Source organism: Leeuwenhoekiella sp. W20_SRS_FM14 (assembly GCF_052119605.1).
Classification (GTDB): domain Bacteria; phylum Bacteroidota; class Bacteroidia; order Flavobacteriales; family Flavobacteriaceae; genus Leeuwenhoekiella.
Genome location: NZ_JBGQOK010000001.1, coordinates 576,713 through 634,383 on the forward strand (window position 1 = coordinate 576,713; position 57,671 = coordinate 634,383).

The following is a 57,671-nucleotide window of genomic DNA, read 5'->3' on the forward strand; positions in this document are numbered from 1 at the left end:
AAGCGAGATAGCAGTATTAAAATTATACCCTGACTCTCAAATTGCACGTAAGTTTTCATGTTTCGGTTCAAATCCCGGTATTCTTTATAATAGGTTTCTTTTTCATATATTTTGGGATTGTCAGATCGATTAATTCCTCGTCCTGGATTAATTTTTAAAAGTTTTTTGAATAGTTGAATGTCAATTTCAGAGGCTTTTATTTCCATTAAAGATCGGTTGTCTTTAAAAAGAGATATTCCACCTGGAGCTTCTTCAAAGAATTGAACAAAAAATTGACTTAAATAGGTTTCACATTTAAGGCTACAGAGCGTAAAACTCGGGATTAGATAGAGATGACCGGGTCTTAAAATAATCTTTTCTGAAGGGCTGTATATTTCTCCTGCACCATCATCTATATAATACAAGCGAAAATAAGGGCTAATAACGTTTTTGTAATTCCAGCGCTCATTGAGTTGCACATAATCAATATTTAATATTGAAAAGGAATGATTGTGAAGTTGAATATTCATGATTTAGGTATTATAAATCTTCTTAATAAAATCTTAATCAGATAAGAATAAGTCGGATATGTGTAAAACATACACATATAGTCTAAATATATTTGAAATAATATTAATCGCAAATATTTTTTACGAAATCGTTTGATAAAAATACTATTTAGTACTAACCCTAGATTTATTTGAATATTATTTAAAGCCTGTGTCTAAAAGTTGACAAATATGCACCTCTATCGTAGTTAATTTAAAGTACTATCTAATACCTGTCTTCCGCCTTTAATTTTTTATAAATAAGCTTAAGACGGAAATAGGTAAATGAGATTAATCAAAATAAACAATGCATCTAAACAAATAATTTTAAAATGAATAACAAAAAAACAATAGCCTGTAGTGGAGATCATTGGATGGGACTGAAAGTTAAATCAGCTGTTCTCGTGGTGTCTTGCTTTTCTGGTCTGCTTATGCAGGCAGGTATTAATAATAGCCTGATATCGAAATGTGAATCTATTCTGAAAAATGAATCGATACGAAATGAAAATTATTTTCCTGTTTATTTAATAAAAGAACAACAGAAAATAACTGGTACGGTTACAGATAGAGATGGTAATCCGGTAATAGGTGTCAATGTTATGGTTAAAGGCACAACAACGGGTACGGTTACCGATTTTGATGGAAATTTTTCTATAGAAGCAAAACCTGATCAAATTTTGGTTTTCAGTTTTGTAGGTTTTAAATCTCAAGAAATGGCTATAGCTAATAATTCAAACATCGAGGTTATGCTTGAAGATGATGTAAGCCAACTTGATGACGTGGTTTTAATTGGTTATACAGAGCGTAAAGAATCTAATATCACTAGTGCTGTAGCTACTATAAAATCTGACGAGATTTCAAGAGCTCCTGTGACTAACCTTTCTCAAGCCCTTGCGGGTCGTCTTCCAGGTGTGGTTTCTACCCAGCGCGGAGGAGAGCCGGGTTATGATGGTGCCGGAGTATCTATTAGGGGTTTTGGTAACGCATTGGTAATTGTTGATGGGGTGCCACAAAACTATACACAGTTAGACCCTAATGAGGTTGCCAGTATTACCATTTTAAAAGATGCTGCTGCAGCCGTTTATGGTGTTCGAGCAGCAAATGGGGTTATTCTGGTTGAAACAAAAAAGGGTAAATACGGAAAACCTGTATTTAAATATGATGCGTATGTAGGCGTGCAAACACCTACCCGTTACCCAAAATTAACTAATGCAGCAGATTTTGTGCTGCTTAATGATGAAGGAGAAATAAATCAGGGAAGACCTCCTGTTTATGGTAAAGAAGTCTATGAGCAATATAAAAATGGGGAATTGCCTTCTTATGATTGGTATGACCTTACTATTCGACAATACAGCCCGCAGACTCAGCATACCATAAGTGCACAGGGTGGGACTGAAGACATAGATTATTATATGTCTGTAGGTATGTTTAATCAGGAAGGCATGTGGCGTAGTAAGGATACAGATTATGAACGCTATAATTTTAGATCTAAGGTGACGAGTCGCTTCAGTGATAATTTTTCAGCAACTATGAACCTTTCTGGGCGAATTGAAAACCGAAATACACCAGGACTGAGTGCGGCTAATATTATGTGGGGAATACTTAGGGCACACCCAACCTCGGGACCTTATGCCAATGACAATCCAGAATATTATAACGAAACAAACGTACCTTTTTTTCAACCTGTAGCCCTTTCAAACAGTGCTGTTTCGGGATATAACCGAGATAACTTCAACAATTTTACAGGGATTTTAAGCCTGGATTATAAAGTAAAACAAATAGAAGGCCTATCCCTTAAAGGAATGTATTCCTATTTAAGAGAATTTGCACGGGTTAAAACCTGGAGACCAGAATTTGATCTTTATAATTATAACGCCGAAACCGAAACCTACAATGTGGGTTACACTGGGGGAAGTCCTACCCGTTTGACGGAAACCTTTAGACAAAACACAGAGAAACTGGCTCAGTTTTCTATGAACTACAAGAGAACTTTTGGAGACAAACACACTTTTGAAGGTTTAGCACTTTTTGAGCAACGAGAAAGCTACGGAGATGATTTTAACGCTTCTCGAGAATATTCGCTTGATGCGGTTCAATATCTATTTGCTGGGCTCGATGCTAATAAGAATAATAATGGTGGAGCTTATGAGTATGCCAGCCGCGGATTGGTAGGTCGCGCATATTACGATTATGACGATAAATACATTCTTGAGCTAGTATTTAGGTATGACGGTTCATCACGTTTTCCACAGGGATCGCAATGGGGTTTCTTTCCAGCAATTACAACAGGCTGGAGAATCTCTGATGAAGGTTTTTTTAAGAACAATATAGATTTTGTAAACAATTTAAAACTAAGAGGTTCGTGGGGAAAAGTAGGGGATGACCAGGGCGCAAACTATCAGTTTGTAACCGGGTTTACCTATCCGTCAGGCAATTATATTTATGGAAATAATGTCGTTCCTGGTCTGGTAGAACGCGGGATTCCTAATCCTAATCTTACCTGGTATGAATCTACAACAACTAATTTGGGTCTTGATGCTGCTTTTTTAAATTCTAAACTTACCGTACAGTTTGATTATTTCTACAGAGAGCGTGACGGTTTGCTAGCGACCCGATTTTTATCATTACCAGGAACCTTTGGGGCATCACTTCCTCAAGAAAATCTAAATTCAGATAGTGATCGCGGGTTTGAGCTTGTACTAGGAACTAACCAATCATTGGGTGATTTTAAATTTGATGTTACTGCAAATGTTACTTATACCCGTTCAAAATATGGGTATCAGGAGCGGGCTCCTTTTACCAGTTCAGAAAATGAATGGCGCCAGAAGGTTGAAGGACGATGGAAAAATATCTGGTGGGGATACGAAGCTATAGGTCAATTTCAATCTCAGGAAGAAATCGATAACTGGCCGGTTGTGCAGGACGGTCAGGGTAACCGTTCGCTAAGACCCGGAGATATTAAATATCTTGATTACAATGGTGATGGAATCATTGACGGCGGGGATAATAAACCTATTGGTAGAGGTTCTACTCCTGAAATTATGTTTGGATCAAATATTAATGTAACGTATAAGAACTTTGATTTTTCAGTGCTCTTTCAAGGAGCAGCTAACTTCAACTTTTACTTTACTGACGAATTTCAAAGCCCTATTTTTAACAATGCCAACTCTCTGGCTACCTTTATGGATAGATGGAGACGAGAAGATCCTTATGACGCAACGAGCGAATGGATTCCCGGAAAATATCCTGCGACAATTCCATCAGGTTCTCCCAATAATAAATATAATTCTTCCTTTTGGCTACAAAATGCTAGTTATCTCAGATTAAAAAACATTCAATTGGGATTTACACTTCCTAAAGGAGTATGTGAAACCCTGGGTATAACCAATGCCCGTGTCTATATCAACGGCCTAAACATATACACCTGGGATAAACTGAAATATGCTAACGTAGATCCCGAAACACCTGGCGGCAACGGACTTTTCTATCCGCAGCAACGTGTATGGAATACAGGTGTAAATATTAGTTTTTAAAAAAATAATAATGATGAAAAATTTTAAGATAAAAATGATATCCTGTCTGGTTTTACTAGGAATCTTTCATTCTTGTGATGATGACTTTTTAGACCGTCAACCCCTTAATATAATTTCAGAATCAGATGTATGGAGCAGCCTCACTGGGGTAGAGGCTTATTTGGTTACCCTGTACAATAATATGCAAACCGAAGATTTTAATTACAACGGTATTATTGATTATCAGGGTTATTTACCCTATGTAACTGATATTTGCTTACGGGCAAAAACCTGGGGCACAGTAAGTAATGTTTCTATTATGCCCTCAAATGCTTACGGATGGTGGGGTTATGGCCAGGTTAGACAGGCAAATCTATTCCTTGAAAATATTGATGATGCCTCAATCAGCCAGGATCAAAAGGTGATTTTAAGGGGAGAAGCCCGTTTTATACGCGCATTTTACTATTTCTCAATGGTAAAACGTTACGGCGGTGTACCTATAATTGAGGATGCCCAGCAATTCACAGGAGATAATTTAGCTGAATTACAGGTTTCTCGAAATACAGAACAGGAAGTTTATGACTGGATTGCCAATGAACTTGACTTGGCAATAGCAGATTTACCGGCTACACGTGGTAGCGAAGATAAATTTAGAGCTACTCAATGGGCAGCCTATGCGCTAAAATCCCGGGCGATGTTATATGCAGCGTCATCTGCCAGATATGCTGGCGTACAACTTGATGGTTTAATAGGTATACCATCTTCTGAAGCAGAACGCTATTATAATGCCGCCAAAAATGCTTCAAAAGCCATTATGGATTCTGAACAATACGCATTATTTGATGAATCTGATGATAAAGCTCAGAACTTTTATGATCTGTTTATGGGAGATGGTACAAATTCTGAAATGATCTTTGTAAAATCATTTAAGGCTCCTGATAAAACTCATAGTTTTGATTTTTTTAATACTCCACACAGCTTCCGAATAGATTGGGGAAGCGGTTTTAATCCTACAGTAGATCTGGTAGAAGCTTATGAATATGTTGATGGAAGTGTAGGTAAATTACGTGTGAAAGATGCTAATGGCAACCCCATTAAGTATCAGAATCCTGCAGATCTTTTTGAAGGTAAAGATCCTCGGTTTTTTGCTACAGTGTTATATCCATTTGCACCTTATCAAGGGGGTATTGTAGAGGTACGTGCAGGTATAATAGATAACGGTCAGACTATTACTGCTGGAAATTTAACAGATTTATATGGGCAGGGCAGTGAAGCAGTAACTATTATGGGTAAAGATGGACCATCTGCGAACTCAGATCCTACAAAAACCGGTTTCTATTTACATAAATTTATAAATGATTCTCAGAAAGTACCTGATGGCCGTTCAGAAACACCCTGGCCAATATTTAGATATGCAGAAATTCTTCTCAACTATTCTGAAGCTACTATAGAGCTTGAAGAAAATGGATTGGCGTTAGGCGCAATAAATAGAATTAGAGAGCGTGCGGGTATTGCACCTTTAGAAAGTATAAATCGTGATAAAGTGCGTCATGAGCGTAAAATTGAATTGGCTTTTGAGAATCACAGATTCTGGGATCTAAGAAGATGGCGTATTGGGACAGAGATTCTTAATAACGCACAACCCCTTGCTTTAAATCCTTATTTAATTTGGGAAGACAAAACTTATATTTTCAGTATTGATAACGCACCACGGCAACCCAGAACCTGGACAGAACAGATGTATTGGGAGGCTATTCCTGGCAACGAGATTAGTACAAACCCTAATATGATTCAAAACCCATTATATTAAAAACTATGAGAACTTTTCAAAATATATCTTTGAAGTTATGCTTGATTCTAGCTCTGGGTAATGGAGTTGTTTCTTGTGAATATGATAATTTCGATGAACCACAAACAACCATTCAGGGGCGTATCGTAGACGCTTCTGGAAATTTAGTTCCAACACAGCAGCCTAACGGGACTCGAATTCGTCTTTATGACCAAGCCTTTGAAAACGTACAGCCCGTTGCATTTTGGGGAATGCCAGACGGCACCTATAAATACTCGAGAATTTTTTCGGGAAGTTATAAGATAATTGCTAACGGACCTTTTTTTCCTATTGATACACTTCTTACAAACATACAGGATATTAAAAATCTTGATATCGAAGTGGTACCATTTTTAAAGGTTAACGATGTAAATGTTGAGAAAAAAAGCAATGCTATTGAGGTATCTTTTTCTATATCTAGAACTCAAGAAATAGGGAAAATTAATCAGATCGCTGTTTTTGTAAATACAACCCCTTTTGTAGATTCAAATAATTTCATCAATAATAACCCTGAGACTAATGTAGGTGATATAAGCGATGAAGAATTACTAAGTAATATTCATCAAAAAGTAATTTCAGATCTTGAATTAGGAGAAAAATATTATATCAGGGCAGCAGCAAGAGCAGCAAACTCAGGTAATTATTATAATTATTCAGAAATGATTGAAATAGAACTCTAATAAGAAAATTTTCAGTTTAAAAATATAAAGTGATATACTTTAATGAGAATTGCTAATTAGTAAACTTTATAAGGAAACTAAAAACATAATATGAAACGCAGAGATCTTATAAAACTTGGTGCAGCCGCAGCTGCTGGTTTATATTTAAACCCACTGCTGGCACGTGCAAATTTCTTCAACCCTGAGCAAAGAGGACTATTTACACCTAGCTGGGATTCACTTTCTAAATATCAGGTCCCAGACTGGTTTCGCGATGCTAAGTTTGGTATGTGGGCGCATTGGGGTCCTCAATGTGAGCCCGAATCTGGAGATTGGTACGCTCGCGGAATGTATCAGGAAGGTTCGTGGCAGTACAAATCTCATATTGATAATTACGGGCATCCTTCAGAATTTGGTTTTAAAGATGTGATCAACGTTTGGAAAGCAGATAAATGGGATCCTGAAGAACTGGTTAGTCTCTATAAAAAAGCCGGAGCTAAATATTTTATGGCGATGGCCAATCACCATGACAACCTGGATCTTTGGGACAGCACGCATCAGCCCAATTGGAATTCGGTGCAAATGGGGCCTAAAAAAGATATTATTGCCGGTTGGGAAAAAGCAGCACGCAAGGCCGATCTGCCTTTTGCACTAAGTGTGCATGCTGCTCATGCGTGGAGTTGGTTTGAACCTTCCCAACGTGCAGATAAAAACGGTCCACTGGCGGGAATACCCTATGATGGAAATTTGACTGTTGAAGATGGGGAAGGTACCTGGTGGGAAGGAGTTGATCCGCAGGAATTGTATGCTCAAAACCACGAGTTGAGTGAAGACAGCTATGACGACGGAAAAATACACAGTCAATGGAACTGGGGCAATGGTGTTACTCCGCCCTCAAAAGAATATTGCAAGAAATTTTACAATCGCACGATTGAGTTGATAGACAAATTCAATCCAGATTTACTTTATTTTGACGATACGGCATTGCCGCTTTGGCCGGTAAGTAATGTAGGTCTCGAAATAGCTGCTTATTTATATAACAAAAGCCTGGATAAAGACGGAAACCCACAAGCTGTGGTAACCGGTAAAATTCTGGATGAAGAACAACGCAAAGCTTTGGTTTGGGATATTGAAAAAGGCCAAAGCAATGAGATTGAACCTTTGCCATGGCAGACCGATACATGCATCGGGAGTTGGCACTACGACAAAGGTATCTACCGCGATAAACGCTATAAATCTGCAAAACAAGTCATACACAGTCTTATTGATGTAGTCAGTAAAAATGGAAATTTGATGCTCAATATCCCGGTTAAGGGAGATGGAAGCATTGACGAGTTAGAACGTGCAATTGTCGAAGAAATAGGGGAGTGGATGCGTCTCAACGGAGCAAGCATTTACGGTACCCGACCCTGGAAAATTTTTGGAGAAGGACCCCAGCAGGAAAGTGCTGCCGCTTTGACTGCTCAGGGATTCAACGAAGGCAAGGGCAAGCCTTTTACATCGCAGGATTTTAGATTTGTGACCAAAGGTAAGAAGCTTTACGCTACCGTTATGAGCTGGCCCGAAAGTGGAAACGTACTTATAAAATCATTAGCTTCAGATGCTGCTTATCGAAATAAACCCATCAAAAAAGTAAAGCTGGTAAGTACCGGTAAAAAATTAAAGTTTCAGCAAACTGCGGCAGGTCTTGAGGTGTATTTTCCGCAGGAAAAACCTGCTGTTTCGTATGCAAATGCTTTGGAAATCAGTTAACAGTAAAAACTACTATGAACTATATTGTTTGTCAGGAACCTGGCACCTTTTTATTAAAAGAACAAGATATTCCGCAGCCTAAAGCGGGAGAGTCGTTGTTGCGCATTCGCAAAATAGGGATTTGCGGTACCGATATTCATGCTTTCGGCGGGACACAGCCGTATTTCAATTATCCACGAGTTTTAGGTCATGAATTGGCCGCAGAGTATGTACAGGGGGACGCCGAAGGTTTCGAGAAAGGAGATGCGGTAAGTTTTATTCCGTATTTTAATTGCGGTAGCTGTGTGGCCTGTCGCAATGGTTTGAGCAATTGCTGTACGTCTATTCAGGTTTTTGGTGTACACATTGATGGCGGGATGGCAGAGTATGTGGTCGTTCCGGATTCCTATTTACTGCACGGCGAAGGCCTTGACTTTGATGAACTGGCTCTGGTAGAACCTTTAGCTATTGCAGCACACGGCGTGCGTAGAGCAGGCGTAAAATCTGGAGAAATCGTTCTGGTAATGGGAGCGGGTCCTATAGGTATTGGTCTGATTCAGTTTGCACAACAAGCCGGAGCCAAAGTGATTGCGCTTGATGTTAATGCGCACCGCCTTGATTTTTGTAAAAGCGAACTTGGTGTATGGGAAACCATCAACCCAATGAATGTGGATGTGATGGATCATCTTGCTACACTTACCGATGGCGATATGCCCACAGTGGTTATAGATGCTACCGGTAACCGTAATGTGATGAATAGTGCATTTCAATACCTTGCTCACGGTGGTCGTTATGTGCTGGTAGGTTTGCAGAAAGGCGAACTGGCGTTTAGCCATCCCGAATTTCACAAACGGGAATCTACACTGATGAGCAGTCGTAATGCGACTCGAGAAGATTTTAAATATGTAATTGAAAGTCTAAAAGCAGGAAAGATTGACCCTAAAAAATACATTACACATCGGGTAGCTTTTCAAGATTTACCAGAACATTTTGAAAACCTATTTAAACCTGAAAAAAATGTCATTAAAGCGCTGATTGAATTTAATTAGTGTTTTTGATACATTTATAGTAAATTCCATAAATGATTCTCGATACCCATCAACATTTTTGGCAGTATAATTCGGTTAAGCATGACTGGGTTGATGAAGAAATGACTGTAATACGTCGTGATTTTATGCCTCAGGATTTAAAACCGGTTTACGACGAGCACGATATTACAGGTTGCATCGCCGTACAGGCCGATCAAACGCTGGACGAAAACACTTTTTTACTGAACCTCGCTGATGAATACAATTTTATAAAGGGAGTTATTGGTTGGGTTAATTTTCAAAGCGATTCGGTGCAGCAGGATTTAGATTATTATGCTGAAATGCCTTTGATTAAAGGCTATCGCCATGTCGTGCAGGCTGAAGCTGATCCGTCTTTTTTACTTCGGAAATCATTTTTAAGTGGAATTTCAAAACTGAAAAATACCGGGGCCGTTTATGAAATTCTGGTGTTTGCTCATCAACTTCCGGCGGTACTCGAATTTGTAAAACTCTTTCCCGAACAACAATTTGTCATTGATCATATTGCGAAGCCCAATATCAAAGAAGGCTATATCGATTCCTGGGCTTTATTGATACGTGCAATCGCCAGCTATGAAAATGTGAGTTGTAAAGTATCGGGAATGATTACCGAAGCCGATTATAAAACCTGGAAAACTATCGATTTGATGCCGTATATGAATGTGGTGTTTGAAGCTTTTGGGCCCGATCGAATTGTTTACGGTTCAGACTGGCCGGTATGCCTGGTTGCCGGAAGCTACTCTCAGGTTCTTAATGCAGCCAAGGCTTTTGCCGGACAACTCTCTAAAGATGAGCGCGAACTTTTTTTCTATAAAAATGCTCAGCGCATTTATACTATTTAACTCATGGATTTAAACTTAAAAGATAAAATTGTTTTAGTAACCGGTTCTGCAGGAATGCCCGGTAGCATAGGGCATACGATTATTTTTGCCCTGGCAGCAGAAGGAGCAATCCCGGTTTTGTTAGACCGAAACGCCCGCGGTTTTGAATATGAAAGTCAACTGCGCGAGCAAGGTCTTGAGAGCACATTTTATCAAACCGACTTGTCTGATGCAGAGCAAATTAAAAAATCAGTTGAAAAACTTTCAGCCAAATATGGCCGCATCGATGCGATAATTAATAATGTGGGCGTTAACGACGGCGTTTCCCTTGAAGGTTCATTGGACGAATTTTTGTATTCGTTAAAGCTCAACCTGATAAGTTTTTATGCCACTGTAAAGTATGCTTTGCCCTTGCTCAAAGAAAGTAAGGGAAACATTCTCAACGTAGGCTCAAAAGTAGCGATCACCGGTCAGGGCGGGACTTCAGGTTATGCAGCGGCTAAGGGTGGTGTGTTGGGACTTACGCGAGAATGGGCAGTCGATCTGATCAAGTATGGTATTCGCAGCAATGCGCTTATTATTGCCGAAAGCTATACACCGTCATACGAAAACTGGATTGAAACATTGGAGAATGGTGCTGAAAAACTCCAGGCAATCCGAAATACCATTCCGTTAGAAAACAGAATGACCGCCACCCAAGAAATCGCAGATACGATATTGTTTACCATTTCTGAAAAATCATCGCATACAACCGGGCAGTTTATATTTGTCGACGGCGGTTATGTACATCTGGATCGCGCGTTGCTTCCGGCTAAAAATTAAACTATGGAAAATAAGTTAAAAGTACCCGTAGTAGCCAAATCGGTACTGCTGCCTTTCATATTAATAACTTCTTTATTTGCATTGTGGGGTTTCGCAAACGATATCACAAACCCAATGGTTTCGGCATTTAAAAAAGTGCTGGAGCTTGATAATTTTCAGGCTTCGTTGGTGCAGCTCGCGTTTTACGGCGGCTATTTTACCATGGCGCTACCGGCAGCGATTTTTGTAAATCGGTATTCTTATAAAAAAGGAGTTCTACTGGGTTTGGGTCTTTATGCTTTGGGTGCCTTATTGTTTTATCCGGCAGCAGCTTATGAAGAGTTTGGATTTTTTCTGGCTGCGCTTTACATTTTGACTTTCGGTCTTGCTTTTTTAGAAACCACGGCAAATCCCTACATCCTGTCTATGGGAGCCGAAAAAACGGCAACTCAGCGTCTTAACCTGGCTCAGGCTTTTAATCCTATGGGAGCTTTACTCGGCCTGATCGTAGCACAAAAATTCATTCTGGCTTCGCTGCAATCAGACGATTTATTGCCTGACGGAACCACGGTCTACTCAACACTCGGTGAGGAAGCCCAGGCAGTTGTGCGCACCGCAGATTTAGCAGTAATCCGCGATCCGTATGTGTTGCTGGGTATTGTGGTTATTGGCTTTTTGGTTGTAATCAGTCTGGTTAATATGCCGCAAAATGAACATCAGGAAAATAAAGTAAGTATTGGCGGATCGATCAAGCGACTTTTTAAATCCCGTAAATTTACCGGTGGCGTTATCGCTCAGGCTTTTTATGTGGGTGCTCAGATTATGTGTTGGACCTATCTGTATCAATATGCAGAATCTTTTGGTATTGAGAATACCGAAGCGGTAAACTACGGCATTGCTGCTCTGGTGGTGTTTCTAATTGGCAGATGGGTTGGGACCGCATTGCTCAAGTATGTAGATTCTGGAAAATTATTGCTGTTCTTCGCAATTGGTGCCGCATTGGCCACTTTAATTACTATTATGGTACCGGGAATGATTGGTTTAATAGCACTGGTAAGCATTTCGTTTTTTATGTCAATTATGTTCCCTACCATTTATGGGATTGCTCTTGAGGGGCAGGGCGAAGATGCTAAATTTGGTGCCGCATTTCTGGTGATGGCTATCGTAGGCGGTGCGTTAATGCCCACCCTTCAGGGTTTGATTCTTGATCTGGGCGGAGCAGGTTATACCGATATCAGCATTTTAGGAGTGCCTGAAGTCAATTTTTCGTTTATTCTGCCTTTTATCTGCTTTGTGATTATTGGGATTTATGGAAGAGACGTTTATAAGAAATACAATTTCAATACGGAAGGATGAAAACAACCCGACACTACTATGCGTGTGATCTTAAAGATGATGCAGACTTGATTGCTGAATATGAAAAGTACCATACAGAAGTCTGGCCCGAAGTTCTAAAGAGTATTAAAGATGCCGGAATATGCGTTATGGAAATTTACCGATGCGGTAACCGGCTCTTTATGATTATGGAAACTACGGCAGACTACGATGCTGAACGCAAAAAACAAATGGATTTAAATAATCCTAAAGTACAGGAATGGGAAGATTTAATGTGGAAGTATCAACAAGCCCTTCCATTTGCCAAACCACGTGAAAAATGGATTGTGTTAGAGCGTATATTTAGTTTATAAAATTCATTTTAAGTTTTTAAAAATAGCTAATTAATGCAATTATTAATAACTAAAAAAAGCCTGCTAATCCATTGATTAACAGGCTTTTTTGTATAAACCGTGATTTGGTTCGTCGGGATGAGAGGATTCGAACCTCCGCTCTCGCGCCCCCCAGACGCGCACTTTAACCGGACTAAGCTACATCCCGAATACTTATAAATCAGCTAGATTTTAAAGGAGTGCAAATATAAATAAATGCAGAAGACCACAAAGTGAAATTGCATAAGAAACCGTGACTATTTTAAATTTCTTGATTCTATTCTCAAAACAGGTAGCTGGTAAAAATGACATTATTGTATAACATAGTTTAATAGAAATTTTAAAGGAGTAATTAATTATAACGTTTTCGTTGAATGGATATTTATTTTACGTAACTTAATAGTGCTAATTACTAAACACTTACATTATGAAACCCTATATTCTAAGTATCATCGCCGGAGTCTTACTATCATCAATTACATTAGTTTTTCCAACAATTAAAAATGAGATTGAACCAAGTATTCAGGGAACCTGGGAACTAAAAAACTTTTATTATTATGATAACAATATAATCATAGATACTGTAGGAGCTACAGATGGTTACCGCCAGATTAAAATGTATACTAAAAATCGAGTTATGTGGACACGTTATGTACCAAAAGACTCAGTAGAATGGTTTGGCTACGGAACGTATAGTGTTCAACAGGATAAATTGATTGAAACTCTCGAATACGGATCTGAAAGTATGATGGAAGTTTTAGATACTTTAAGAATATTTACATTTGAGCTTCAACTTTCACAAAATGAGTATAGCCAAATAAGTACAGATGCTGAAGGTAACCGCATATTTTCAGAAAATTATATACGTATTGAATAAATTATTTTGAAATTTTCTTTACTTCTTCTTCGGTAACACGGGTTCCAGTATTGCCCCAGCTATTAAAGACAAAATTCATAACGTCTGCGACCTCGTCATCATACAACCCTAAACCAGGCATGATGCTGCTGTAAGGAGTTCCATTAACTATTATTTTTCCGTTCAAACCATATTTAACGGCACTGATACTTGCCTGCCTGTTTTTAAGTAAATAATCTGCCTGTGCTAAAGGAGGGAAGGTACCCTTTATACCTTCGCCTTGTGCCATATGACATTACATACAGAAATCTTCATAAAGTACAGCACCTCGTTTAATACTATTTGTAAGCACAGTATCAATGATGGTTTGGTTTACTTGAGATTTTTCAGAAAATTTGAGCTTATTTTCTTTTAAATTCAATAGAGTTATTAATGTAATCGTTCCTGTTATGAGAATTGATGTTTTCAATTTTTTACAAGTTTTACTATTCCTACTCCTTCAACGCCAGCATAAATAAAGCCGTCTGCTGCTTGTATTACATTGCGCACTCTACCAATACCGTCTAGTAGCTTTTCGCGTTTGACAACCTTATTATTGTCGAGATAAAGAGCTTCCAGATACACAAACTTTAGTGAGCCTACGAGTAAGCTACCTTTTAATTCAGGATAATTATCACTCGTTACTAAAGCCATACCGCTGGGAGCGATAGAGGGAACCCAATAATATAAGGGTTGTTCCATCCCTTCTTTTTTAGTCTCCTCTGTAATATCTGTTCCGCTATAATTAATGCCATAAGTTATAACTGGCCAACCGTAATTTGCTCCTTTTTTAATGATGTTGATTTCATCGCCACCACGAGGTCCGTGCTCATTTACCCAAATTTGATTAGTTTTAGAATTAAAAATCATTCCCTGTGGATTGCGGTGACCATACGACCAGATTGCCGTTTTAGCATTGCTTTTATTTACAAACGGATTGTCATTAGGAATACTACCATCTAAATTGAGACGGTAAACCTTGCCGTTATCACGGGTGATATCCTGCGGATTTATATCGCGTTCGCCACGTTCTCCTGCACTAAAAAATACATGGCCATCTGTATCAAAAGCTATCCTACTGCCAAAATGTTGTCCCTTTGTAGTATTAGGAGATGCTTTATATAAAACTTCTTGAGAAGTAAGCATATTGCCGGTAATCTTAGCGCGCATTAACGCAGTATTACCACCTTTTCCTTCACCTTGTGTAGAAGCATAGGTAATATAGATATAGCCATCATTAGTATAATTAGGACTTAATTTTAAATCTAATAAACCACCCTGACCTCGATTGTATACTTCAGGAACGCCTTCAATTTCTATTTTAGTCCCATCTTTAAAATGAATAAGTTTCCCTTCTTTTTCAGTAATCAATAAACTACCATCTGGAAGAAATGCCATTCCCCAGGGGTTGATAAGATCGGGGACCAGCACTTCGTAACTGTAACTATTAGAAACCGTAATTTCTATATCATTTGCTTTAGTCTCTTTCGGATTTTGAGCACATGCAATAAACGTATAGAGAAATACAAAGGAGAAGAGTGTAAATACTTTCATAGTTTTTTGTTTAAATATAAATAAGTACAAAGTTACTTTTAGTGTAATTGGCTAAAATTTGTAAATAAATAGTGTTAATAACGACTTACAAAAGGACGAACGTACTTTTTAGAAAGTGTTTTTAAAAGGGTACTTTTGTAAGAGTTTAAAAAATATATAATGGCAGTAGAACGAATTAAATGTTTAATTATAGGCTCTGGCCCGGCGGGATATACCGCAGCAATTTATGCGTCAAGAGCAGATTTGAAACCTATAATGTATACCGGGATGGAACCCGGAGGGCAATTAACAACAACTACTGAAGTTGATAATTTTCCTGGTTATCCTGACGGAATTGATGGTCCTACTATGATGATGCAGTTGCAAAAGCAAGCAGAGCGTTTTGGTACCGAAGTACGTATAGGTATGATAACTAAAATTGAATTATCTCAGGAAGTAGGCGGAATTCATAAAGCCGTCGTTGATAATACAACTGAAATAGAAGCAGAATCAGTAATAATTTCTACTGGTGCAACAGCTCGTTACCTCGGCTTGCCTAGTGAGCAGCGACTACGTGGTGGAGGAGTATCTGCCTGTGCAGTTTGTGATGGGTTTTTCTACCGCAATCAACGCGTGGCAATTGTAGGTGGTGGTGATACCGCAGCAGAAGAGGCAACTTATTTAGCTAATATATGTGAGCACGTTACCATGCTGGTACGTAAAGATGAGATGCGCGCTTCAAAAGCGATGCAACACCGTGTAAATTCTCGTAAAAATATCACAGTTCTATATAATACTGAAGTTGAAGAAGTTCTAGGAGAACAAGTTGTTGAAGGTCTCAAAATGATTAATAATGAGACTAAAGAAACTACTCAAATAGACATTACCGGTTTATTTATTGCGATAGGACACAAACCAAATACAGACATTTTTAAAGGTCAATTAGAGATGGATGAGACTGGTTATATTATAACCGAACCTAAATCAACTAAAACCGGAAAACCTGGTGTATTCGCCAGTGGTGATGTACAGGATAAAGATTATAGACAAGCAATAACAGCAGCGGGCAGCGGGTGTATGGCCGCTCTTGATGCCGAGCGTTATTTATCTGATATAGAAAAACCTGTGGAGGCTTAATTTTCGAATCAGGTTAAATAAAAAAGCTCCCAATATTTAAAATATTGGGAGCTTTTTTTATGAATCTTATTCAATTGAAATTAATCAATGTCATCTTCATCATCAATATCCTCATCAATAGGTTCAACGATATCATCATCGTCATCATTAACTATCTTTTCTGGCAAATCAACAATGGGTTCATTTAAATCATCAACATCATAATCATCTACATCATAATTCTCCATAGATGTTTCTAATTTTTTACTCACCTTCACTAGGTAAATTGTATCAGCTGTACGAACTTCAACACACTCTATTAGCTCATTTTTAGCATTTTTAAAAGAGATGATCTGATCATCATCATATCCGTAAGGATACTTATCTACTAAGAGAGCAAGTATTTCTGGTGTAAGCTTTTTATAATCAACGATAACGCGTCGCATATATAGTATTTAAAAGTTATTCCTATTTGAGGTTAAATGTAAAAAAAAACGTTTTGCATAGACAACACAATTGTATTATTTATTACTTAAATTTTTATAATAATCAAAAGCATTGAAAATCAAATCATTAGAAGCTATTTGATTTAATCTTGGTTTACCTATTTCTTCCAGAAGAACAAAATAGATATTTCCGTGGCTATTTTTTTTATCATATTTAAGCAAAGTAATGATTGCTTCAATATCAGAATCGTTAAAAGACACCGGGTCGTAAAAATGTAAAATTGATTTAGATAATTCTAAAGCTTTTTGTGTGTCAAATCCTGTTAACTGCGTAGAAAGATAATTAGCTAAAATCATACCTATGGCAATGGCTTCTCCATGCAATAATCTGGTTTTATCTATAGACTCCATAAAATAGGATTCTATGGCGTGACCCAGTGTATGACCGTAATTAAGACTTTTACGAATTCCTTTTTCGAAAGGATCTTCTAATACAACTTCATTCTTAATATTAATAGATTGATAAACAAGTTCTGCTAAACTATCAATATCTGAATACGTAGCAGATTTGACGGCATTCCAATATGATTCAGAATTAATTAAACCGTGCTTCAGCATCTCTGCATAACCACTACGTAGTTCTTCTACGGGCAATGTATTTAAAAAAGTAAAATCTACGAGTACTAAATGAGGGTTACTAATCACCCCAATTTGATTTTTTAAAGCACCAAGATCTACTCCGGTTTTTCCGCCTACGGAAGCATCAACCATTGCAAGTAGGGTAGTAGGTACATTTATAAAGTCTATGCCTCTTTTAAAGCAACACGCAACAAACCCACCTAAATCTGTAACAACGCCACCACCTAAATTTATAAGTAGACTCTGGCGGTCTGCATTAAGCTCTGATAATGCACTCCATACGCCTTCACAAGTTTCTAGGTTTTTAAATTCTTCACCCGGCTCAATTTCTATAATTTCAATTGTTTGTGAGGTTTCAACCCGCTGTAGAAAATGGGCAAGACAACTTTCATGCGTGTTACTGTCTACTAATATAAAGAGGATACTGTATTCCTTTTCCTTTAGTAGCGTATTTAAATTTTGATAACCGGAATCTGTAAAAACTACATCGTAGTTTTTTGCTTTTATAGCTTGCATGTTAAAGTACTTTAAAAATGTGAAATTAGTATCTTTTTGTAAAACTAGGTTTGCGATTGTGATTATATTTGGCGCCTAAAGTTGAATTATGTTAGAACAAAAGATATTTGATAATACAAAAAATGCATTTTCTTTAAAAACAGATAGTGAGTTAGAGCGTGCTTATTTTCTTTTTAAGATGATATCAAAGCAACCCCTTGTAAAAATTGGGACTGCTGTTACACGTTTTGCTCTTAATGCAAATCTTCCTGTAGAAGGTCTTATACGGGCAACTGTTTTTGATCATTTTTGTGGTGGTGTAAGTGAAAAAGATTGTGTTTCAGTTATTGAAAAGATGTATGACAAAGGGGTTCACTCTGTTTTAGATTTTTCGGTTGAGGGTAAAGAGACCGAAAATTTATTTGATGAGGCCTTAGATCGTGTTATTAGTCTTATTCGTTTTGCTAAGGATAAGCCGGGTATGCCATTTTCGGTATTTAAACCTACCGGCTTTGGAAGATTTGAAGTCTTTAGAAAAGTTACCGAAAAAGAAGAACTTACATCTGCCGAGCAACAAGAATGGGAACGTATCGTAGCTCGTTTTGATAGCATATGTAAAATTGCTAAGGAATGTGATATAAAATTGCTTGTAGATGCTGAAGAGAGCTGGATGCAGGGTGCTGCAGATGATTTGGTCTTAAGTATGATGCGTAAATACAATACAGAAAAACCTATTGTATTTAACACATTACAATGTTATCGCTGGGATCGTCTAGCATATTTAAAAGAATTGCATTTAGATTCTATTGAGAAAGGATATAAGCTGGGAATGAAAATTGTACGTGGGGCTTATATGGAAAAAGAGCGAGCTCGTGCAGAAGAGAAAGGTTATGAATCTCCTATTTGTAAAGATAAACCCGAAACAGATGCACATTTTAATGCGATGCTCGTATATGTTTTAGATAATCTAGATGATATCTGGGCTTTTGTAGGTTCACATAATGAAGAGAGCAACTATCTGGCCATTGAAATTATGGAACAAAAAGGAATTGTTCATGAAGACCCCCGTATATGGTTTGGACAACTCTATGGTATGAGTGATCATATTAGTTTTAATCTTGCCGAAAATGGTTATAATGTAGCTAAATATGTTCCATTTGGACCTGTTAAAGATGTTATGCCTTATTTAATACGCAGAGCGGAAGAAAATACATCTGTGGCTGGTCAAACTAACCGGGAATTAAGCTTATTAAAGCAAGAGCGAAAAAGAAGAGATATTTAATAAATGAAATTTTTCTGAAAAAACTTTATAGACTGTTTAGATAGCAACCTAAACAGTCTATTTTTTTTCTACGCTAAGCACTGTAAATTTTTCATCACAATTTTCTAGAGTTGCTGTAATAGGTATTTTTACAGATTCTTGAGAATAAATACTGTAAAAACCACATGGCTCTCTGCGGGTGTCACTTTTACTAAAGTTTACCTCTCCTTCAAGAAATAATACATTTAAATCTGTTGTGTCTAATTGTAATGCCTGGAGTTCTTTTTCGGCATTCTCAGATAGCGAATACCCATTATTTCTTATAGTCTTTAAGACACGGGCATTTGGCATATAGTCACAAGACGGAAGTTCGACACCGCTGCCTTTTACAAAAAAAGCGAGCAAGATTAGACCAATTGAAAAACCACCTAAATAATAACCGGTGCGATGTAGAACTTTCATACGTAAGTTTAAATAGAATTTAGAAAAACAAGAGATTGATATCTCTAAAGGGTAAATCAAACCATTCTGCAACAGATTTACTGGTTAAGATTCCGCGGTAAAAATACAATCCATTTTTTAAACCCTTGTTCATACGCAGGCTATTTTCTAATCCTCCGTGTTCGCCTATTTCAAGTAAATATGGTGTAAAAATATTACTAATTGATATTGAAGAAGTTCGTGCGTATCGCGAAGGTATGTTGGGTACACAATAATGAATAACACCGTGTTTGATAAAAGTAGGTTTATCATGTGTTGTAACTTCACTGGTTTCAAAACAGCCACCCATATCAATGCTTACATCAATAATTATAGAACCTGGTTTCATATACTCAATCATCGTTTCTGTAACAATGACTGGTGATCTGTCTTTACCACGAACGGCACCAATGGCAACATCACAGCGTCTTAAGGCTTTTAAAAGATTTTTTGGCTGAATGGTAGAGGTGTAAATAGGTCTACCTACGTTTACTTGTAAACTTCTTAATTTTGTGAGGGAGTTATCAAACACCTTTACATTTGCACCTAATCCCAATGCCGAGCGCGTTGCAAATTCACCTACGGTTCCTGCACCTACAATAACGACTTCAGTAGGAGGGACGCCACTTATATTGCCAAACATAAGACCATTACCCTGATTTTGTCTTGACATAAGCTCAGATGCTAATAGAATAGACGCAGTTCCTGCAATTTCACTTAAAGCCCGAACGGCAGGGTAGGTCCCATCTGCATCTTTAATAAATTCAAATGCTAAAGCAGTAATTCGCTTTGTAGCTAAGACCTTAAAGTATTCTTTTTTTTGTGTTTTTAATTGTAATGCAGAAATTAGAACCGTTTGAGGGTTTATTAATTCTAATTCTTCAAGAGAAGGAGGTTCTACTTTAAGAACCATAGGGCATCCAAAAACTTTAGCCTTATCGGAAGTAATTTCTGCCCCAGCTTCAGAATAGTCGTGATCAGAAAACCGAGCGTCTTCACCGGCATTGGTTTCCATGAGTACACGATGGCCGTGTGCAACAAGAGCTCCTACAGCGTCTGGTGTTAAACAAACACGTTTTTCTTGAAAGTGATTTTCTTTAGGAATCCCTATAAAAAGTGAGCCTTTACGCTGTTCTATTTCGAGTTTTTCTTCTTGAGGAAGTAATTCTTCGCGAGTAAACGGACTATTTGATATCATCTGAAAGTTTATCGTATTCTACTTTTCAAAATACGGATAAATATAATAAGGAAAAAAGACCTAAGGAAAGGATATTTTAATTAGAATTAGCCCATAAATAAAGGCTCATCATCATCATCGTCAATGTCCTCATTTTGGAAACTTTTTAGGTTTTCGTCTTTGATTTCTCCTTTAATAGTTACACGTTCCAGTTCAGATAAGTCAATATTGTGAATGCGATCAAAAATTTTCATTCTAATGGTATAGAGAAAAATTAAAACAATAAGAATAATTGGCGCCATATAATATATATCTATACTATCCGCAAAAGCCAAATCATCGTTTAGAGTATTATAAATCTGAAACGAGTACATACATATAGGAACAATAATTGAATGATACCACCAATGTTTACACGTAAAAAACCAAATTAAAAATAAAAGTAAGGGAATAAATTTTCCAAATAATATCCAAGCAAGTACGTTAACATTCTTATAATTTAAACTGTCATAAGATAAACGTATTCCAAAAAAAGAGGTTTCCCAAAATTCTGATTCTGGGAAACCTTCATATAAGTAAAAAAAATAGGGTGATGCTGCTATGAAAGCAGCAATCAAACTACCCGTGAGAAGGGACGATGATTGCCGATTTTCTAACTTTTTTTGCTGCATAGTCTGCATTTTCGTTTTGAACAGTGTAAGTAACTGCTGTTGCACCTGCAATTAAAAGGCCTAGGAGTAAAGCTTTAATTTTCATAATGTAATGTGTTTGAGTGTTAATGATTTGTTGATACAAAGATGCTCAACACAGAACACAATACATAATTTAAAATAATGCCTACTTTCGCAAGTGTTTAGAATACATTAAAATATTTAAAACAGCTTATAAATTTCAACCAAGTTAACAATTATAGTTTTAACAGAAAAAAAAATCATTCCAACTTTAAAAAAAGAATGTAAGTAAGTAAAATCTTACAAAACTCAATTTATGTATTTTTTAAATTTTAACATTTTAAATAAAATATAGGCAACGACTGTTTTCATTCAACGAAATTATTTTCGCTGAATGGACATCATATTGATCAAAAATGTTAATTCTTTCAGGCCATTCAATAAATTTCCAACAATCGCGTTGCAAATATTCTTCAATTCCTAAATCATAGGCTTCTTCTTCGGTTTTTAATCTATATAAATCAAAATGCAATATTGATTCATCATTTTTTCCCAAATATTCATTCAAAATTGAAAATGTAGGACTAGATACAGTGTCATTAGAACCTAATTGTTCTACTAATGACTTTATTAACGTTGTTTTACCAGCTCCCAAATCGCCATAAAAAAGAATGATTTTGTGAGTAGCTGACTCAATAAGCTGTTTTGCCACATCATTAATGGCAGACAGATCATACGTTATTTCCATATTTCAAATTATTTACGTAATTAATTCTATCTCGGATTTAAAACCACAAAAGGAATGATCATTTCTTCAAGTGAAACACCCCCATGTTGATATGAATTTCGGTAATAGCTCACATAGTGATTGTAATTATTAGGATATGCAAAAAACAAATCACCTTTTGCAAAAATAAATGAGCTGCTCATATTTATTGAGGGTAAGTGTATTGCCTTAGGATCTTTTGCAGCTAAAACATCTTTCTCTTCATAGGTAAGACTTCGACCCGTTTTATAACGTAGGTTGAGACTTGTATTTTTATCTCCAATAACTTTTGAAGGATTCTTTACATTTATAGTACCATGATCGGTAGTAAGAATTATTTTAAAACCTAATTGCTGAGATTTTTGAATCATTTCAAGCAATGGTGAATTTTTAAACCAGCTTTCTGTCAATGAACGGTATGATTTATCATTAGAAGCAAGTTCTTTTATAACTTCCATCTCGGTTTTAGAATGACTTAACATATCTACAAAGTTATAAACTAAAACTGTTAAATCATTGTTTTTTAGTGAGTTAAAATTTTCAACTAATTTTTTTCCACTTTTTAAGTTGGTGATTTTATGATACTCCCATTTCAGATTCAATCCCAATCGCTTTAGTTGAGCTTCCAAAAATTTGTCTTCATTCATATTTTTACCACCTTCTTCAGTATCATTTAACCACAAATCAGGATGTTTTTTCTCCATCTCACTAGGCATTAAGCCAGAGAATATAGAGTTACGTGCATATTGCGTGGCTGTAGGAAGTATACTGTAATAAGTACTTTCACTTTCTTTTTTATAATAGTTATTTATAATAGGTTCAAAAGATTTCCATTGATCGTACCTCAGGTTATCTATTACTATTAAAAGAACTGGAGCTTCTGTGGTTGCCAAATGCGGAGCAATTTTTTCTTTAAAAAGTGTATGAGACATTGTAGGTTTTTCCTCGTCTGTAAACCAGTCTTCATAATTGCGCTCTATAAATTTGAAAAATTGATTGTTAGCTTCGGTCTTTTGAGATTCTAAAATCTCCTGCATGCTTTGGTCTTCAATCCCTTCAAGCTCTAACTCCCAATAAATAAGTTTTTGATACAACTCAGACCATTCTTCAAAAGAATTAACCTGAGCCATGTCCATAGCTATTTTTCTAAATTCTTGTTGATAATTGAGTGTAGTCTTTTCTGAAACTAATCTACTTGTATCTAAGTTCTTTTTTAAACTCAACAAAATTTGATGAGGATTCACCGGTTTTATAAGGTAATCAGCAATTTTTGAACCTATTGCTTCTTCCATGATGTACTCCTCTTCACTTTTAGTAATCATAATTACCGGTAAGGTGTCGCGCTTAGCTTTAATTTCACTTAGGGTTTCTAATCCTGTTAAGCCCGGCATGTTTTCATCTAAAAAAACTATATCAAAATTTTCTTCTTCAACAAGTTCAATAGCCTCTGTACCACTTTGACAGGTCGAAACTTCGTAGTTTTTCTTTTCTAAAAAAAGTATATGTGGTTTGAGTAAATCAATTTCATCATCTACCCAAAGTATTTTTATAGTATTCATAATAGTATATTTGTTAAATAATTGGTCTAAAACCCCAATTTTAATACGTGAAGTATTTATAAAAACTAAAAAGGATTTCTGTTTGCAGACCAGCCACAAACTTACAATAATTAACGACCCTATATATGGGTTTATTACTATACCCAAGGGTCTCATCTTTGACCTCATACAACACAGATACTTTCAGCGTTTGCGCCGTATTTCTCAAATGGGATTGTCTTATCTTGTTTATCCGGGAGCACATCATACAAGATTTCATCATGCAATAGGATGTTTACATATTATGCAAAAAGCGCTCGAAAAGCTTGATGAGAAAGGTGTTAAGATATCAAAAGAGGAAAAAGAAGCGACAATGATTGCAATATTGCTGCATGATATAGGTCACGGTCCTTTTTCTCATGCTATGGAAAATAGTATTGTTGAAGATGTACATCACGAGCAAATTTCGCTCCAGTTTATGGAGACACTCAATAGAGAGTTTAACGGAAGTTTAACCCTTGCCCTAAATATATTTAAAGGAAGTTACCCCAGACCTTTTTTACATCAACTGGTTTCCGGGCAACTTGATATGGATCGTACAGACTATCTTAAAAGAGATAGTTTTTATACCGGCATGGCGGAAGGAAACATCAATACAGATCGCATTTTAGCAATGCTAAATGTAAAGGATGATGTTTTGATGATTGAAGAAAAAGGGATTTATACCATCGAAAAGTTTCTCGTAGCACGAAGATTAATGTACTGGCAGGTCTATTTGCATAAAACAAGTTTAGTTGCAGAGCAAGTTTTAGTGCGTGTTCTCAAGCGAGCTAAAGAACTTACCAATGCTGGTATAGAGCTTGAAGCCAGCAAGTCACTTGCATTTTTTCTTAAAAAGAAAAATGCAGAAGGTATTTTTGATACCCAAGCTTTAGATATTTTCTCATCTCTTGATGATTATGATATTATAGCTGCAATGAAAGCATGGTGTGATCACGACGATTACGTGTTAAGCAGATTGTCTCAAATTATAATTTACCGCAACCTTCCCAGAATTAAAATTAAAAAGAAACCTTTTGATAAAGATTTTGTGAAAGCAGAAAAAAATAGGGTTAAACAGATGTGCGGTTTGAGTGATCATGAAGTGAATTATTTTGTTTTTACAGGTACGATTACAAACCAGGCTTATACTCTTAAAAAGGAAGCGATAACTATTTTAACCCGAAAAGGAAAGGTAATAGATGTGGTTTCTGCCAGTGATCAACTAAGTTTAAAAGCTTTATCTAAGGTGATCACCAAAAACTATATATGTTACCCTAAGCATTTAAATTAAGGCTTTTTTTCTATTTTTGTCAAGATGAAATTTACCGCTGAACAGATTGCAGGAATTTTAGAAGGCTCTGTTGATGGAGACCCTAATGTTGAAGTTTCTAGACTTTCGAAGATTGAAGAAGGAACAGAAGGGTCGCTAACATTTTTAGCCAATCCTAAATATACTCCATTTATATATAAGACTAAAGCTACCATAGCTATAGTTGATCACGATTTTCAACCAGAACATGAGTTAAATCTTACACTCATACGGGTTGAAAATGCTTACTCATCATTCTCTAAACTTTTAGAATATTACAATCAGGTAAAATTAAATAAGTCTGGTATAGAAAGTCCTGTTTACATTTCAGATAGTGCTAACTATGGAGATAATATTTATCTGGGAGCTTTTGCTCACATAGGAGAAAATGTGCGTATAGGAAATAATGTGAAGATTTATCCTAATGTATATATTGGAGACAATTGTGTAATAGGTGATAATTGTGTTTTATTTTCTGGAGTAAAAATATATTCAGATTGCATACTCGGCAATACAGTTTACGCCCATAGCGGTGTTGTAATTGGGGCAGATGGCTTTGGTTTTTCTCCAGATGATTCAGGAAGCTTCAGTCGTGTACCACAAATTGGTAATGTGATTATAGAAGACAATGTAGATATAGGTGCAGGCACCACGATTGATAGGGCAACATTAGGATCTACCATTATTAGAAAAGGAGTTAAACTTGATAACCAGATTCAAATTGCTCATAATGTTGAAATAGGAGAACATACGGCTATAGCAGCTCAAACAGGTATTGCAGGTTCTACTAAAATAGGAAAGTATTGCCGTATTGGTGGTCAGGTAGGTATTGTAGGACATCTAATTATAGGAGATCGCGTAAAAATACAGGCACAATCAGGTATAGGTCGTAATTTAAAGGATGATGAGGCAGTACAGGGTTCTCCTGCGCTAGCCTATAGCGATTACAACAAATCGTACGTTCATTTTAAAAATTTACCAAGTCTGGTTCAACAAATAAATAATTTGGAAAAACAAAAATCCAATGATAAGTAAAGCTATAGGAAAGCAAAAAACAATCGCCGGTGAGGTTTCCCTGACCGGCGTTGGTTTACATACGGGTAAGAATGTGACACTTACATTTAAGCCTTCAGCAGAAAATACAGGAATGTATTTTAAACGTTTTGATATTGAAGGGCAACCTATTATCGAAGCCAATGCAGATTACGTTGTTAACACACAACGTGGTACTAATTTAGAGAAGTTAGGAGTTCATATTCAAACCAGCGAGCACGTTCTTGCAGCTTGCGTAGGTTTAGGAATTGATAATATTTGTTTAGAAATAGATTCTCCAGAGCCACCGATTATGGATGGTTCTTCAAAATTCTTTGTAGAAGCATTAGAAAAAGTAGGCCTTGTAGAACAAGAAGCCTGTAGAGAAGAGTTTGTTGTTACAGAAGTAATAAGCTATCTCGATGAAAAATCTGGTAGTGAGATTATTCTTATGCCTGCAGATGAATACCAGTTGACCACTATGGTTGACTTCGGAACAAAAATACTAGGTACTCAAAATGCGAGTATTAAGAGTATTACAGAATTTAAAGATGAAATATCAGATTCTAGAACCTTTAGTTTTCTACATGAGATAGAGATGCTTCTAGAGCACGGTCTTATTAAAGGAGGTGATTTAAATAATGCAATTGTTTATGTAGATAAAGAATTATCTGAAGAAACAATGGCTAAATTAAGGAAAGCTTTTAATAAAGATTCTATTTCGGTTAAATCTAATGGGATACTTGATAATCTTACCTTAAACCACCCTAATGAAGCGGCACGCCATAAATTACTAGATGTAATAGGTGATTTAGCTCTTGTGGGTATGCCTATAAAAGGTAAGGTTATTGCAAACAAACCGGGACACTATGTAAATACACAGTTTGCAAAAAAATTAAAGAAAATTATCAAGACTGAGAAACGGAACAATCTTCCTGTTTTTGATCTTAATAAACCTCCTGTTAAGGATGTGAATCAAATAATGGCTATGTTGCCACATCGACCTCCGTTTTTATTGGTAGATAAAATTTTAGAAATTACAGACACTCAGGTAATCGGTTTAAAAAATGTGACTATGAACGAACCATTTTTTGTAGGTCACTTTCCGGGAGCACCCGTAATGCCTGGCGTGTTACAGGTTGAAGCAATGGCTCAAACAGGTGGAATTCTTGTTTTAAGTACCGTGCCAGATCCTGAGAATTATCTTACTTATTTTATGAAAATAGATAATGTTAGATTTAAACAACAGGTTCTACCGGGAGATACACTAATTTTTAAATTAGATTTACTCTCTCCTATACGCAGAGGAATCTGTCATATGCAGGGTAGCGCTTATGTTAATGGAAAATTAGTTTCTGAAGCAGAGCTTATGGCTCAGATAGTTAAAGTAAAGAAAGATTAGATTTATGAATCAACCCTTAGCATACGTTCATCCTGGAGCTAAAATTGCCAAAAACGTAGTAATTGAGCCATTCACAACTATTAATAATAACGTAGTAATAGGTGAAGGCAGTTGGATAGGATCGAATGTGACCATAATGGAAGGTGCCAGAATAGGTAAAAATGTGAATATTTTTCCTGGTGCAGTAATCTCTGCGGTTCCTCAGGATAAAAAGTTTGAAGATGAAGATACAGTTACTATTATAGGTGATAACACAACGATTAGAGAGTGTGTTACCATTAATAGAGGTACTTCAGACCGCATGAAGACACAAATAGGTGAAAACTGCTGGATTATGGCATATTGCCATATTGCTCACGACTGTATCGTAGGAGATAATTGTATTTTTTCAAATAACAGTACTCTTGCAGGACATATAACAGTAGGCGATTATGTTGTTCTTGCCGGTATGGCAGCAGTGCAACAATTTTGTACAATAGGTAATCACGCTTTTGTAACGGGAGGATCTTTAGTGCGTAAAGACGTACCTCCTTATGTAAAAGCGGGTAGAGAACCCTTATCTTATGTGGGGATAAACTCTATAGGTCTTAGAAGAAGAGGTTTTACAACTGAAAAGATTAGAGAAATTCAGGATATTTATAGAATATTATACCAGAAAAATTATAATAATACACAAGCTGTTAATATTATTGAAGTAGAGATGGAAGCCACACCAGAGCGTGATGAGATTCTTCAATTTATACGCAATTCGCAGCGTGGTATTATGAAAGGATATTTTACAACTAATTAAAAATTTCGCCTGGGCGAAAACTTAAGAAATAATTAAAATTATGGCAACTACCTCAGATATTCGTAACGGAATGTGTATTCATTACAATCACGATATTTATAAAATTATAGAATTTTTGCATGTAAAACCGGGTAAAGGTCCAGCTTTTGTGCGTACCAAGTTAAAGAGTGTAACTAACGGAAAAGTATTGGACAATACATTTTCTGCAGGACATAAAATTGAAGAAGTACGTGTAGAAACTAAAGGCTATCAGTTTTTATATAATGATGGCGAATGGTTTCATTTTATGAATACTGAAGATTATACACAAATACGCTTATTAGAATCAGCATTAGATCAACCGGGATTATTAAAAGAAGGTGAAGTAGTAACTATTGCAATTAATACTGAAGATAATATGCCACTTTCGGTAGATATGCCGGCACACGTAATACTTACGGTAACTGCGACAGAACCTGGTCTTAAAGGTAATACTGCAACTAATGCAACAAAACCGGCTACTGTAGAAACAGGAGCAGAAGTAAATGTCCCATTATTTATTAACGAAGGGGATAAGATTAAGGTTGAGACTGAAAAAGGAACGTACAAAGAGCGAATTAAAGAATAATTGTGAAATTTCCACAGAAACATACACTAGAACAAATTGCTACTATTCTAAATGTAGAATATGTAGGCGATTCAGAATTTCCGGTTTTTGGCCTTAATGAAATTCATGTTGTTGAACCCGGTGATATCGTTTTTGTAGATCATCCTAAATATTATGATAAGGCTTTAGAGTCTGCAGCAACAATTATTTTAATTAATAAAAGAGTTGATTGTCCTAGTGGAAAAGCTTTGCTTATTTCTAATGATCCTTTTCGCGACTTTAATAAGTTAACTAAATTTTTTAAACCTTTTGAAAAGGCGATTAGCGCTATTGCTGAAACAGCTTCTATAGGCATCAATACTATTATTCAACCCAATTGTTTTATAGGAAACAATGTAAAAATTGGTGATAATTGTTTAATACATTCTGGTGTTACACTTTATGACAACACTATAATTGGGAATAATGTGACCATTCATTCAGGTGCCATTTTAGGTGCAGATGCCTTTTATTATAAAAAGCGCGAGACGGGTTTTGATAAACTGCTTTCTGGCGGTAGAGTTGTTATACACGATCACGTAGATATAGGTGCTGCCTGCACAATAGATAAAGGTGTGTCTGGAGATACAATAATCGGTTGGGGTTCTAAGTTAGATAATCAGGTTCATATAGGTCACGATACGCAAGTAGGGGAGCGCGTGTTAATTGCAGCTCAAACAGGTATTGCCGGTTGCGTGATAGTAGAAAATGATGTTGTAATTTGGGGTCAGGTAGGTATAGCTAGTGGGGTTACTATTAAAGAAAAGGCTGTTATTTTTGGACAAAGTGGTGTAGGAAGAACCTTAGAAGGAGGTAAGTCTTACCTGGGATCACCCGCAGAAGACAGTAAGAAAAAATTTAGAGAATTGGCATCAATTCGTCAAATACCATATATTTTAGAACAAATAAAAAAGTAAAATGAGTAAATCAGCTAAAGATCTCGTAAGAGGTTTATATGAGTCAGACTTTTTTAATGATTCAAGTGTTTTAAAGCAATATCTGCATAAAGATGCAGAATTGTATTGGAACGCATCTACAGGTTTTTCTAAAATGACCTACAAGGACATCACAGAAATGTCTTCGGAAATGGGTAAATCGTTTATATCTTTAAGATCTTCGATAACGCATCTTTTAGCAGATAAAGATCAGGTAAGTATTCGCCTTACGTATTATATAAAAACTGTTGAAAATCCTGAAGAAGAGGTAGGCATTATTCATTTTATGGCTATTTGGGAACTAAAGGATGGTTTACTATATAAAGGCTACCAAATAAGTCAGCCTAGTGATCAGGACCCTCAAAATTTAGATGCACACATACGCATAAAGTCCTAAAATTCCTTTAGGTTTCTCCTTTAAAAAATTACTTTTGTACCACAAAATTTAAACAACACATGAGCGTTTTAGTAAATAAAGATTCCAAAATTATTGTACAAGGTTTTACCGGTAGTGAAGGTACATTTCACGCAGGTCAAATGATAGATTATGGCACTAATGTAGTTGGTGGTGTAACTCCCGGTAAAGGAGGTCAAAAACATCTTGACAAGCCTGTATTTAATACTGTTTCTGAAGCAGTAAAAGAAACAGGAGCTGATGTTTCTATTATTTTTGTACCACCTGCATTTGCTGCAGATGCTATAATGGAATCTGCTGATGCAGGTATTAAGGTAATTATCACAATTACTGAAGGTATTCCGGTTTCAGATATGATTAAGGCTTCTAATTATATAAAAAATATAGACTGTAGGTTAATAGGCCCTAACTGTCCTGGTGTCATTACTCCGGGTGAAGCAAAAGTAGGTATAATGCCAGGTTTTGTTTTCAAGAAAGGTAAAGTGGGTATCGTTTCTAAATCAGGAACCTTAACTTATGAAGCTGCAGATCAAGTTGTAAAACAAGGTTTAGGTATTACTACTGCTATAGGTATTGGTGGAGATCCAATCATAGGTACGACTACAAAAGAAGCTGTAGAGTTACTAATTAATGATCCCGATACAGATGCTGTTGTAATGATAGGTGAAATAGGTGGTCAATTAGAAGCAGAAGCTGCACGATGGATTAAAGCTAGTGGAACTAAAAAGCCAGTAATAGGTTTTATCGCTGGTGAAACTGCTCCCGCTGGAAGAACAATGGGTCACGCTGGTGCAATTGTTTCTGGTGAAGGTGAGTCTGCTGCAGATAAGAAAAAAATATTAAGAGAGTGTGGAGTACACGTTGTTGATTCTCCTGCAGAAATAGGTAAAAAAGTTGCTGAACTTTTAGCATAAGCTTTTTTTCCAATACGTTAAAACCGACACGTAATGTGTCGGTTTTTTTATGCGCAAACTCTTCAAGTTTGCTATATTTACTCTCGTTCGTCGAAACTAACCATTCAATAAATTTAGAATGAAACTTTTAGAAGGAAAAAATACAATTATAACCGGTGCCAGCCGCGGAATAGGTAATGGTATCGCAAAAGTGTTTGCTCAAAACGGAGCTAACGTAGCATTTACGTACAGCTCTTCTGCAGGACCTGCAGAAGAACTTGAAAAAGAACTTACGGCCTTAGGAGTAAAAGCAAAAGCTTATAAATCTAATGCTGCATCATTTGACGATTGTCAAGAATTAATTAAACAGATATCAGAAGATTTTGATTCTATTGATATTCTTGTAAATAATGCAGGAATTACAAAAGATAATTTACTCATGCGTATGAGCGAGGCAGACTTTGATCAGGTTATTGAAGTTAACCTGAAGTCCATTTTTAATATGACTAAAGCAGTACAGCGTACCATGCTTAAGCAGCGTTCAGGTAGCATTATAAATATGAGTTCTGTTGTAGGTGTAAAAGGTAATGCCGGCCAGGCAAACTATGCAGCGTCTAAAGCAGGTATTATAGGTTTTTCTAAATCTATGGCTTTAGAATTAGGTTCACGTAATATACGTACAAACGTAGTGGCTCCCGGTTTTATAGAAACCGAAATGACGGCAAAACTTGATGAGAAAACCGTTGCAGGATGGCGCGAAGCGATTCCACTTAAAAGAGGTGGTACCACAGAAGATATTGCAAATGCGTGCGTTTTTCTTGGAAGTGATATGAGTGCTTACGTAACAGGACAAGTGCTACAGGTAGACGGAGGTATGCTTACCTAAATTTAAAAATAAAATGTACTAATTTATGGCAGTATCCACTATTCTATACATTATCCTTATTGGGATAATAGCATTGGTTACTGCCATATTTTTTTATTTCTACAAACCGGAACGCTCAAAAAAGCTTAGGCTTATTTTAAGTAGCTTACGCTTTATCACCTTGTTTTCGGTACTTCTACTATTATTAAATCCTGAATTTAAACAGGTAACCTACACAACTGTTAAACCTAAGCTGGCTCTAGCTGTAGATAATTCTAATTCTATAGATTATTTAGGTTTTTCAAAAGATGTAAATAATACGGTTCAAAAATTTGTTACTAATGAGCAACTAAACAAACGCTTTGATATAGATCAATATATTTTTGGTGAAAATATTAAACCACTTGATAGTATTAATTTTACAGATGAGCTGACAAACATTTCAAAAGCTCTTCAGACCTTAAATAAAATATATAAGGATCAAACATACACGCCGCTGCTCATTACAGATGGTAACGCTAATTTAGGGGGCAACTACCGTTATATTTCAACAGACATAAAGAATACAGCTGTAAATTTTCTAGTTGTGGGGGACACCACGCAATACGAAGATTTAAGAATCATACGTACTAATGTAAATAAGTATGCTTACTTAGATAATGAATTTCCAGTTGAGATTATTGCTGAATATCAGGGTGACAACGAAATAAATGCGCAACTCTCCATTACAAAAAATGGTTCTGTAGTTTTTAAAGAAAACAAACAGTTTTCTGCCTCGCAAAATACACAACGCTTTAATTTATTTCTAAAAGCCAACGCAATAGGTGTTCAGAATTATGCTGCTACCATAGGCGCGATTTCTAATGAAAAAAACACAGAAAACAATACAAAGAATTTTGCTGTTGAAGTGATTGATCAACGCTCTAAAGTTTTGATAGTCTATTCGGTGTTGCATCCTGATTTAGGTACACTAAAAAAAAGTATTGAAAGCAATCAATTACGTTCTGTAGAATTAAAAGAAGTAATCAACATCAAATCAGAAGACATAAATGAATCAGATCTGGTGATTTTATTTGAACCCGATACTAAATTTAAAAGTGTATATGCTGAATTAAATAAACTGAATAAAAATAGATTTACGATAATTGGGACAGTAACCAATCGTACTTATACAAATAGTATTCAGAAGTCATTTTCCCTACCGTTAAATAATCAAACTGAAGAATCTCAACCACTGCTAAACAAATCCTTTACTTCTTTTCAACTAGAAGATTTGGATTTTTCAAATTATCCTCCTGTAAAAACACAATTTGGAACTTCTAAAATTGCCGGTAATAGCGATGTATTATTTTATCAACGCGTTAATGGTGTTTCTACTAAAAACCCCTTATTAGCTGTAACAGAAACTGATGGTAGAAGAGAGGTGATTTTGTTTGGAACGGGTATTTTTCAATGGCGTATTCAAAGTTTTTTAAACAATTCTAATTTTGAAGATTTTGACAATTTAATAGATAAACTTGTTCAATATGCTGCTTCAAATCAAAAACGAGATCGGTTACTAGTGGATTATGAGCGTTTTTATTACGGTGGAAACGCTATCGAACTTAATGCACGTTATTTTGATCAGAATTATGTATTTGATCCCGGTGCTCAATTACAAATTAAATTGCAAAATAAGAATTCTGAATATACTTATGAAGCTCCTATGGTTGTTAAGGGGAATGATTATCAATCAAACCTTACAAATTTAGAAGCAGGAGAATATAGTTTTATTATTAGCGAGTTATCTAACGGCATTAAAACTTCTGGAGCATTTACATTAATTCCGTTTAACCTAGAGCGCCAAAATCTGAACGCTGATTTTGCAAAGATGCAAGTGGTAACTACGGAGACAAATGGATATATAAATACTTTAGATAATGTAGATGAATTAGTAGATCAACTTATTAATGATGATCGTTTTATACCCATTCAGCGAGCCGTGGAAAAAAGCGTACCTTTAGTCAACTTCATTTACTTGCTGGCTCTTATTATTTCTAGTCTTACAGCAGAGTGGTTTCTCAGAAAATACAACGGATTAATATAAATTGAAATTTTAAATATATGGATAGATTACCAAAGGTAGGAATACCTATAATTATAGGAATAATTATTCTTGTCATCATAATTGCTAAATCTGCGGTTACCATAGATTCTGGTGAAGCAGGTGTATTGTACAAACCCTTTGGAGGTGGTGTTGTTACAGATGCCCCTCCATTAGGAGAAGGTTTTCACGTTGTTGCACCCTGGAATAAAGTATTTATTTATGAAGTACGTAGGCAGGAATTAAAAGAGATAATGAATGTTTTGTCATCTAATGGTCTAGATATAAAGTTAGAAGCTTCAGTATGGTACCAGCCCGAGGCAAAAAATCTGGGTAAATTACATCAGGAAATAGGTGGTGATTATTTAAATAGGATTTTGTTACCTACAATACGTTCTGCAGCACGTTCGGTTGTAGGTAGATATACACCAGAACAATTGTATTCATCTAAAAGAGATGCTATACAGGCAGAAATTTTTGATGAGACCAAAAAGATAATTAAAAATCAATACATTCAGTTAGATGAAGTTCTTGTACGTGATGTGACATTACCCGCTACAATTAAAGAAGCTATTGAACGCAAATTAAAGCAGGAACAAGAATCTCTGGAGTACGAGTTTAGACTAATATCTGCACAAAAAGAAGCAGAGAGACAGGTTATTGAAGCGCAAGGTAAATCTGATGCAAACCGTATTTTGAGTCAGTCTTTAAATGATCAAATTTTAAAAGATAAAGGTATAGAAGCAACGTTAATGCTGGCGAAATCTAATAATTCAAAGGTTATTGTTATAGGCGCTGGTGATGGTGGTTTGCCTATTATATTAGGTAATGATTAAACCTAATTTCTAGCAAAAAAAAGCCCCGGAAAAAATTCGGGGCTTTTTTTATGCTTTTTTCATACGTATAGGTTCCTTGAACGTTCTTCGTTTGTTTTCGGCTAGCATTTTAGCTTTAGAAACCCAGTGATCATTTATAATTCGATCTGGGAAAAACTGTATGAGCTCTGTAACAATCTCGATGTCGTTTGAATTAAACTTACTTATTTGTTCAAACGTATAAATACCTATATTGTTTAATTTTTCTTCCGTAAAAGGACCAATACCTATTATTTTTTGAAGATTATCAGCATCAGTCTCATCTGCTGTACCTATTCTCTCAAAATCTAATTCACCATCATTAACAACAGAAACAGTTTTCTCTTTTACGTGATTCTTTTTGCTTTTACCTAAATTTTTAAGTTTAGCAACTTTACGGAACTTTTCAAAATGGTCCTCTTCGCTACTAGGAGCTTGTGCAAAATCATCTTCTGTTTTATCTAGATTTATTAGACGTTGAAGCTTATTTACTTTTCTGAGATATTTTGATTTCTGATAAAAGAAAGCGAAAAAATAACCAATTAAAAAAGAGGTTAACATTAAAAAGAAGACCTCTATGTAAATCAATGGAATTGAAATCATATCTGAATTTTTCTGGATAAAAAGTATATAATGGGTCATTCTATAATTACTTCTATTCTATTATTTTTCTTTCTTTCAAATTCATTTGTATTTAAAACAATAGGATCATTTTCACCTTTAGAATATGCAAAAACTTGATTTTCAGGTAATTTTAACCGCACTAAGATATAATTTCTAACTTGAATTGCCTCTTTAAAAGCTACTTTATAATTATCTATATCACTACCTACGTAATCTGTATACCCTATTATTTTAATTTTTGCATTCGGCTTTTTCTCGAGTCTAATTTTAATGTAATCTAAAAACTCCTGAGAAGAATTATCATCCACAACTCTACCACCTATAGAAAATTCGGGATAAAATGTATAATCTACACGTCGCGATACAGTGTTTTTTTTGCGTGATTCAGCATTTAATTTTGCTTCTCTCAAGCGTTCTTTATCCTTTTCTATAGCACGGGTTTTTGCCTCTATGCTTTTACTTAATGTTTCTATAAGCTGCTCATTACCGCGGGCTAAATTGCTTTCAACAAAAGAATTGATATTAGAATCTTCAAGTTCTTGTTTAATTAGTGTATTTTGACTTTCTAAACTATCCAATTGATCAAAATTAATACCTGAATTTTGCGAAGGTGGAAAATAATTGCTAAAGATACTTCTTCTGTTTAATGCATCGCTTGCTTTTAAAAAGTAGAAGCCTATAGCACACCACCCTAAAAACACTAAAAAAGCAATAGAAAAATTCTTCATCCTTATTGAATTTATTCAAAAATAATACTTTACACTAAATAATTTACTTTACTTCTAAAAACAATCCGAATCATATATAGGTTTATTCTTTTTTTTTATAAATTCGCATTTCTATATGAAAAGAACAGCTTTACATCATCATCATTTTTATTCACGCGTTCAGGCGAGGTAGAAATGTTGTGTATAGCTAGCTTATAAATAACAGTAACCCGTTTGAGTCATTCAAACGGGTTTTCTGTTTGAATAGCTTAGGCATAATAAAGAAAAAATGACACAAAAAATTAGAATTGCTATTCAAAAGTCGGGTAGACTTAATGAAGAATCCTTACAAATCTTAAAAGACTGCGGAGTTTCTATAGATAATGGCCGCGATCAACTTAAGGCAAGTGCTGCAAATTTTCCTCTAGAGGTTTTTTACTTAAGAAATGGGGATATTCCGCAATATTTAAGAGATGGAGTAGTAGATATCGCTATTCTTGGAGAAAATGTATTGATTGAAAAAGGAGATGATATTTCAATTGCTCAAAAGCTAGGATTTTCAAAATGCCGTGTTTCGCTTGCCGTACCTAAAGGAACGAAGTATGACTCGGTTAAAGATTTTGAAGGAAAGAAAATAGCAACTTCCTATCCCAATACTGTAGTAAATTATTTATCACAATTTGGTGTGAAAGCAGACTTACACATCATTAACGGTTCGGTAGAAATTGCACCTAATATTGGCTTAGCAGATGCGATTTGTGATATTGTTTCAAGTGGAAGTACGCTATTTAAGAACAATCTCAAGGAAGTAGAAGTAATGTTGAAGTCTGAGGCAGTACTTGCTGTTTCTCCTAAGATAGATACAGATCGTCAGGTAATTTTAGATAAACTTTTATTTAGAATTCAAGCAGTTTTAAAAGGGCGTGATTACAAATACGTATTGCTCAATGCACCTAATGAACGTCTTGATGATATCATAAAAATGCTACCGGGAATGAAAAGTCCTACCGTATTACCACTGGCCGAAAAAGGCTGGAGTAGTGTTCACTCTGTAATTGACAAACAGGCATTCTGGGAGGTAATTGATAATCTAAAAGATGCCGGTGCACAGGGTATTTTGGTTAGCGATATCGAAAAAATGGTCTTATAATTTATTTTGAAAATCAGTCGCTATGATTAAAATAGATAATCCAGAACGATCAACGTGGGCCGCTATATTAGAAAGACCTACTCAAACCTATGATCAGATAGAAGGTACTGTTCTTGAAGTTTATAAAGCGATACAGGCAGAAGGAGACAAGGCTGTAAATTTTTATACTAAAAAATTTGACGGTATTGAAATAAACAATTTTGAAGTATCTTCTGTTGAAATTGAAGCTGCCGTCACAAATTTAGATTCTGATTTAAAAGAGGCGATACGTTTAGCTAAGGGTAATATTGAAAGATTTCATGAAGCTCAAAAAACTGCTCCGGTACGTGTAGAAACTACTGCTGGTGTAAACTGCTGGCAAGAAAAGAGACCTATACAAAAAGTTGGTCTTTATATTCCGGGGGGTACTGCGCCTTTATTTTCTACAATTTTGATGCTTGCAATCCCTGCTAAAATTGCAGGTTGTAAAGAGATTGTATTATGCACCCCACCAGATAAAGAAGGCAATATTAATCCGGCTATCTTATTTACTGCACATTTATGCGGTATAGACAAAATTTACAAAGCAGGAGGTATTCAAGCTATTGGTGCGATGACCTTTGGAACTCAAACCATTTCTAAGGTATATAAGATTTTTGGCCCTGGTAATCAATTTGTAACGGTTGCTAAACAAATGGCTACGAAATATAATGTGAGTATTGACATGCCAGCCGGACCCTCAGAATTACTAGTCGTGGCAGACGATACTGCAGATGCTTCATTTGTGGCTTCAGATTTACTGAGCCAGGCAGAACACGGAGTTGATAGTCAGGTAATTTTAGTTTCTACTTCAAAAAATCTAATTAGTTCCGTAGAAAAAGAACTGGAAAAACAACTTGAAGTGCTTCCTCGAAAAGCAATAGCAGAAAAAGCCATTGCTAACAGCAAATTAATTTTTGTTGAAACGCATAAAATTGCACTTGAACTTATAGATGAGTATGGTCCTGAACACTTTATAGTAGCAACAGCTGACAATGCATATTATGTAGATAATATTGCCAATGCAGGATCTGTTTTTATTGGTAATTACACACCTGAGAGCGCCGGTGATTATGCCTCGGGGACTAATCATACCTTACCCACTAATGGCTATGCAAAACAATACAGCGGTGTAAATCTGGATAGTTTTATGAAAAATATGACCTTTCAGGAATTGTCGCCAGAAGGAATACAAAATATAGGTAACGCAATAGAACTTATGGCAGCTGCAGAAGGTTTACAAGCTCATAAAAATGCGGTTACGCTGCGTTTAAATAAACTTAAATAAGAGAACTAATGCCCAATCAAACATTCTATTTAGAAAAATTGGTACGTGATAATGTGGCTAAATTGAAGCCCTATTCCTCAGCTCGAGATGAGTTTAAGGATTTTCACGATGATATGGTGTTTTTAGATGCAAATGAGAACCCCTATAATAATGGAGTAAACAGGTACCCAGATCCTCAGCAAGTCACTTTAAAACAGCATTTATCTACTGCAAAACGCGTTCCTGTAAATCAAATTTTATTAGGTAATGGTAGTGATGAAGTGCTTGATTTGCTATTTAGAGCTTTCTGCGAGCCTAATGTAGATAATGTGATTACATTGCCTCCCACATACGGAATGTATGGTGTTTTAGCGGCTACAAATGCCATAGCAAACAGAGAAGTACTACTCACTCACGATTTTCAGCCAGATGTGACTAAGATTTTAGATCAGGTAGATCATCAGACAAAAATGATTTTTTTATGTTCGCCTAATAATCCTACAGCAAATAGCTTTGAAGCAGCAGCTATAAAAACCCTGTTAGAATCTTTTAAAGGACTCGTAATTGTAGATGAAGCGTATATAGATTTTGCAGAAGGCGAAAGCTGGTCAACTCAACTCCATGAATATACTAATTTGGTAATTATTCAAACCTTGTCTAAAGCGTATGGTTTAGCAGGAATTCGACTTGGTATTTGTTATGCTTCCGCAGAAATTATAGCAGTACTTAATAAGATAAAACCACCGTATAATGTTAATGAACTTACTCAGAAAAGAGCACTTGAGCGCATATTAGATTCTGAATCCATAAATAATGAAATTAATTCAATTATAACACAAAGAGACGCGCTATCTAAAGTATTACTTGAAGTAGATTTTGTAAAAGTTGTATTTCCTTCTGAAGCTAATTTTGTACTTGCACGCGTAGATGATGCTAACAAAAGATATGATCAATTGATACAAAAAGGAATTGTTGTTCGCAATAGAAGTACGCAGGCATTGTGCGAAAACACCTTGAGATTTACTGTGGGAACATCAGAAGAAAATAAAAAATTAATAGCTGCTCTTAAAGAACTTGCATAAAATACAATAATGAATTCTAACCCAAACAATACCGGCCGCAAAGTTTTATTTATAGATCGTGACGGAACTTTAATTAAAGAAACTGTAGATGAACAAATAGACGCATTTGAAAAGATGATTTTCTATCCTAAAGCTTTTACCTATATGAGTAAAATTGCTCAGGAGCTCGACTACGAGTTGGTTATGATTACCAATCAAGATGGTCTGGGTACCGACTCTTTTCCCGAAGATACCTTCTGGCCGGTGCATAATTTTATTATGAAATCCTTCGAAAATGAAGGGGTTGTTTTTGATGCAGTTTATTTAGATCGTACGTTTCCGCACGAGAATGCAAATACCCGCAAACCGGGAACAGGAATGCTAACGCAGTACTTTTCTGAAGAGTATGATCTTGCAAATAGTTTCGTAATAGGAGATCGTCTTACAGATATAGAATTGGCTAAAAACCTGGGTGCTAAAGGGATTTTTATCAACGATAATACCGAATTAGGTACAGCAGAAATAACCGTAAAACGTGACGAACTCGACGCAGTAATTGCACTTGAGAGTAATGACTGGCAAAAGATTTATGAGTTTTTAAAATTAGAAGCGAGAACCGCTACCATTTCAAGAAAAACAAATGAAACTGCTATTGAAATTGAATTAAACCTTGACGGAACAGGAAAGAGCGATATTAAAACCGGTCTGGCCTTTTTTGACCATATGCTAGATCAGCTAGCACGTCACGGTTCTATGGATCTGAAAATTCACGTAGATGGTGATCTGGAAGTTGATGAACACCACACCATTGAAGACACAGCAATTGCGCTGGGAGAAGTTTTTGCTAAAGCTTTGGGTAATAAATTAGGTATTGAGCGCTACGGTTTTTGTTTACCTATGGATGACTGCTTAGCGCAGGTAGCGATAGACTTCGGTGGTCGTAACTGGCTGGTTTGGGAAGCAGATTTTAACAGAGAGAAAATAGGTGAAATGCCTACTGAAATGTTTTACCACTTTTTTAAATCGTTTACAGATGGTGCACGAGCAAACCTTAATGTAAAGGCAGAAGGAACCAACGAGCATCACAAGATTGAAGCGATTTTTAAAGCTTTCGCGAAAGCAATAAAAGTGGCTGTAAAACGTGACTCAGAAAAAATGATATTACCCAGCACCAAAGGGATGTTGTAAGCAGAAGCAAAACCTAAGATTTAAAAATGAAATTAGTAATTATAAATTATGGTGCCGGAAACATACAAAGTATCAAGTTTGCTTTTCAGCGGTTGGGAATTGAAGCAGTTCTATCTGATGATGCTGAAGAAATTAAAGCTGCCGATAAGGTGATTTTTCCGGGAGTAGGAGAGGCGAGTAGTGCGATGGCAAAACTGCGATCTACCGGATTAGATAAGCTAATCCCAACATTAAAGCAACCTGTTTTAGGTATTTGTCTGGGTATGCAGCTAATGTGTAAACATTCAACCGAAGGAGATACAACCGGTTTAGGAATATTTGATACAGAAGTTATCAAATTCTCAAAAAGTGTCAAAGTACCGCAAATAGGATGGAATGAAATTTCGAGTTTAGAAAGTCCGTTATTTAAAGATATTCCTGAGCATGCGCATATGTATTTGGTTCATAGTTTTTATGCACCAAAATGCAAGGAGATGATCGCGACAACGCATTATGAGTTAGATTATGCTTCCGCATTACAAAAAGATAATTTTTACGGCGTGCAATTTCATCCCGAGAAGTCTGGTGTTGTTGGAGAACAGATTTTGAAGAATTTCTTAAATATTTAGAATTTATTATTTCTAATTCGTTATTAAAAAATGGGTACGATTAAACGCTTTGAGGATTTAGAAATATGGCAACTTGCACGTTTAATATGTATTGATATAGAGCAGCTTTTTTTAAATACTGATTTAGGAAAAAATTATTCGCTTAGAAATCAAATGGAAAGAAGTTCAGGTTCAATTATGGATAATATAGCCGAAGGTTTTGATCGTGATGGTAACAGAGAGTTTATTGTTTTTTTAAGTTACTCAAAAGGTAGTGCCGGAGAATTGAAATCTCAACTTTATAGATCTTTCGATAAAGCATTAATTTCGAAAAATCAGTTTGATGAATGCAGCTCTAAATGCCAAGAATTACAAAATAAAATAGGTGGTTTTATGAATTACCTCAAGAATTCTGAATTTAAGGGTTCAAAGTTTAAACGTTAGAGCTTAACACTTTGAAATAGGAACAATAAATAATGAATTATAGATTATAGAATGAGAATAATCCCGGCTATAGATATCATAGATGGTAAATGCGTGCGCCTTTCTAAGGGTGATTACGATACCAAAAAAATATACAATGAACATCCGCTTGAGGTTGCTAAAGAGTTTGAAGCCCACGGAATACAGTATTTACACCTGGTAGACCTTGATGGTGCTAAAAGCAAGCATATTGTAAACCATAAGGTTTTAGAGCAAATCGCGTCGCAAACCAGCCTTAAAATCGATTTTGGTGGCGGTTTAAAGACTGATGATGATTTACGAGTGGCTTTTGAAAGTGGAGCAAACCAAATTACCGGTGGAAGCATTGCCGTTAAAGATCGGGAGACTTTTAAGAGTTGGTTGTCAAAATTTGGAAATCAAAAAATCATTTTGGGAGCTGATGCTAAAGATGAAAAAGTTGCGGTAAGTGGCTGGTTAGAAGAATCAAAAGAAGAATTGATTCCTTTTATACAAGGCTATCAGTTAGAAGGTGTTTCGTATGTAATTTGCACAGATATCAGTAAAGACGGGATGTTAGAAGGACCTTCTTTTAATTTATATAAGCGTATTTTAGAAGAAACTGAAAATTTAAAACTTATCGCCTCAGGAGGAATTTCGCATTTTGATGAACTTCCAAAATTGGCAGAACTGGGCTGTGAAGGAACCATAATAGGCAAAGCTATTTATGAGGGTAGAATCTCGATGAAGCAGTTAGAAGGTTTTATTCTGAATAAATAATTACGGTTAGAAATGAGTTTTCCGCCCAAGCGGAAATTAAAGAATAGATATAAAATGCTTACAAAACGTATTATACCTTGTTTAGATATCAAAAACGGAAGAACTGTAAAAGGGGTTAATTTCGTCGATTTACGCGATGCCGGTGATCCTGTAGAACTGGCTGCTAAGTATGCAGAAACAGGCGCAGACGAACTCGTTTTTCTCGATATTTCGGCAACTGAGGAGCGTCGTAAGACCTTAGCCGATTTAGTGTTACGCGTTGCTGAAAAAATAAATATTCCGTTTACAGTAGGTGGTGGTATCTCTTCTGTAGAGGATGTAGATATTTTGCTTCAGAATGGTGCAGATAAAGTTTCTATAAACTCTTCCGCAGTTAAAAATCCGCAGTTAATCAATGATCTTGCGGCTAAGTTTGGTTCGCAATGTGTTGTTGTGGCCATTGATGCAAAACAGATTGAAGGAAATTGGACGGTGCATCTAGTAGGCGGTAAAGTGCCTACAGAATTAGATCTTTTTGAGTGGGCACAAGAAGTTGAAATGCGTGGAGCCGGGGAGATTTTATTTACTTCGATGGACCACGACGGTACTAAAAATGGATTTGCCGATGAGGCGTTAGCAAAATTGAGCGAGTTGCTTAACATTCCAATTATCGCTTCGGGTGGAGCAGGAAATATGCAACACTTTACAGATACATTTGTAAATGGGAAAGCTGATGCAGCCCTGGCTGCAAGTGTATTTCATTTTCACGAGATTGATATTCCCGAGTTAAAACTCGAATTAAAAAATAAAAATATTCCGGTAAGGATATAACTAGAAATTTCGCAGCTGCGAAATAATACCAGTATTATGAAAATTACATATGATGAGAAGGGTTTAGTTCCTGCAATTATACAAGATGCCAAAACTAAAACGGTATTGATGTTAGGTTATATGAACGAGGAGGCCTATCTCAAAACAAATGAGACTAAGAAGGTTACTTTTTTTAGCCGGAGTAAGCAACGCTTATGGACAAAAGGTGAAGAAAGTGGTAATTTTTTACATCTTGTTTCTATAAAAAATGATTGTGATAATGATACTTTATTAATCACTGTAAATCCACAAGGACCTACTTGTCATACAGGCACAGATAATTGCTGGGGTGATACAAATACACAAGATTTTGGGTTCTTTAGCGATCTTGAAAAAACCATTGCAGAACGTAAAGCCAATCAGGATAACGAGAAAAGCTATGTTGCAGATTTGTTTAGAAAAGGAATCAATAAAATAGCTCAAAAGGTAGGAGAAGAAGCCGTTGAAGTAGTTATCGAAGCAAAAGATAATGACGATAATTTGTTTCTTAATGAAAGTGCAGATTTGCTTTTTCATTATTTAATACTTCTTAAGGCAAAAGGTTTTGGTCTCAATGATATTGAACAGGTACTCTTAAATAGAAAAAAGTAAATCAAAAAAAGTTTGCTGTAAAAATGAAAAGCCCTGTAAATATAATTTACAGGGCGTTTTTTTAAATTAAAAATACGTTCTATTTTCCTCCACGAGCGGGATAATCTTCTTTCTCTACAAAATCTATAGATTTTAAAACGGCTTCTAAATCTGGTCTTGCAAAAGGCATGGTTTGTATAGAAGAAAAATATAGTGTGCCATCGGCACGAACTAAAAACATACCAGGCTCTGAAAATACATCGGGTTCGGCATCTTTAACGGCGTGTGAAATGTATAATCCCCAATCACGAGCTTTATCTTCACTTAATCCATAGCCTATTGGTAAGTTACCGGTTTCCCATTTTTCTTGAGAAAGTTTAGCTCTTTTCTGGGTATCCATACTTATTGCAATAATGTTTACACCTCTCGATTTTAAATCTTCTGTTTTAGAAGTTAAATCCTGAAGTTGTTTTTTGCATATAGGACAGTGCAGACCTCTGTAAAATACAATTAAAGTATATTTTTCAGGTTTCTGTGCACTTAATTTCCAGGTAGTATCATTAATTAAGTCAATTTCTAATTCGGGTACTTGTGTATCTGGCTTTATCATTTGTCTATTTTTTCTAAAAGTAATTCATGCTAAATCTTAGCAGCGTCAATTATTTGCTAAAACTCCGTTAAGTAATCTTAAATTAAACCATCACATTTAGCTATTTACGGCAGAATCCGATTATAAATAAGCATAAAATTGAGTCAAAAGTCGTAGAGTAGTTTAAAAATTAGGCCAATTCTATACAAATTAGGGAAAGTCTAAAAATTCATAGGTAATTACAAGTAAAATATTCAAAATTGCGATTTTTATGAATTATTAACGACAGAATATACTTACAAATTTAAATTAATACTTGTACAAACAGGTAACTCCCAATTTAACTTGGATAATTACATGTGCTAAACGTGTTTAGTAAAATGTTTTAGTTAATCATTTCAAAATTAATAAAGCACTTAAACTGTATTATTTGCTTTTAAACGCATTTATTGAGAATTTAGATTAATTATTAAATGCTGGTATTATGCGTAAAATATTAATACTATTTATTCTGTATTCTGCATCACTTTTTTCTCAAGTAGGAATCGGAACGACTGTGCCTCATCCAGATGTTATGCTTGATGTGAATGGTGCCCTACGAGTGCGCAATTATAATGAAGGTAATGATTTTGCAGCTAAAGATTCTATAGCTGTTTTTGATGGGAGGGGAGTATTACATCGTGTGGCAGCAAAAAAAATATTAGCTAATGTTGAAAAATCGCTCGTAAAAGCAAAATTAACGTCAAATTTTGCTGTAGCTCTATTATCATATATTCCGATTGTCTTTAATTCTGAAGATTTTGATATTAAAAATGAATTTGATGCTACAACAGGTATTTTTACAGCAACAGATGCGGGTATATATCGCGTCGCTGCGCAGATAAAAACTTCAAGCCTTAGTGTGGGTGATTTAGGTTTGGCTATTTATAAAACTAATTCTGCCGGCACAAGTTCAACAAAAATAGCCGAAGAACGTTTTGTTAATGTTTCAGTAGTATTAACAAATGTCTCACCACCTACACGTTCTGTATCTACCTTGGTACAGTTGGCCGCCGGTGAAAAAATAGATTTTAGGTTATACTCATTAGTCAATGTAAGTATTGCGGGTGCTGCAGCAGGCTATGACTCGTTTTGTACTATAGAACAGGTGCGTTAGAGGTTAGACATTTCTAAAATAGATAACCCCAATCTTATCTTATGATATTCAATCTTTTCTTCAAAATATTCATAATAGGCCTTTAAGGTTTCAGGATTTTCAAGGGCAATTTTTGCTTTTTTAATTTGTTCTACTTCACTCTTGCTTACAAACTGTAACAAATCAATAGGTTCTCCATCTAAAGCTAATTTGGCAATATGTGAATAAATGGTTGTGTCTTTTAAGTCACGCTTTTTTGATATTTCTTCAATAGAAAGGCCTTCTTTAAGGAGATTATAAGTAACCTGATGGGTAGCGGTTTTACTTCCTTTTTTCTTTAGTTTTTCAGACTGAAATTCCAGAATAGCTTTTATAAAATCATCACCATAAACTTCTAATTTACGTTGACCTACACCACTTATTTCTAAAAGTTCCATTTCGGTAGTAGGTCGTACACGCTCCATTTCCTGAAGTGTTTTATCGCTAAAAACAAGATATGCAGGAATATTTTCTTCTTTGGCAATTTCCGCCCGAAGCGTGCGTAACTTTTCAAACAGGGCATTGGCTTTTTTAGACTTTGGTTTATCTGCGGTGATTACTTCTGGAGTAGGGTTATCAACCGGTTGCGTGAGTCTAACTTTTTTTTCTTCAAATAAAACTGCTTTACTAGATGGGGTAAGGTGTAAGCTATTACGCAAATGAAAAGCTATCTCACAATATCCCTGATTTATTAATTGCAAAAAATAATGTTGCCAATCTTTCCACGATATATCTGCACCTATACCATAAGTACTTAATTTATCTAATTCTTTATCTAATACAGCTGCATTTTTAGCTCCTCTAAGCACATCAATTAAGGTTCCTATAGGTTGAGTTTCTTTAGCTCTGGCGATAGTTGACAATGCTTTTTGTGCAATTACGGTTCCATCAAAAAATTGAGGCGGATTTTTACATACATCACAATTACCACAATCTTCTTCTAAAAACTGCCCGAAATAACTCAATAAAATTTTTCTTCTGCAAGTTGTAGCTTCAGCATATTGCTTCATACGGTCTAACTTTGCATTCTGTACTTCTTCATTAGCTGCACCCTGCGTAAATCGCTTTAATTGTAAAACATCTGCATAACTGTGAAAAAGCAGTGCGTTTGACTTTAAACCATCACGTCCTGCTCGTCCTATTTCCTGATAATATCCCTCAAGATTTTTAGGCATATTATAATGTATAACCCACCTAACGTTAGATTTATCGATACCCATACCAAAAGCTACCGTCGCACAAACTACCTGAGTTTTGTCATAAATAAAGTCTTCCTGTACACTAGTGCGCTCTTCAAAATCTAGACCTGCGTGGTATGAAGTAGATTTTATTCCTATAGCATTTAGCGAGTCAGATACGCTCTCGGTGGTTTTTCTACTTAGGCAATAGATTATACCGCTGGTGTTTTGTCGCTTCTTTAAAAATTGTTTGATTTGATCTAAACGCTTATCTGCTGCGCGTACTTCTAATTCTATATTAGGACGATCAAAAGAGCTTAAGAATTGCTGCGCATTGGAGATTGTAAGTTGGTCTGCAATATCGCGTCGTGTTGCTTTATCTGCTGTAGCCGTTAAAGCGATAACCGGCGTATTTGGTAAAGATTTCTTTAAAAAACCCAATTGCTGATATGAAGGCCTAAAATCATGTCCCCATGAAGAAATACAATGTGCTTCATCTATGGCAATCATACTTATGTAGGTTTCACTTAATAATGGAGTTAAACCAGATAAACTTTCTGGAGCTACATATAAAAGCTTCAATTTACCCTCTGCAGCACGTGCAATAATATCTTGCTGTTCTTGTGCAGTCTGGCTACTGTTGTAAAAGTCTGCCTCAATACCATTAGCTTTTAACCCATCAACCTGATCTTTCATCAGCGCGATTAATGGAGATATTACCAGCGTAAAACCTTTAAATAACAATGCAGGCAGCTGAAAACAAATAGATTTTCCACCACCAGTAGGCATAATAACGATAGCATCTTTCCCATCAAGTACCGTTTGTATAATTTCAGCCTGTTGATTTCTAAAACTATCGTAACCAAAATAGGTCTTTAGCGTAGTTAGAAGTGTGGTTTTATCTATCTGGGATTGCATAAAAACTTTTTTTGCAAAAAACGGAATTTTTCTGCAGACCGCATTCTTTTTGACTTTGAAATACATTTCAAAATCATCAAGTAATGTTTTGAAGTGTAGATTAGTTAAAAACAGTTATTTCTTTTTAAACATTTTGCAATTTTACTGCGTTTAAATAATAATAAAATAATTATTGCACAGAGCCTTAATATTCAATATTTATCTTGAGTTGAGAATCAAATTAATTAGTAAACTTGTTTCATATGAAAGCTAGAAAATATACGATTGCAGTATTGCAATTGAACTTAAATAACACTCCAGAAAATAACCTTGAAAAGTGTAAATCGTGGGTGCGTGATGCTGCGGCTAAAGGGGCTGAAGTTATTAGCTTACCAGAGTTGTATAGCAGCCATTATTTTTGTCAGGATGAGGATGTAGCAAATTTTAAATATGCAGAACCTCTTTATGATATTTCATTTACAGCATTTAGCGCGCTTGCTAAAGAACTGGGAGTAGTGTTGATTGTCCCCTTTTTTGAAAAGAGAATGAGTGGTATTTACCACAATAGTGCCTATATAATTGATACAGACGGTACCGAGGCAGGATTATACCGAAAGATGCATATTCCCGATGATCCTCATTTTTATGAGAAATTTTATTTCACACCGGGAGATCTGGGTTTTAAAACTATAAAAACTAAAAAGGCCGATCTGGGTACCTTAATATGTTGGGATCAGTGGTACCCGGAAGCGGCTCGACTAACCGCACTTCAAGGGGCGGAAGTTTTATTTTATCCTACAGCAATTGGCTGGCATCCGCAAGAAAAAGCACAGTATGGGGTTAATCAACACGGAGCGTGGATGAATGTTATGAAAGGTCACGCCGTTGCAAATGGGGTATATGTAGCTGCAGCAAATCGTATAGGTCTAGAGCAATATGTACCGGGTACAAAGGGTATTGAGTTTTGGGGACAATCATTTATTTGTGGGCCCCAGGGTGAAATTTTAGCACAGGCTTCTGCAGATAAAGAAGAGATTTTAATGGCTGAAGTAGATCTCGATTTACAAGAAAATGTACGCCAAAACTGGCCATTCTTTAGAGATCGAAGAATAGATTTTTACGGAGAAATAACTAAGCGAGCACTCGATTAAATATGAAAAACACCAGACGTTTACCGGCAGAATGGGAAAATCAGCAAGGAATTTTATTGTGTTTTCCGAGCAATGGAGACGACTGGCCCGGAAAATATCAAACCATTCAGTTTGTGTTTGCAGATTTTATTAAAAAAATAGCAGAGACTGAAACAGTTTTTCTAATTGTAAAGAGTGAAAATCTTAAGGCTAAAGTTGTCGAACTTCTCGAGGCTGCACACGCTAATTTAAGTAAGGTTACATTTATTGTACAAAAAACAAACCGAAGCTGGATGCGCGATAGCGGCCCTATTATAGTTAAAAATAATAGAGAACGTGAAGCTTTAAATTTTAATTTTAATGGCTGGGCAAAGTATGGGAATTACCGTCTAGATAAGCTAATTCCGAAACGGGTTTCAGAATTTTTAGGAATACCCCTAACACCCGTAGTTTATAATGGTAAATCTGTAATTCTTGAAGGAGGAGCAATAGACACAAATGGTAGAGGAACATTAATCACTACTGAAGAATGCCTGCTCGATACTGAGATTCAAGTGCGTAATGCCGATTTCACTAAAGAAGATTATGAGGCTATTTTTTATACCTACTTTGGGATTACAAATACCATATGGTTAAATAAAGGTATTGCAGGTGATGATACACACGGGCATGTAGATGACATTTGCAGATTTGTAAATGCTACAACTATTGTAGCTGTGGTAGAGGAAGATCCTTCAGATGCTAATTACGCGCCACTACAAGAAAATCTCATACGTTTAAAAGAGGCAAAGCTTGAGGATGGAAGCAGTCCTACAATCATTACATTGCCTATGCCTAAACGAATAGATTATGAGAAATTAAGGCTTCCGGCGAGTTATGCTAATTTTTTGATACTTAACAATTCTGTTTTGGTACCTACATTTAATGACCCTAATGACCGAATTGCGTTAAATACGCTTGCAGAAATTTTTCCAGATAAAAAAATAATAGGCATTGGTGCACTTGACCTTATTTGGGGACTGGGAACCTTACATTGTTTGAGTCAACAGATTCCTTCTTAGGCTAGTTTCCGCTGTAGCGATAAATGGGTTTTAAATTCTGGAAAAACCTACAGGTTTAAAAACGTACCTTTGCGGCAAAATTACTTACATGCAGTCTTTTGAAGATTTTAAAATAAATAAGCAATTACGATACGCCATAGAAGATCTTGGCTTTACACAACCCACTCCTATACAACAAGAAGCCTTTTCGGTTGTGCGCTCTGGACGCGATGTTGTAGGTATTGCTCAAACAGGTACCGGTAAGACTTTTGCTTACATGCTACCTATACTTGAAGGTTTAAAATTTTCAAAGCAAGTTAATCCGCGTGTCTTAATAATGGTTCCCACTCGTGAACTGGTTATACAGGTTGTGGAGCAGATAGAAAGCTATGGTAAATACAGCTCAATTCGAGTTTTAGGTATTTATGGTGGTGCAAATATTAATATACAAAGGCAAGAGGTGGCGCAGGGTTGTGATATCGTAGTTGCCACACCAGGGCGTTTGTATGATCTTGTTGTAAGTCGTAATCTAGAACTTAAATCTGTTAAACAGCTTATTATAGATGAAGTAGACGTAATGCTTGATCTTGGTTTTAGATATCAACTGGTTAATATTTTTGATCTGATGCCTCCGCGCAGACAAAATATTATGTTTTCGGCTACGATGACCGATGAAGTTGATGAACTAATGGACACCTTTTTTACGGCTCCAGAACGTATTCAGGTAGCGTTAAGTGGTACTCCACTAGAATCTATTGAGCAACGATATTATGAATTGCCCAACTTTTACACAAAGGCAAATCTGCTTATAAAGCTTTTAAAAGACAAACAGGAATATTCTAAAAACCTTGTCTTTGTTTCTAATAAAAAGCACGCAGACAGACTATACACCGTTCTACATGAGGTTTACGGAAGCGAAGTAGGAGTAATACACGCTAATAAAACTCAAAACTACCGTATAAATGCAATTGGGCAATTTGATGCAGGAAGTTACCGAATTTTAGTAACTACAGATGTAATGGCCCGTGGTCTTGATTTAGATCAGGTTACCCACGTATTTAATATGGATGTACCTCGTTTTCCTGAAAATTATATGCATCGTATAGGTCGTACCGGTAGGGCTGGAGAGACCGGGAAAAGTATTCTGATGGGTACGCCTTCTGAACTTGAAAAGCTTGAAGAAATTGAAGCGTTGATGGGTATGAAAATCAACCGATTTGAATTACCTGAAGATTTAGAGATTTCAATACGTCTCCTGCCTGAAGAAGAACCTGAATATGTAGAAATTAATAATCCTGCAAAACGCAATGACGAGCGAGGTGCAAGTTTTCACGAGAAAAGTGAAAAAAACAAGAAAGTTAATCAAGGTGGAAGCTACCGCAGGGAAATCGCTAAAAAGTATAAAAAGCCAAAAACCCGTGGTGATAAAAACTACAACCGCCGGAATAAAAAATAATTTTATTAAATAGCATACGCTTCTAATTTAGCTAGCGTAGTGTAGTTTAAAGCATCCTGATGACAGGCTTCCAGATTTAATCTGGGAGCTACTCCCTTCTTTTCTGCTTCAAGCCATCTGCTAATACATAAACACCAGGAATCACCGGGTTTTAAACCGGGAAAATCCCAATGTGGTATAGGTGTCATAAGGTCATTTCCTTTAGACGCAGAATATCTCAAAAACTCTTCAGTGACAACTGCACAAAGTATGTGTGTACCATAATCTTCTTCAATAGTTCTACAGAAACCATCTCTAAAGTAACCTGTTTTAGGATTGAAACAACAGGCCTGTAAGGGTTTTCCGTAAATATTAAGTGATTGTTTCATTAACTTAAATTTTTTTAGGTTGTTGAAAATGCAAAAACTAACAGGCTATTGATAATCATAAAAATAAAAGCCGGGGATGAAGCAATCACGCTATCTTTAATATGCAGGCGAGTTACAAAACCTATAAGCATTAGTAGAGCAAGCCCGCCGGCACTAATCACTACGAGTATATTGCTTACGAAAACCCCGTTAATAAGACCCAAACCTCCTAAAATTTGCAATATTCCTACGAGCGTACGCCATTTTGCAAGTTTAAAGCGAATGAATTCATTTTTCATTTGCTCTGTGCTCAAACAGCTAATACCATAAATTAAAAAACTAAAACCGGAAATTAAGGCTAAACCTTGATATACGATCACTGGTTAATTACGTTTAAGTGTACTGCAGCTACAAATAGACTTAGAATTAAAAGAAAAAGAGATGGTATGTATTTATGAAAAGGATTTTTCACTTTAATATGCGCAAATTGAGCACATACCATTAAAAGGGCCATTAACAAAGCAGGAACTCCGGCTAAATCTTCATACCAAATGCCCGCGATTAATAAAGTAGATAATGCGATTTTAGATGCTCCTACACAATTACGAGTGAGGTCTGATAAACCATATTGCTTAAACTCTTTTACAATATTATCCCATCTAAACACCCAAACGATGACAATTGAAACGGCGATAACAATTTGTGCAATAGTAGCAAGTAAATCCATAGTTAATAATTTTTGATGAAATTATTGATATGTTTTCTAATGGTCAATAAGTTAGGATTAATCTTTAGTTAAAAGACTTTCAAATAAAATGAATGAATATTCATTTCTATACATTTTTGATGTCAAAATCGGATTTTGATTGTTAAATTGGTCTTTAATTATTAGTTGCTTACCCCAAGAAAAAAAGAGCTCACACATGTTATGAAAAGTAAAAATCAAATTAATATATATATAGTAGGTGCAGGAATAAGTGGTTTAATTGCTGCTCAAATTCTAGAAAATCACGGTTATTTACCTATAATTTTAGAAGCTACAGACCGTGTAGGTGGACGGGTTAAGACAGATATAATTGAAGGATATCAATTAGATCACGGTTTTCAAGTTATGCTTGAAGCCTATCCTAAAGCCAAAGAATATTTAGATTATGAGAAACTTGATTTACAGAAATTATTGCCGGGTGCAGTAATTTTCAAAAACGGTGATTCGCAAACTTTAGGCGATCCTTTACGTGCATTAAGTCTTGCAATACCTACAGTTTTAGCTTCAGCAGGGAGTATACGCGATAAAATAAAAATATTAAAACTTAATAATGACCTTGCAGCTAAAAGTCTGGAAGAAATATTTAATACAGAAGAACAAACCACTTTAGAATATCTACAAAATTTTGGTTTTTCAAATCGCATAATTAATACATTCTTCAAGCCTTTTTTTAGCGGTATTTTTCTAGAAGTAAATTTACAGACCTCAAGCCGTATGTTTGAGTTTGTCTATAAAATGTTTGGCGAAGGTCTTGCTGTGATTCCTAAGGCGGGCATAGGAGCGATTTCAGAGCAATTAAAATCGAACTTAAAGAACACAACGTTTAAATTTAATACAAAAGTTAAACAGATAACAAATGAGTCTATAATTCTTGAAGACGGTAGTCTACTTAATTCAGACAGCACTATTATTGCGACCGAGGCAAGCCCTCTCATTGCTAATTTGAGCAACCAACAAATTGAATGGAAAGGTGTAGATAATTTATATTTTGAAGTAGATACAATGGTTTTAGAAAAACCTATAATTGGTTTATTTCAAGAAGAAAATGGTTTAATTAATAATATTTTCTATCCTACGTCAATAGCAACACAATCTAAAGGAACAAAGACTTTACTTTCGGTGTCTGTGGTTAAAGAGCATCAACTTTCTGAACAAGAGCTCGTAAATGCTATAAAAAAAGAGCTTAGTCAACAAGCCAAAATAGAGAATTGTAGATTTTTAAAACGTTACCGCATTACTAAGGCCTTACCTAGACTATCTAACTTGCGCTATAGTATGGCACCTACTGAAACCAGATTAAGTAGTAGTATATTTTTAGCCGGAGATCAGCAGCTTAATGGTTCGCTTAATGCAGCAATGATAAGTGGAGAACGAGCAGCATTAGGAGCAATTAAAGTTCTAGAAGGTGGTTTAGTAGATTAAGCATTTTTAATTTTTCACACTTCTTTGGTTTTCAATTAATAGTTGTACTTTTTAATCTGTTTAGAATCTTAAGTAAATTATGAAACGTAGGAATACAATTAAATTAATGGCTTTGGGCACAGGAGCCTTTTTTGTTACACCTTTAGTGAGCAATCTTCTAGTAGGTTGTAAGACAGAAACAAAGCCAAAATATGCAAATCTTGAATTTTTCTCTGAAGAAGATTTTGCAATCGTATCTGTTCTGGTAGATATTATTATTCCCGAAAGTGAAGATAGTCCGGCTGCATCTGAAGTTGGAGTAGATATGATGATAGATCATATGATTGCAGGAGTATACGATTCAAAGCAACAAGATGTATTTAACTCACAATTTTCAGATTTAAAATCCTATTTAAATTCAGCAAAGGATGCAAATTTTATTGATATAAAACCTGAGGATAAAAAGTTAATTGTTACCGCTTTACTCTCAGAAAAAAATGCTTCAACTAAAACTGCACTTGAGTCGTTTTATAATATTAAAAATCAATCAATTAACTACTATTTAAATACAGAAAAAGTAGCTAAAAATAATTTAAATTATCTTCCGGTTCCCGGTCCTTATTTGCCGTGTGTATCCTTAGAAGAACTTAACGGAAAAGCCTGGGCAATATGAGTACTCAAAAAGACGTACCTACAACTTATGATGCAATCGTTGTAGGATCTGGTATCAGCGGCGGTTATGCAGCAATGGAGTTGTGTAAAAAAGGTTACAAAACACTAGTTCTGGAGCGTGGTCGCAATATAGAACACATAACAGATTATGATACTGCACATAAAGATAATTGGGAATTACCTTATAACGGGCGTGTACCGGTAGAGGAGATTAACGATCATTATACTAAGCAAAACCGCTTAAACTGGTGGATAAATCAAGACAATAAACCATTTATAAATAAAGACAGCGATTATCCTTATGATGAGATAGAACGTTTTGACTGGATTCGCGGTCATCATTTAGGTGGTCGTTCACTTATGTGGGGGCGTCATTGCTACCGCTGGAGTGATATAGATTTTGAAGCAAATGCCAAAGAAGGCATTGGGGTAGACTGGCCTATACGCTATGCAGATATTGAACCCTGGTATACTCAAGTAGAAACATTTGTAGGAGTAAGCGGGCAGGCCGAAGGCTTAAAGCAGGTTCCTGACGGTGTATTTTTAAAGCCTTTTGAGTTAAACTGTGCAGAGCAATCATTTAGAGAAAAGGTAAAAGAAAAATATCCTGAGCGTATTATTACTCCGGGGCGTGTCGCTAATTTATCTGAATACAATCCCGAAATACATTTAGGAACACGAGGACAATGTCAAACGCGCAATCGTTGCTGGCGAGGTTGTCCGTTTGGAGCTTATTTTAGTAGTCAGTCAGCTACATTACCCGTAGCTAAAGAGACCGGAAATCTTACCATACGTCCAGATAGTATTGCTGCAGAAGTTATTTATGACCCCAATACAGAGCGTGCAACCGGCGTACGTGTAATTGATGCAAATACAGGTGAAGAAATTATATACAACGCAAAAATTATATTTTGTAACGCGAGTACTATTGGCACTACGGCCTTATTGTTAAACAGCCGTTCTGAGCGTTTTCCTAACGGTTTAGGTAATGATAGTGGTGAATTGGGTCATAATCTTATGGATCATCATTATGGTATGGGAGCCAGCGCTACCTTTGAAGGTTTTGAAGATACCTATTATCAAGGTCGTAAACCTAACGGATTCTATATTCCGCGATTTAGAAATATTGATAAAGAAACAGAACAAAAAGAATATTTACGAGGGTTTGGGTATCAGGGTCAGGTTGCCAGACAAACTGATATTGCACCAGAACAAATAGGAGAAGCGCTAAAAGCTGAAATCTTTAAACCGGGGCCTTATAAGATAAATGTAGCGTGTTTTGCCGAGATGCTACCCTACCACGAGAATCGTATGTTTTTAAATCACGATAAAAAAGATCAACACGGCCTCCCGATAATAACTTTTGATGCAAAATTGCGTGATAATGAAATGAAATTGCGAGAGGATGGCGTTAAATGCGCGGTAGAAATGCTTGAAGCAGCTGGCTGTAAAGATATTAGCTATTACAATAATGTAACGGCTCCCGGAGCTTGCATTCACGAGATGGGAACGGCTCGTATGGGTAATGATCCTAAAACCAGTGTTCTTAACAAATGGAATCAAATTCACGCTGTGCCTAACGTATTTGTAACCGATGGTGCGTGCATGACCAGCAGCGGAACCCAAAATCCTAGTATTACTTATATGGCATTAACGGCGCGAGCAGTTGATTATGCACATAAACAACTAGAAGCAGGGGAGTTGTAGGTTTGCATTCAATTAAAAAAATTATTAAAAAACTCCCTTTTTTTCTGATGCTTCGGAAAGAAAAGGGAGTTTTAAATTTCCCCATCCCACACCAAAACATCACCGGGCTTCATATTCTCTAATTTTAGATTACCTATGCGCACGCGTACCAGGCGTAATGTAGGACAATCTATAGCCGATGTCATTTTACGCACCTGTCTAAATTTTCCTTCTTTTATGGTGATACTTAACCAGGTTGTAGGTCCGTGGCGCGCATCGCGTATTTTCTTTGCACGTTCCGGAAAATTTGGTGTTTCCTGAAGACGCCTCACAGCCGCCGGTTTTGTCGTATATTTTTTTCCGTCAAAACCTATTTCAATGCCCATACGTAATAAATCAAGTGTTTCTTCGCTAGGATCACCATCTACAAGCGCATAATATTCCTTTTCAATGCCGCTTCGGTTTATAAAATCACTTAGTTTACCGTCTGTAGTCATCAACAATAAACCTTCAGATTTCTCGTCTAAACGGCCAATGGGCATAATACCATCAGGCCAATGATATAGATCTGCGAGAAATTTTTTTTTGCGAGCCTGACGCTCATCATTACTGCTTATTTGGCTAATATATCCGTAAGGTTTAAACAATAAGTAATAGGAATGATCAGTCAATGTAATACATGTTGTTTCGCTTTGCGAAAGTAATCTAATTAAGATTAATCAGAATAGTACAGATGTTTAACACGAACTAGGAATCTGGCTTGTACCAATGATTTATTTTTGATTTTTCTAAATTATAAAAAGTGTTTTTTTAAGTATGCCTTCACAACAAAAAAGAAAGAATCAGGCTAAGATACTCAGGCAATTTCGCGCTGTACATAGAGCAATGGGAGCGGTGTTGTTTGTATTCTTTTTTATTATTTCAGTTTCAGGATTACTTTTAGGTGTTAAAAAGAATAGCGGAGATGTATTACTACCTAAAACTCAAACGGGCACTACTTCAGATTTAGGCCGCTGGTTGCCATTATCAGAGCTAAAAGAAAAAGCGATAACCGTACTAAGAGATTCAATATCACCAGAATTATCTCAAGAATTAGATAGAATAGATGTAAGAAACGAAAAAGGTATAGTCAAATTTATCTTTGCCAATCACTATTACGGTATTCAATTAGATGGCGCT

General features: G+C 35.9%; 60 protein-coding genes and 1 tRNA gene (2 of these 61 running past the window's edge). 40 read left to right on the forward strand and 21 right to left on the reverse strand.

Annotated elements, in window-relative coordinates; genetic code table 11:
* Positions 1–509 carry the 5' portion of a helix-turn-helix domain-containing protein gene (locus ACEN25_RS02325; RefSeq protein ID WP_441801472.1) on the reverse strand. 370 nt of this gene lie to the left of the window's left edge, so 509 of the gene's 879 nt are visible here — the first part of the coding sequence; its start codon is at positions 507–509; its stop codon lies off the left edge, out of view.
* A gap of 350 nt (positions 510–859) precedes the next feature.
* Here ACEN25_RS02325 and ACEN25_RS02330 point away from each other — a divergent pair, with 350 nt between their 5' ends.
* From ACEN25_RS02330 to ACEN25_RS02370, 9 genes are all read left to right on the forward strand, one after another.
* Complete coding sequence (locus tag ACEN25_RS02330) at positions 860–4,060, forward strand: SusC/RagA family TonB-linked outer membrane protein (protein ID WP_441801473.1); 3,201 nt, start codon at positions 860–862, stop codon at positions 4,058–4,060.
* A gap of 10 nt (positions 4,061–4,070) precedes the next feature.
* Positions 4,071–5,849, forward strand: a complete 1,779-nt coding sequence (locus ACEN25_RS02335; protein WP_441801474.1) for a RagB/SusD family nutrient uptake outer membrane protein — start codon at positions 4,071–4,073, stop codon at positions 5,847–5,849.
* Between the two features lie 5 nt (positions 5,850–5,854).
* Positions 5,855–6,547, forward strand: a complete 693-nt coding sequence (locus ACEN25_RS02340) for a DUF3823 domain-containing protein (RefSeq protein ID WP_441801475.1) — start codon at positions 5,855–5,857, stop codon at positions 6,545–6,547.
* Between the two features lie 90 nt (positions 6,548–6,637).
* Positions 6,638–8,278, forward strand: coding sequence for an alpha-L-fucosidase (locus ACEN25_RS02345; RefSeq protein ID WP_441801476.1), 1,641 nt, complete (start codon positions 6,638–6,640; stop codon positions 8,276–8,278).
* A gap of 14 nt (positions 8,279–8,292) precedes the next feature.
* Positions 8,293–9,306, forward strand: a complete 1,014-nt coding sequence (locus tag ACEN25_RS02350; RefSeq protein ID WP_441801477.1) for a zinc-binding alcohol dehydrogenase family protein — start codon at positions 8,293–8,295, stop codon at positions 9,304–9,306.
* A 32-nt stretch (positions 9,307–9,338) separates the two neighbouring features.
* Positions 9,339–10,166: an amidohydrolase family protein gene (locus tag ACEN25_RS02355; RefSeq protein ID WP_441801478.1), complete on the forward strand. Its 828-nt coding sequence runs from the start codon at positions 9,339–9,341 to the stop codon at positions 10,164–10,166.
* Positions 10,167–10,169: 3 nt separating this feature from the next.
* Positions 10,170–10,967 carry an SDR family oxidoreductase gene (locus ACEN25_RS02360; protein ID WP_441801479.1) on the forward strand — a complete coding sequence of 266 codons (798 nt, stop codon included), beginning with the start codon at positions 10,170–10,172 and terminating at the stop codon, positions 10,965–10,967.
* Positions 10,968–10,970: 3 nt separating this feature from the next.
* A complete protein-coding gene (gene fucP / locus ACEN25_RS02365; protein WP_441801480.1) occupies positions 10,971–12,302 on the forward strand; it encodes an L-fucose:H+ symporter permease in 1,332 nt (443 codons plus the stop codon).
* Positions 12,299–12,634: an L-rhamnose mutarotase gene (locus tag ACEN25_RS02370; protein ID WP_441801481.1), complete on the forward strand. Its 336-nt coding sequence runs from the start codon at positions 12,299–12,301 to the stop codon at positions 12,632–12,634. The genes fucP and ACEN25_RS02370 overlap by 4 nt, the downstream gene beginning before the upstream one ends.
* A 112-nt stretch (positions 12,635–12,746) precedes the next feature.
* On the opposite strand, the gene ACEN25_RS02375 is transcribed toward ACEN25_RS02370, so the two are convergent.
* A tRNA-Pro gene (locus tag ACEN25_RS02375) sits at positions 12,747–12,821 on the reverse strand.
* A 258-nt stretch (positions 12,822–13,079) separates the two neighbouring features.
* On the opposite strand from ACEN25_RS02375, the gene ACEN25_RS02380 reads away from it, so the two are divergent.
* Entirely contained in the window at positions 13,080–13,529 is a 450-nt protein-coding gene (locus ACEN25_RS02380; RefSeq protein WP_028375334.1) for a hypothetical protein, read from the forward strand.
* Between the two features lies 1 nt (position 13,530).
* On the opposite strand, the gene ACEN25_RS02385 is transcribed toward ACEN25_RS02380, so the two are convergent.
* From ACEN25_RS02385 to ACEN25_RS02395, 3 genes are read right to left on the reverse strand one after another with little or no spacing between them, the layout of a single operon-like run.
* Complete coding sequence (locus ACEN25_RS02385) at positions 13,531–13,797, reverse strand: c-type cytochrome (RefSeq protein WP_441801482.1); 267 nt, start codon at positions 13,795–13,797, stop codon at positions 13,531–13,533.
* Between the two features lie 6 nt (positions 13,798–13,803).
* Positions 13,804–13,977: a hypothetical protein gene (locus tag ACEN25_RS02390; RefSeq protein ID WP_441801483.1), complete on the reverse strand. Its 174-nt coding sequence runs from the start codon at positions 13,975–13,977 to the stop codon at positions 13,804–13,806.
* Positions 13,974–15,101 (reverse strand): PQQ-dependent sugar dehydrogenase, encoded by a 1,128-nt coding sequence (locus ACEN25_RS02395; protein ID WP_441801484.1) that lies wholly within the window; start codon positions 15,099–15,101, stop codon positions 13,974–13,976. The genes ACEN25_RS02390 and ACEN25_RS02395 overlap by 4 nt, the downstream gene beginning before the upstream one ends.
* A gap of 159 nt (positions 15,102–15,260) precedes the next feature.
* Here ACEN25_RS02395 and trxB point away from each other — a divergent pair, with 159 nt between their 5' ends.
* Positions 15,261–16,217, forward strand: coding sequence for a thioredoxin-disulfide reductase (trxB, locus tag ACEN25_RS02400; RefSeq protein WP_441801485.1), 957 nt, complete (start codon positions 15,261–15,263; stop codon positions 16,215–16,217).
* Positions 16,218–16,297: 80 nt separating this feature from the next.
* On the opposite strand, the gene ACEN25_RS02405 is transcribed toward trxB, so the two are convergent.
* Both ACEN25_RS02405 and aroB read right to left on the reverse strand, forming a co-directional pair.
* Complete coding sequence (locus ACEN25_RS02405; RefSeq protein ID WP_035899348.1) at positions 16,298–16,642, reverse strand: hypothetical protein; 345 nt, start codon at positions 16,640–16,642, stop codon at positions 16,298–16,300.
* 75 nt (positions 16,643–16,717) lie between these two features.
* On the reverse strand, positions 16,718–17,797 hold the full coding sequence (aroB, locus tag ACEN25_RS02410) for a 3-dehydroquinate synthase (RefSeq protein WP_441801486.1): 1,080 nt from the start codon (positions 17,795–17,797) through the stop codon (positions 16,718–16,720).
* A gap of 88 nt (positions 17,798–17,885) precedes the next feature.
* Between aroB and ACEN25_RS02415 the strand changes: the two genes are divergently transcribed.
* Positions 17,886–19,058 (forward strand): proline dehydrogenase family protein, encoded by a 1,173-nt coding sequence (locus tag ACEN25_RS02415; protein WP_028375329.1) that lies wholly within the window; start codon positions 17,886–17,888, stop codon positions 19,056–19,058.
* 57 nt (positions 19,059–19,115) lie between these two features.
* Here the strand turns inward: ACEN25_RS02415 and ACEN25_RS02420 are convergent, their stop codons facing one another.
* The 6 genes from ACEN25_RS02420 to ACEN25_RS02445 all read right to left on the reverse strand — a co-directional run bounded on the left by ACEN25_RS02420 (position 19,116) and on the right by ACEN25_RS02445 (position 23,690).
* A complete protein-coding gene (locus ACEN25_RS02420; protein ID WP_441801487.1) occupies positions 19,116–19,499 on the reverse strand; it encodes a hypothetical protein in 384 nt (127 codons plus the stop codon).
* A gap of 19 nt (positions 19,500–19,518) precedes the next feature.
* Positions 19,519–20,715 (reverse strand): alanine dehydrogenase, encoded by a 1,197-nt coding sequence (locus tag ACEN25_RS02425; RefSeq protein WP_028375327.1) that lies wholly within the window; start codon positions 20,713–20,715, stop codon positions 19,519–19,521.
* 86 nt (positions 20,716–20,801) lie between these two features.
* Positions 20,802–21,365, reverse strand: a complete 564-nt coding sequence (locus tag ACEN25_RS02430) for a hypothetical protein (RefSeq protein ID WP_441801488.1) — start codon at positions 21,363–21,365, stop codon at positions 20,802–20,804.
* The gene (locus ACEN25_RS02435) at positions 21,313–21,450 is read right to left on the reverse strand and encodes a hypothetical protein (protein ID WP_441801489.1); all 138 of its coding nucleotides are present in this window, start codon (positions 21,448–21,450) and stop codon (positions 21,313–21,315) included. The genes ACEN25_RS02430 and ACEN25_RS02435 overlap by 53 nt, the downstream gene beginning before the upstream one ends.
* Positions 21,451–21,705: 255 nt before the next feature.
* On the reverse strand, positions 21,706–22,113 hold the full coding sequence (gene tsaE / locus ACEN25_RS02440; protein WP_441801490.1) for a tRNA (adenosine(37)-N6)-threonylcarbamoyltransferase complex ATPase subunit type 1 TsaE: 408 nt from the start codon (positions 22,111–22,113) through the stop codon (positions 21,706–21,708).
* Between the two features lie 26 nt (positions 22,114–22,139).
* On the reverse strand, positions 22,140–23,690 hold the full coding sequence (locus ACEN25_RS02445) for a PglZ domain-containing protein (protein ID WP_441801491.1): 1,551 nt from the start codon (positions 23,688–23,690) through the stop codon (positions 22,140–22,142).
* Between the two features lie 82 nt (positions 23,691–23,772).
* Here ACEN25_RS02445 and ACEN25_RS02450 point away from each other — a divergent pair, with 82 nt between their 5' ends.
* From ACEN25_RS02450 to ACEN25_RS02500, 11 genes are all read left to right on the forward strand, one after another.
* Entirely contained in the window at positions 23,773–25,002 is a 1,230-nt protein-coding gene (locus tag ACEN25_RS02450; RefSeq protein WP_441801492.1) for an HD domain-containing protein, read from the forward strand.
* A 24-nt stretch (positions 25,003–25,026) separates the two neighbouring features.
* Complete coding sequence (gene lpxD, locus ACEN25_RS02455) at positions 25,027–26,055, forward strand: UDP-3-O-(3-hydroxymyristoyl)glucosamine N-acyltransferase (RefSeq protein WP_441801493.1); 1,029 nt, start codon at positions 25,027–25,029, stop codon at positions 26,053–26,055.
* On the forward strand, positions 26,045–27,454 hold the full coding sequence (locus ACEN25_RS02460; RefSeq protein WP_441801494.1) for a bifunctional UDP-3-O-[3-hydroxymyristoyl] N-acetylglucosamine deacetylase/3-hydroxyacyl-ACP dehydratase: 1,410 nt from the start codon (positions 26,045–26,047) through the stop codon (positions 27,452–27,454). The genes lpxD and ACEN25_RS02460 overlap by 11 nt, the downstream gene beginning before the upstream one ends.
* 4 nt (positions 27,455–27,458) lie before the next feature.
* A complete protein-coding gene (gene lpxA / locus ACEN25_RS02465; protein ID WP_028375320.1) occupies positions 27,459–28,244 on the forward strand; it encodes an acyl-ACP--UDP-N-acetylglucosamine O-acyltransferase in 786 nt (261 codons plus the stop codon).
* 40 nt (positions 28,245–28,284) lie between these two features.
* Entirely contained in the window at positions 28,285–28,851 is a 567-nt protein-coding gene (efp, locus tag ACEN25_RS02470) for an elongation factor P (RefSeq protein ID WP_028375319.1), read from the forward strand.
* Positions 28,852–28,853: 2 nt separating this feature from the next.
* Positions 28,854–29,786, forward strand: coding sequence for a UDP-3-O-(3-hydroxymyristoyl)glucosamine N-acyltransferase (locus ACEN25_RS02475; RefSeq protein WP_441801495.1), 933 nt, complete (start codon positions 28,854–28,856; stop codon positions 29,784–29,786).
* A 1-nt stretch (position 29,787) separates the two neighbouring features.
* Positions 29,788–30,201 (forward strand): nuclear transport factor 2 family protein, encoded by a 414-nt coding sequence (locus ACEN25_RS02480; RefSeq protein WP_441801496.1) that lies wholly within the window; start codon positions 29,788–29,790, stop codon positions 30,199–30,201.
* A gap of 59 nt (positions 30,202–30,260) precedes the next feature.
* On the forward strand, positions 30,261–31,133 hold the full coding sequence (gene sucD, locus ACEN25_RS02485; protein WP_028375316.1) for a succinate--CoA ligase subunit alpha: 873 nt from the start codon (positions 30,261–30,263) through the stop codon (positions 31,131–31,133).
* A 118-nt stretch (positions 31,134–31,251) separates the two neighbouring features.
* Positions 31,252–31,998, forward strand: coding sequence for a 3-oxoacyl-[acyl-carrier-protein] reductase (fabG, locus tag ACEN25_RS02490; RefSeq protein ID WP_028375315.1), 747 nt, complete (start codon positions 31,252–31,254; stop codon positions 31,996–31,998).
* 25 nt (positions 31,999–32,023) lie between these two features.
* Positions 32,024–34,063 carry a vWA domain-containing protein gene (locus tag ACEN25_RS02495; protein ID WP_441801497.1) on the forward strand — a complete coding sequence of 680 codons (2,040 nt, stop codon included), beginning with the start codon at positions 32,024–32,026 and terminating at the stop codon, positions 34,061–34,063.
* 17 nt (positions 34,064–34,080) lie between these two features.
* Positions 34,081–34,896 (forward strand): prohibitin family protein, encoded by an 816-nt coding sequence (locus ACEN25_RS02500; protein WP_441801498.1) that lies wholly within the window; start codon positions 34,081–34,083, stop codon positions 34,894–34,896.
* A gap of 48 nt (positions 34,897–34,944) precedes the next feature.
* Here the strand turns inward: ACEN25_RS02500 and ACEN25_RS02505 are convergent, their stop codons facing one another.
* Together ACEN25_RS02505 and ACEN25_RS02510 are read right to left on the reverse strand one after the other, a co-directional pair.
* Complete coding sequence (locus ACEN25_RS02505) at positions 34,945–35,517, reverse strand: hypothetical protein (RefSeq protein WP_441801499.1); 573 nt, start codon at positions 35,515–35,517, stop codon at positions 34,945–34,947.
* 35 nt (positions 35,518–35,552) lie between these two features.
* Positions 35,553–36,266 (reverse strand): OmpA family protein, encoded by a 714-nt coding sequence (locus ACEN25_RS02510; protein WP_441801500.1) that lies wholly within the window; start codon positions 36,264–36,266, stop codon positions 35,553–35,555.
* Positions 36,267–36,534: 268 nt separating this feature from the next.
* Here ACEN25_RS02510 and hisG point away from each other — a divergent pair, with 268 nt between their 5' ends.
* Genes hisG through hisIE form a run of 9 tightly spaced genes read left to right on the forward strand, consistent with a single transcriptional unit; the run spans position 36,535 to position 44,177 of the window.
* The gene (hisG, locus tag ACEN25_RS02515) at positions 36,535–37,395 is read left to right on the forward strand and encodes an ATP phosphoribosyltransferase (protein ID WP_441801501.1); all 861 of its coding nucleotides are present in this window, start codon (positions 36,535–36,537) and stop codon (positions 37,393–37,395) included.
* Positions 37,396–37,417: 22 nt separating this feature from the next.
* Positions 37,418–38,701 carry a histidinol dehydrogenase gene (gene hisD, locus ACEN25_RS02520; protein ID WP_441801502.1) on the forward strand — a complete coding sequence of 428 codons (1,284 nt, stop codon included), beginning with the start codon at positions 37,418–37,420 and terminating at the stop codon, positions 38,699–38,701.
* Positions 38,702–38,709: 8 nt separating this feature from the next.
* Positions 38,710–39,762 (forward strand): histidinol-phosphate transaminase, encoded by a 1,053-nt coding sequence (gene hisC / locus ACEN25_RS02525; RefSeq protein WP_441801503.1) that lies wholly within the window; start codon positions 38,710–38,712, stop codon positions 39,760–39,762.
* A 9-nt stretch (positions 39,763–39,771) separates the two neighbouring features.
* The gene (gene hisB, locus ACEN25_RS02530) at positions 39,772–40,929 is read left to right on the forward strand and encodes a bifunctional histidinol-phosphatase/imidazoleglycerol-phosphate dehydratase HisB (RefSeq protein WP_441801504.1); all 1,158 of its coding nucleotides are present in this window, start codon (positions 39,772–39,774) and stop codon (positions 40,927–40,929) included.
* Positions 40,930–40,955: 26 nt separating this feature from the next.
* On the forward strand, positions 40,956–41,537 hold the full coding sequence (hisH, locus tag ACEN25_RS02535; RefSeq protein WP_441801505.1) for an imidazole glycerol phosphate synthase subunit HisH: 582 nt from the start codon (positions 40,956–40,958) through the stop codon (positions 41,535–41,537).
* 30 nt (positions 41,538–41,567) lie between these two features.
* Complete coding sequence (locus tag ACEN25_RS02540) at positions 41,568–41,960, forward strand: four helix bundle protein (protein WP_396511897.1); 393 nt, start codon at positions 41,568–41,570, stop codon at positions 41,958–41,960.
* 51 nt (positions 41,961–42,011) lie between these two features.
* Positions 42,012–42,737, forward strand: coding sequence for a 1-(5-phosphoribosyl)-5-[(5-phosphoribosylamino)methylideneamino]imidazole-4-carboxamide isomerase (gene hisA / locus ACEN25_RS02545; RefSeq protein ID WP_441801506.1), 726 nt, complete (start codon positions 42,012–42,014; stop codon positions 42,735–42,737).
* 54 nt (positions 42,738–42,791) lie between these two features.
* Entirely contained in the window at positions 42,792–43,547 is a 756-nt protein-coding gene (gene hisF, locus ACEN25_RS02550) for an imidazole glycerol phosphate synthase subunit HisF (RefSeq protein ID WP_441801507.1), read from the forward strand.
* A 33-nt stretch (positions 43,548–43,580) separates the two neighbouring features.
* Positions 43,581–44,177, forward strand: a complete 597-nt coding sequence (gene hisIE / locus ACEN25_RS02555; protein ID WP_441801705.1) for a bifunctional phosphoribosyl-AMP cyclohydrolase/phosphoribosyl-ATP diphosphatase HisIE — start codon at positions 43,581–43,583, stop codon at positions 44,175–44,177.
* Positions 44,178–44,256: 79 nt separating this feature from the next.
* Here hisIE and ACEN25_RS02560 read toward each other — a convergent pair whose 3' ends face one another.
* Entirely contained in the window at positions 44,257–44,766 is a 510-nt protein-coding gene (locus ACEN25_RS02560) for a peroxiredoxin-like family protein (protein ID WP_441801508.1), read from the reverse strand.
* 463 nt (positions 44,767–45,229) lie between these two features.
* Between ACEN25_RS02560 and ACEN25_RS02565 the strand changes: the two genes are divergently transcribed.
* Positions 45,230–45,901, forward strand: coding sequence for a C1q-like domain-containing protein (locus tag ACEN25_RS02565; protein ID WP_441801509.1), 672 nt, complete (start codon positions 45,230–45,232; stop codon positions 45,899–45,901).
* On the opposite strand, the gene recQ is transcribed toward ACEN25_RS02565, so the two are convergent.
* Entirely contained in the window at positions 45,898–48,015 is a 2,118-nt protein-coding gene (recQ, locus tag ACEN25_RS02570; RefSeq protein ID WP_441801510.1) for a DNA helicase RecQ, read from the reverse strand. The two genes, ACEN25_RS02565 and recQ, sit on opposite strands and share 4 nt — an antisense overlap.
* Before the next feature lie 242 nt (positions 48,016–48,257).
* Between recQ and ACEN25_RS02575 the strand changes: the two genes are divergently transcribed.
* From ACEN25_RS02575 to ACEN25_RS02585, 3 genes are all read left to right on the forward strand, one after another.
* On the forward strand, positions 48,258–49,145 hold the full coding sequence (locus ACEN25_RS02575; RefSeq protein ID WP_441801511.1) for a carbon-nitrogen hydrolase: 888 nt from the start codon (positions 48,258–48,260) through the stop codon (positions 49,143–49,145).
* A gap of 2 nt (positions 49,146–49,147) precedes the next feature.
* Positions 49,148–50,185 carry an agmatine deiminase family protein gene (locus ACEN25_RS02580; protein WP_441801512.1) on the forward strand — a complete coding sequence of 346 codons (1,038 nt, stop codon included), beginning with the start codon at positions 49,148–49,150 and terminating at the stop codon, positions 50,183–50,185.
* Positions 50,186–50,273: 88 nt separating this feature from the next.
* On the forward strand, positions 50,274–51,620 hold the full coding sequence (locus tag ACEN25_RS02585) for a DEAD/DEAH box helicase (RefSeq protein WP_441801513.1): 1,347 nt from the start codon (positions 50,274–50,276) through the stop codon (positions 51,618–51,620).
* Between the two features lie 5 nt (positions 51,621–51,625).
* Here ACEN25_RS02585 and ACEN25_RS02590 read toward each other — a convergent pair whose 3' ends face one another.
* From ACEN25_RS02590 to ACEN25_RS02600, 3 genes are all read right to left on the reverse strand, one after another.
* On the reverse strand, positions 51,626–51,988 hold the full coding sequence (locus ACEN25_RS02590; protein ID WP_441801514.1) for a DUF2237 family protein: 363 nt from the start codon (positions 51,986–51,988) through the stop codon (positions 51,626–51,628).
* A gap of 14 nt (positions 51,989–52,002) precedes the next feature.
* Positions 52,003–52,266 (reverse strand): DoxX family protein, encoded by a 264-nt coding sequence (locus tag ACEN25_RS02595; protein WP_441801515.1) that lies wholly within the window; start codon positions 52,264–52,266, stop codon positions 52,003–52,005.
* 77 nt (positions 52,267–52,343) lie between these two features.
* Entirely contained in the window at positions 52,344–52,694 is a 351-nt protein-coding gene (locus ACEN25_RS02600; RefSeq protein WP_441801516.1) for a DoxX family protein, read from the reverse strand.
* A 201-nt stretch (positions 52,695–52,895) separates the two neighbouring features.
* Between ACEN25_RS02600 and ACEN25_RS02605 the strand changes: the two genes are divergently transcribed.
* From ACEN25_RS02605 to ACEN25_RS02615, 3 genes are all read left to right on the forward strand, one after another.
* Entirely contained in the window at positions 52,896–54,155 is a 1,260-nt protein-coding gene (locus tag ACEN25_RS02605; protein WP_441801517.1) for an NAD(P)/FAD-dependent oxidoreductase, read from the forward strand.
* Between the two features lie 79 nt (positions 54,156–54,234).
* Complete coding sequence (locus tag ACEN25_RS02610) at positions 54,235–54,807, forward strand: gluconate 2-dehydrogenase subunit 3 family protein (protein WP_441801518.1); 573 nt, start codon at positions 54,235–54,237, stop codon at positions 54,805–54,807.
* Entirely contained in the window at positions 54,804–56,513 is a 1,710-nt protein-coding gene (locus ACEN25_RS02615) for a GMC oxidoreductase (RefSeq protein WP_441801519.1), read from the forward strand. Before ACEN25_RS02610 ends, ACEN25_RS02615 begins: the two co-directional genes overlap by 4 nt.
* Before the next feature lie 71 nt (positions 56,514–56,584).
* On the opposite strand, the gene ACEN25_RS02620 is transcribed toward ACEN25_RS02615, so the two are convergent.
* Positions 56,585–57,169 carry a pseudouridine synthase gene (locus ACEN25_RS02620; RefSeq protein ID WP_441801706.1) on the reverse strand — a complete coding sequence of 195 codons (585 nt, stop codon included), beginning with the start codon at positions 57,167–57,169 and terminating at the stop codon, positions 56,585–56,587.
* A gap of 139 nt (positions 57,170–57,308) precedes the next feature.
* On the opposite strand from ACEN25_RS02620, the gene ACEN25_RS02625 reads away from it, so the two are divergent.
* On the forward strand, positions 57,309–57,671 hold the 5' portion of the coding sequence (locus tag ACEN25_RS02625; RefSeq protein ID WP_441801520.1) for a PepSY domain-containing protein. 207 nt of this gene lie beyond the right edge of the window; only the first 363 of its 570 coding nucleotides appear in the window; the start codon lies at positions 57,309–57,311; its stop codon lies off the right edge, out of view.

Bases quoted from the DNA above. Each gene is read 5' to 3' on its own strand.
- ACEN25_RS02330 (WP_441801473.1), top strand. From the start codon at position 860: ATGAATAACAAAAAAACAATAGCCTGTAGTGGAGATCATTGGATGGGA.
- ACEN25_RS02335 (WP_441801474.1), top strand. From the start codon at position 4,071: ATGATGAAAAATTTTAAGATAAAAATGATATCCTGTCTGGTTTTACTA.
- ACEN25_RS02340 (WP_441801475.1), top strand. From the start codon at position 5,855: ATGAGAACTTTTCAAAATATATCTTTGAAGTTATGCTTGATTCTAGCT.
- ACEN25_RS02345 (WP_441801476.1), top strand. From the start codon at position 6,638: ATGAAACGCAGAGATCTTATAAAACTTGGTGCAGCCGCAGCTGCTGGT.
- ACEN25_RS02350 (WP_441801477.1), top strand. From the start codon at position 8,293: ATGAACTATATTGTTTGTCAGGAACCTGGCACCTTTTTATTAAAAGAA.
- ACEN25_RS02355 (WP_441801478.1), top strand. From the start codon at position 9,339: ATGATTCTCGATACCCATCAACATTTTTGGCAGTATAATTCGGTTAAG.
- ACEN25_RS02360 (WP_441801479.1), top strand. From the start codon at position 10,170: ATGGATTTAAACTTAAAAGATAAAATTGTTTTAGTAACCGGTTCTGCA.
- fucP (WP_441801480.1), top strand. From the start codon at position 10,971: ATGGAAAATAAGTTAAAAGTACCCGTAGTAGCCAAATCGGTACTGCTG.
- ACEN25_RS02370 (WP_441801481.1), top strand. From the start codon at position 12,299: ATGAAAACAACCCGACACTACTATGCGTGTGATCTTAAAGATGATGCA.
- ACEN25_RS02380 (WP_028375334.1), top strand. From the start codon at position 13,080: ATGAAACCCTATATTCTAAGTATCATCGCCGGAGTCTTACTATCATCA.
- ACEN25_RS02385 (WP_441801482.1), bottom strand. From the start codon at position 13,797: ATGGCACAAGGCGAAGGTATAAAGGGTACCTTCCCTCCTTTAGCACAG.
- ACEN25_RS02395 (WP_441801484.1), bottom strand. From the start codon at position 15,101: ATGAAAGTATTTACACTCTTCTCCTTTGTATTTCTCTATACGTTTATT.
- trxB (WP_441801485.1), top strand. From the start codon at position 15,261: ATGGCAGTAGAACGAATTAAATGTTTAATTATAGGCTCTGGCCCGGCG.
- ACEN25_RS02405 (WP_035899348.1), bottom strand. From the start codon at position 16,642: ATGCGACGCGTTATCGTTGATTATAAAAAGCTTACACCAGAAATACTT.
- aroB (WP_441801486.1), bottom strand. From the start codon at position 17,797: ATGCAAGCTATAAAAGCAAAAAACTACGATGTAGTTTTTACAGATTCC.
- ACEN25_RS02415 (WP_028375329.1), top strand. From the start codon at position 17,886: ATGTTAGAACAAAAGATATTTGATAATACAAAAAATGCATTTTCTTTA.
- ACEN25_RS02420 (WP_441801487.1), bottom strand. From the start codon at position 19,499: ATGAAAGTTCTACATCGCACCGGTTATTATTTAGGTGGTTTTTCAATT.
- ACEN25_RS02425 (WP_028375327.1), bottom strand. From the start codon at position 20,715: ATGATATCAAATAGTCCGTTTACTCGCGAAGAATTACTTCCTCAAGAA.
- ACEN25_RS02430 (WP_441801488.1), bottom strand. From the start codon at position 21,365: ATGCAGCAAAAAAAGTTAGAAAATCGGCAATCATCGTCCCTTCTCACG.
- ACEN25_RS02435 (WP_441801489.1), bottom strand. From the start codon at position 21,450: ATGAAAATTAAAGCTTTACTCCTAGGCCTTTTAATTGCAGGTGCAACA.
- tsaE (WP_441801490.1), bottom strand. From the start codon at position 22,113: ATGGAAATAACGTATGATCTGTCTGCCATTAATGATGTGGCAAAACAG.
- ACEN25_RS02445 (WP_441801491.1), bottom strand. From the start codon at position 23,690: ATGAATACTATAAAAATACTTTGGGTAGATGATGAAATTGATTTACTC.
- lpxD (WP_441801493.1), top strand. From the start codon at position 25,027: ATGAAATTTACCGCTGAACAGATTGCAGGAATTTTAGAAGGCTCTGTT.
- ACEN25_RS02460 (WP_441801494.1), top strand. From the start codon at position 26,045: ATGATAAGTAAAGCTATAGGAAAGCAAAAAACAATCGCCGGTGAGGTT.
- lpxA (WP_028375320.1), top strand. From the start codon at position 27,459: ATGAATCAACCCTTAGCATACGTTCATCCTGGAGCTAAAATTGCCAAA.
- efp (WP_028375319.1), top strand. From the start codon at position 28,285: ATGGCAACTACCTCAGATATTCGTAACGGAATGTGTATTCATTACAAT.
- ACEN25_RS02480 (WP_441801496.1), top strand. From the start codon at position 29,788: ATGAGTAAATCAGCTAAAGATCTCGTAAGAGGTTTATATGAGTCAGAC.
- sucD (WP_028375316.1), top strand. From the start codon at position 30,261: ATGAGCGTTTTAGTAAATAAAGATTCCAAAATTATTGTACAAGGTTTT.
- fabG (WP_028375315.1), top strand. From the start codon at position 31,252: ATGAAACTTTTAGAAGGAAAAAATACAATTATAACCGGTGCCAGCCGC.
- ACEN25_RS02495 (WP_441801497.1), top strand. From the start codon at position 32,024: ATGGCAGTATCCACTATTCTATACATTATCCTTATTGGGATAATAGCA.
- ACEN25_RS02500 (WP_441801498.1), top strand. From the start codon at position 34,081: ATGGATAGATTACCAAAGGTAGGAATACCTATAATTATAGGAATAATT.
- ACEN25_RS02505 (WP_441801499.1), bottom strand. From the start codon at position 35,517: ATGATTTCAATTCCATTGATTTACATAGAGGTCTTCTTTTTAATGTTA.
- ACEN25_RS02510 (WP_441801500.1), bottom strand. From the start codon at position 36,266: ATGAAGAATTTTTCTATTGCTTTTTTAGTGTTTTTAGGGTGGTGTGCT.
- hisG (WP_441801501.1), top strand. From the start codon at position 36,535: ATGACACAAAAAATTAGAATTGCTATTCAAAAGTCGGGTAGACTTAAT.
- hisD (WP_441801502.1), top strand. From the start codon at position 37,418: ATGATTAAAATAGATAATCCAGAACGATCAACGTGGGCCGCTATATTA.
- hisC (WP_441801503.1), top strand. From the start codon at position 38,710: ATGCCCAATCAAACATTCTATTTAGAAAAATTGGTACGTGATAATGTG.
- hisB (WP_441801504.1), top strand. From the start codon at position 39,772: ATGAATTCTAACCCAAACAATACCGGCCGCAAAGTTTTATTTATAGAT.
- hisH (WP_441801505.1), top strand. From the start codon at position 40,956: ATGAAATTAGTAATTATAAATTATGGTGCCGGAAACATACAAAGTATC.
- ACEN25_RS02540 (WP_396511897.1), top strand. From the start codon at position 41,568: ATGGGTACGATTAAACGCTTTGAGGATTTAGAAATATGGCAACTTGCA.
- hisA (WP_441801506.1), top strand. From the start codon at position 42,012: ATGAGAATAATCCCGGCTATAGATATCATAGATGGTAAATGCGTGCGC.
- hisF (WP_441801507.1), top strand. From the start codon at position 42,792: ATGCTTACAAAACGTATTATACCTTGTTTAGATATCAAAAACGGAAGA.
- ACEN25_RS02560 (WP_441801508.1), bottom strand. From the start codon at position 44,766: ATGATAAAGCCAGATACACAAGTACCCGAATTAGAAATTGACTTAATT.
- ACEN25_RS02565 (WP_441801509.1), top strand. From the start codon at position 45,230: ATGCGTAAAATATTAATACTATTTATTCTGTATTCTGCATCACTTTTT.
- recQ (WP_441801510.1), bottom strand. From the start codon at position 48,015: ATGCAATCCCAGATAGATAAAACCACACTTCTAACTACGCTAAAGACC.
- ACEN25_RS02575 (WP_441801511.1), top strand. From the start codon at position 48,258: ATGAAAGCTAGAAAATATACGATTGCAGTATTGCAATTGAACTTAAAT.
- ACEN25_RS02580 (WP_441801512.1), top strand. From the start codon at position 49,148: ATGAAAAACACCAGACGTTTACCGGCAGAATGGGAAAATCAGCAAGGA.
- ACEN25_RS02585 (WP_441801513.1), top strand. From the start codon at position 50,274: ATGCAGTCTTTTGAAGATTTTAAAATAAATAAGCAATTACGATACGCC.
- ACEN25_RS02590 (WP_441801514.1), bottom strand. From the start codon at position 51,988: ATGAAACAATCACTTAATATTTACGGAAAACCCTTACAGGCCTGTTGT.
- ACEN25_RS02595 (WP_441801515.1), bottom strand. From the start codon at position 52,266: ATGAAAAATGAATTCATTCGCTTTAAACTTGCAAAATGGCGTACGCTC.
- ACEN25_RS02600 (WP_441801516.1), bottom strand. From the start codon at position 52,694: ATGGATTTACTTGCTACTATTGCACAAATTGTTATCGCCGTTTCAATT.
- ACEN25_RS02605 (WP_441801517.1), top strand. From the start codon at position 52,896: ATGAAAAGTAAAAATCAAATTAATATATATATAGTAGGTGCAGGAATA.
- ACEN25_RS02610 (WP_441801518.1), top strand. From the start codon at position 54,235: ATGAAACGTAGGAATACAATTAAATTAATGGCTTTGGGCACAGGAGCC.
- ACEN25_RS02615 (WP_441801519.1), top strand. From the start codon at position 54,804: ATGAGTACTCAAAAAGACGTACCTACAACTTATGATGCAATCGTTGTA.